The organism is Acidobacteriota bacterium, assembly GCA_035471785.1.
GTDB lineage: Bacteria > Acidobacteriota > UBA6911 > RPQK01 > DATIPO01 > JANQFM01.
Genome location: DATIPQ010000138.1, coordinates 57,526 through 115,196, shown reverse-complemented (window position 1 = coordinate 115,196; position 57,671 = coordinate 57,526). Strand labels below are relative to the sequence as shown.

Annotated in this window: 49 protein-coding genes (2 of these 49 only partly in view); 15 read left to right on the top strand and 34 right to left on the bottom strand. The window is 61.8% G+C overall.

Annotated features, from left to right (window positions below):
• From VLU25_19750 to VLU25_19695, 12 genes are all read right to left on the bottom strand, one after another.
• Positions 1-562, bottom strand: the 5' portion of a protein-coding gene (locus tag VLU25_19750; GenBank protein HSR70173.1) for a hypothetical protein. The gene continues 29 nt to the left of window position 1, outside the view; 562 of the gene's 591 nt are visible here — the first part of the coding sequence; the start codon lies at positions 560-562; its stop codon lies off the left edge, out of view.
• A 1,118-nt stretch (positions 563-1,680) separates the two neighbouring features.
• Complete coding sequence (locus VLU25_19745) at positions 1,681-2,184, bottom strand: hypothetical protein (protein HSR70172.1); 504 nt, start codon at positions 2,182-2,184, stop codon at positions 1,681-1,683.
• Positions 2,185-2,531: 347 nt separating this feature from the next.
• Positions 2,532-4,928, bottom strand: a complete 2,397-nt coding sequence (locus VLU25_19740) for an ABC transporter permease (GenBank protein ID HSR70171.1) — start codon at positions 4,926-4,928, stop codon at positions 2,532-2,534.
• A gap of 148 nt (positions 4,929-5,076) precedes the next feature.
• Positions 5,077-5,859 (bottom strand): flagellar biosynthetic protein FliR, encoded by a 783-nt coding sequence (gene fliR / locus VLU25_19735; GenBank protein ID HSR70170.1) that lies wholly within the window; start codon positions 5,857-5,859, stop codon positions 5,077-5,079.
• Positions 5,860-5,874: 15 nt separating this feature from the next.
• Positions 5,875-6,141: a flagellar biosynthetic protein FliQ gene (locus VLU25_19730; protein ID HSR70169.1), complete on the bottom strand. Its 267-nt coding sequence runs from the start codon at positions 6,139-6,141 to the stop codon at positions 5,875-5,877.
• Positions 6,142-6,163: 22 nt separating this feature from the next.
• Complete coding sequence (gene fliP, locus VLU25_19725; protein ID HSR70168.1) at positions 6,164-6,940, bottom strand: flagellar type III secretion system pore protein FliP; 777 nt, start codon at positions 6,938-6,940, stop codon at positions 6,164-6,166.
• Complete coding sequence (gene fliO / locus VLU25_19720) at positions 6,937-7,284, bottom strand: flagellar biosynthetic protein FliO (GenBank protein HSR70167.1); 348 nt, start codon at positions 7,282-7,284, stop codon at positions 6,937-6,939. The genes fliP and fliO overlap by 4 nt, the downstream gene beginning before the upstream one ends.
• Positions 7,285-7,692: a FliM/FliN family flagellar motor switch protein gene (locus VLU25_19715; protein HSR70166.1), complete on the bottom strand. Its 408-nt coding sequence runs from the start codon at positions 7,690-7,692 to the stop codon at positions 7,285-7,287.
• A gap of 16 nt (positions 7,693-7,708) precedes the next feature.
• Positions 7,709-8,224 carry a flagellar basal body-associated FliL family protein gene (locus VLU25_19710; protein ID HSR70165.1) on the bottom strand — a complete coding sequence of 172 codons (516 nt, stop codon included), beginning with the start codon at positions 8,222-8,224 and terminating at the stop codon, positions 7,709-7,711.
• A gap of 171 nt (positions 8,225-8,395) precedes the next feature.
• On the bottom strand, positions 8,396-9,652 hold the full coding sequence (locus VLU25_19705) for a flagellar hook protein FlgE (protein HSR70164.1): 1,257 nt from the start codon (positions 9,650-9,652) through the stop codon (positions 8,396-8,398).
• A gap of 64 nt (positions 9,653-9,716) precedes the next feature.
• Positions 9,717-10,061, bottom strand: coding sequence for a flagellar hook capping FlgD N-terminal domain-containing protein (locus tag VLU25_19700; GenBank protein HSR70163.1), 345 nt, complete (start codon positions 10,059-10,061; stop codon positions 9,717-9,719).
• 23 nt (positions 10,062-10,084) lie between these two features.
• On the bottom strand, positions 10,085-11,548 hold the full coding sequence (locus VLU25_19695) for a flagellar hook-length control protein FliK (GenBank protein ID HSR70162.1): 1,464 nt from the start codon (positions 11,546-11,548) through the stop codon (positions 10,085-10,087).
• Between the two features lie 737 nt (positions 11,549-12,285).
• On the opposite strand from VLU25_19695, the gene VLU25_19690 reads away from it, so the two are divergent.
• The 3 genes from VLU25_19690 to VLU25_19680 all read left to right on the top strand — a co-directional run bounded on the left by VLU25_19690 (position 12,286) and on the right by VLU25_19680 (position 17,469).
• Positions 12,286-13,323, top strand: coding sequence for a hypothetical protein (locus tag VLU25_19690; protein HSR70161.1), 1,038 nt, complete (start codon positions 12,286-12,288; stop codon positions 13,321-13,323).
• Positions 13,324-14,366: 1,043 nt separating this feature from the next.
• Positions 14,367-16,766 carry an ABC transporter permease gene (locus VLU25_19685; protein HSR70160.1) on the top strand — a complete coding sequence of 800 codons (2,400 nt, stop codon included), beginning with the start codon at positions 14,367-14,369 and terminating at the stop codon, positions 16,764-16,766.
• Between the two features lie 10 nt (positions 16,767-16,776).
• Complete coding sequence (locus VLU25_19680; GenBank protein ID HSR70159.1) at positions 16,777-17,469, top strand: hypothetical protein; 693 nt, start codon at positions 16,777-16,779, stop codon at positions 17,467-17,469.
• Here VLU25_19680 and corA read toward each other — a convergent pair.
• Entirely contained in the window at positions 17,466-18,608 is a 1,143-nt protein-coding gene (gene corA / locus VLU25_19675) for a magnesium/cobalt transporter CorA (GenBank protein HSR70158.1), read from the bottom strand. The genes VLU25_19680 and corA overlap by 4 nt on opposite strands.
• A 32-nt stretch (positions 18,609-18,640) precedes the next feature.
• Here corA and VLU25_19670 point away from each other — a divergent pair, with 32 nt between their 5' ends.
• The 8 genes from VLU25_19670 (at position 18,641) to VLU25_19635 (ending at position 30,829) form a co-directional block, all read left to right on the top strand.
• On the top strand, positions 18,641-19,744 hold the full coding sequence (locus VLU25_19670; GenBank protein ID HSR70157.1) for a pyridoxal-phosphate dependent enzyme: 1,104 nt from the start codon (positions 18,641-18,643) through the stop codon (positions 19,742-19,744).
• Positions 19,741-20,865: a DUF1611 domain-containing protein gene (locus tag VLU25_19665; GenBank protein HSR70156.1), complete on the top strand. Its 1,125-nt coding sequence runs from the start codon at positions 19,741-19,743 to the stop codon at positions 20,863-20,865. The genes VLU25_19670 and VLU25_19665 overlap by 4 nt, the downstream gene beginning before the upstream one ends.
• A 172-nt stretch (positions 20,866-21,037) precedes the next feature.
• Positions 21,038-23,398: a creatininase family protein gene (locus VLU25_19660; protein ID HSR70155.1), complete on the top strand. Its 2,361-nt coding sequence runs from the start codon at positions 21,038-21,040 to the stop codon at positions 23,396-23,398.
• Between the two features lie 202 nt (positions 23,399-23,600).
• A complete protein-coding gene (locus VLU25_19655; protein ID HSR70154.1) occupies positions 23,601-24,263 on the top strand; it encodes a DUF3124 domain-containing protein in 663 nt (220 codons plus the stop codon).
• A gap of 1,338 nt (positions 24,264-25,601) precedes the next feature.
• Positions 25,602-26,090 (top strand): ATP-dependent zinc protease, encoded by a 489-nt coding sequence (locus VLU25_19650; GenBank protein HSR70153.1) that lies wholly within the window; start codon positions 25,602-25,604, stop codon positions 26,088-26,090.
• Positions 26,091-26,108: 18 nt separating this feature from the next.
• Positions 26,109-27,014, top strand: a complete 906-nt coding sequence (gene rimK, locus VLU25_19645; protein ID HSR70152.1) for a 30S ribosomal protein S6--L-glutamate ligase — start codon at positions 26,109-26,111, stop codon at positions 27,012-27,014.
• 43 nt (positions 27,015-27,057) lie between these two features.
• Complete coding sequence (locus VLU25_19640; protein ID HSR70151.1) at positions 27,058-28,140, top strand: succinylglutamate desuccinylase/aspartoacylase family protein; 1,083 nt, start codon at positions 27,058-27,060, stop codon at positions 28,138-28,140.
• A 40-nt stretch (positions 28,141-28,180) separates the two neighbouring features.
• A complete protein-coding gene (locus VLU25_19635) occupies positions 28,181-30,829 on the top strand; it encodes a cation-transporting P-type ATPase (GenBank protein ID HSR70150.1) in 2,649 nt (882 codons plus the stop codon).
• On the opposite strand, the gene VLU25_19630 is transcribed toward VLU25_19635, so the two are convergent.
• The 12 genes from VLU25_19630 to VLU25_19575 form a co-directional block, all read right to left on the bottom strand.
• Complete coding sequence (locus tag VLU25_19630; GenBank protein ID HSR70149.1) at positions 30,826-31,257, bottom strand: flagellar FliJ family protein; 432 nt, start codon at positions 31,255-31,257, stop codon at positions 30,826-30,828. The genes VLU25_19635 and VLU25_19630 overlap by 4 nt on opposite strands.
• 79 nt (positions 31,258-31,336) lie before the next feature.
• A complete protein-coding gene (locus tag VLU25_19625; GenBank protein HSR70148.1) occupies positions 31,337-32,656 on the bottom strand; it encodes a FliI/YscN family ATPase in 1,320 nt (439 codons plus the stop codon).
• Between the two features lie 6 nt (positions 32,657-32,662).
• A complete protein-coding gene (locus VLU25_19620) occupies positions 32,663-33,346 on the bottom strand; it encodes a FliH/SctL family protein (GenBank protein ID HSR70147.1) in 684 nt (227 codons plus the stop codon).
• Positions 33,336-34,370 carry a flagellar motor switch protein FliG gene (gene fliG, locus VLU25_19615; protein ID HSR70146.1) on the bottom strand — a complete coding sequence of 345 codons (1,035 nt, stop codon included), beginning with the start codon at positions 34,368-34,370 and terminating at the stop codon, positions 33,336-33,338. The genes VLU25_19620 and fliG overlap by 11 nt, the downstream gene beginning before the upstream one ends.
• Positions 34,371-34,394: 24 nt before the next feature.
• Positions 34,395-35,999 carry a flagellar basal-body MS-ring/collar protein FliF gene (gene fliF, locus VLU25_19610; protein HSR70145.1) on the bottom strand — a complete coding sequence of 535 codons (1,605 nt, stop codon included), beginning with the start codon at positions 35,997-35,999 and terminating at the stop codon, positions 34,395-34,397.
• Between the two features lie 266 nt (positions 36,000-36,265).
• Complete coding sequence (gene fliE / locus VLU25_19605) at positions 36,266-36,574, bottom strand: flagellar hook-basal body complex protein FliE (GenBank protein ID HSR70144.1); 309 nt, start codon at positions 36,572-36,574, stop codon at positions 36,266-36,268.
• A gap of 15 nt (positions 36,575-36,589) precedes the next feature.
• Positions 36,590-37,039 (bottom strand): flagellar basal body rod protein FlgC, encoded by a 450-nt coding sequence (gene flgC, locus VLU25_19600; protein ID HSR70143.1) that lies wholly within the window; start codon positions 37,037-37,039, stop codon positions 36,590-36,592.
• 5 nt (positions 37,040-37,044) lie between these two features.
• Positions 37,045-37,443 carry a flagellar basal body rod protein FlgB gene (gene flgB / locus VLU25_19595; protein ID HSR70142.1) on the bottom strand — a complete coding sequence of 133 codons (399 nt, stop codon included), beginning with the start codon at positions 37,441-37,443 and terminating at the stop codon, positions 37,045-37,047.
• 141 nt (positions 37,444-37,584) lie between these two features.
• On the bottom strand, positions 37,585-38,913 hold the full coding sequence (locus VLU25_19590) for a sigma-54 dependent transcriptional regulator (protein HSR70141.1): 1,329 nt from the start codon (positions 38,911-38,913) through the stop codon (positions 37,585-37,587).
• Positions 38,910-40,154, bottom strand: coding sequence for an ATP-binding protein (locus VLU25_19585; GenBank protein HSR70140.1), 1,245 nt, complete (start codon positions 40,152-40,154; stop codon positions 38,910-38,912). The genes VLU25_19590 and VLU25_19585 overlap by 4 nt, the downstream gene beginning before the upstream one ends.
• Complete coding sequence (locus VLU25_19580; protein HSR70139.1) at positions 40,151-41,320, bottom strand: GAF domain-containing protein; 1,170 nt, start codon at positions 41,318-41,320, stop codon at positions 40,151-40,153. The genes VLU25_19585 and VLU25_19580 overlap by 4 nt, the downstream gene beginning before the upstream one ends.
• Positions 41,321-41,596: 276 nt before the next feature.
• Positions 41,597-41,839: a hypothetical protein gene (locus tag VLU25_19575; protein HSR70138.1), complete on the bottom strand. Its 243-nt coding sequence runs from the start codon at positions 41,837-41,839 to the stop codon at positions 41,597-41,599.
• A 390-nt stretch (positions 41,840-42,229) separates the two neighbouring features.
• On the opposite strand from VLU25_19575, the gene VLU25_19570 reads away from it, so the two are divergent.
• Positions 42,230-43,657 carry a sigma-54 dependent transcriptional regulator gene (locus VLU25_19570; protein ID HSR70137.1) on the top strand — a complete coding sequence of 476 codons (1,428 nt, stop codon included), beginning with the start codon at positions 42,230-42,232 and terminating at the stop codon, positions 43,655-43,657.
• 376 nt (positions 43,658-44,033) lie between these two features.
• Positions 44,034-45,002, top strand: a complete 969-nt coding sequence (locus VLU25_19565) for a VWA domain-containing protein (protein ID HSR70136.1) — start codon at positions 44,034-44,036, stop codon at positions 45,000-45,002.
• Between the two features lie 337 nt (positions 45,003-45,339).
• On the opposite strand, the gene VLU25_19560 is transcribed toward VLU25_19565, so the two are convergent.
• Both VLU25_19560 and VLU25_19555 read right to left on the bottom strand, forming a co-directional pair.
• The gene (locus VLU25_19560) at positions 45,340-47,829 is read right to left on the bottom strand and encodes a ComEC/Rec2 family competence protein (protein HSR70135.1); all 2,490 of its coding nucleotides are present in this window, start codon (positions 47,827-47,829) and stop codon (positions 45,340-45,342) included.
• A 385-nt stretch (positions 47,830-48,214) separates the two neighbouring features.
• Complete coding sequence (locus tag VLU25_19555) at positions 48,215-48,907, bottom strand: hypothetical protein (GenBank protein HSR70134.1); 693 nt, start codon at positions 48,905-48,907, stop codon at positions 48,215-48,217.
• 123 nt (positions 48,908-49,030) lie between these two features.
• Between VLU25_19555 and VLU25_19550 the strand changes: the two genes are divergently transcribed.
• Positions 49,031-51,496 (top strand): ABC transporter permease, encoded by a 2,466-nt coding sequence (locus VLU25_19550; protein HSR70133.1) that lies wholly within the window; start codon positions 49,031-49,033, stop codon positions 51,494-51,496.
• A gap of 376 nt (positions 51,497-51,872) precedes the next feature.
• On the opposite strand, the gene VLU25_19545 is transcribed toward VLU25_19550, so the two are convergent.
• Entirely contained in the window at positions 51,873-52,670 is a 798-nt protein-coding gene (locus VLU25_19545; protein HSR70132.1) for a glycosyl hydrolase family 18 protein, read from the bottom strand.
• A gap of 490 nt (positions 52,671-53,160) precedes the next feature.
• Between VLU25_19545 and VLU25_19540 the strand changes: the two genes are divergently transcribed.
• Complete coding sequence (locus VLU25_19540) at positions 53,161-54,144, top strand: tyrosine-type recombinase/integrase (GenBank protein HSR70131.1); 984 nt, start codon at positions 53,161-53,163, stop codon at positions 54,142-54,144.
• Between the two features lie 270 nt (positions 54,145-54,414).
• Here the strand turns inward: VLU25_19540 and VLU25_19535 are convergent, their stop codons facing one another.
• The 6 genes from VLU25_19535 to VLU25_19510 form a co-directional block, all read right to left on the bottom strand.
• Positions 54,415-54,786: a PIN domain-containing protein gene (locus VLU25_19535; protein HSR70130.1), complete on the bottom strand. Its 372-nt coding sequence runs from the start codon at positions 54,784-54,786 to the stop codon at positions 54,415-54,417.
• 40 nt (positions 54,787-54,826) lie between these two features.
• A complete protein-coding gene (locus VLU25_19530; GenBank protein HSR70129.1) occupies positions 54,827-55,021 on the bottom strand; it encodes a hypothetical protein in 195 nt (64 codons plus the stop codon).
• A gap of 417 nt (positions 55,022-55,438) precedes the next feature.
• Complete coding sequence (locus VLU25_19525) at positions 55,439-55,885, bottom strand: type II toxin-antitoxin system VapC family toxin (GenBank protein HSR70128.1); 447 nt, start codon at positions 55,883-55,885, stop codon at positions 55,439-55,441.
• Positions 55,882-56,130, bottom strand: a complete 249-nt coding sequence (locus VLU25_19520) for a DUF2191 domain-containing protein (GenBank protein HSR70127.1) — start codon at positions 56,128-56,130, stop codon at positions 55,882-55,884. Before VLU25_19520 ends, VLU25_19525 begins: the two co-directional genes overlap by 4 nt.
• Positions 56,131-56,182: 52 nt before the next feature.
• On the bottom strand, positions 56,183-57,349 hold the full coding sequence (locus tag VLU25_19515) for a hypothetical protein (GenBank protein ID HSR70126.1): 1,167 nt from the start codon (positions 57,347-57,349) through the stop codon (positions 56,183-56,185).
• A 13-nt stretch (positions 57,350-57,362) separates the two neighbouring features.
• On the bottom strand, positions 57,363-57,671 hold the 3' portion of the coding sequence (locus VLU25_19510) for a hypothetical protein (protein ID HSR70125.1). The gene runs 246 nt beyond the window's last position; the window shows 309 of its 555 coding nt (coding positions 247-555); the start codon falls outside the window, past its right edge; its stop codon occupies positions 57,363-57,365.

Below are 57,671 nucleotides of genomic sequence, written 5' to 3'. Positions count from 1 at the left end.
CAGGATAGCGCCGCTTAAGCGCATTGAGCTCCTGCCGCTCATCAGTGGACAGCCAATCCTTTGACGCCAGCTCCTCTATCCTCACGGCGTGCGTGGGGTCGAGGCGTCCCGCCTTGTATACGTTTTCATACACGCGCTCGAGGCGAATGGCGGCCGGGCTTTCAGGCGCCAGCCGTTTCACCTCTTTCACGGCGAGCAGAAGATCCTCGAGGTCGTCGTGTTTCACTGCTGGCGGCGCTGCCCGATCGGTCGCGGGTGGCTCGAAGTAGTGGTAGGTGGTCTCCCCTCCGTCGGCGGTCTTGACGACTACGTGGAGCTTACGCATGAGGCCAATACCGAGGAACACGACCCCCAGTGCGGCGAGTGCGATACCTGGGCCGTAGTTCTGCACCATGACCCTCACGCCGTTCAACGACGCCTCGGCACTCAGTTCAGTCTGCCGATCCCCTGCCATCGTCTTGGCCGGGGCGGCATCTTTGTCCACCGCAGTGATCGAGAGGAATGCCAGGCAGAACAGGCCCGCCGCCAGGGCATAAAGGATCAGCCGCTCGATCCACCGCATTGTTATAGCGACACTGGTATTCACCGCATACCTCCGTATCGTGCCCTGCATCTTCCTGGGCGTCTCTCCTTGGCTCCCGCCGCCTTTGCACCTTTCCTACGATCTCTCCATCTGGCGAAGTGCAGCGAGGGAGCAAACCGTTTGGTGGTCGGCAACACTGGCCACGACCGCCCACGCTTCCGGGCACCCGGAATCCGATTGTTCACTCTCGCTCAAAGATGTGCCGGTATCCCGACGACCCAATTCCCGGGACACTCCAGATGACACGAGTGCGGAAGCATCTTACGAAGCACTCCTGCTACGCCAGTCTTTCCGATCCCAAGGCTCCTGTTGATCTTGAGGCATATTGGAGGGCCACCCCCGGCAACGCAAGGGTTGGAGCCATAGCGCCGACCTCACCGTGTATGATTCGTCGGACGGTTCTTTGGGGGATTCTCTCGCTTATATCAGCGGCCGAAATGCAGTCATCGCACCACCGTTCTCCTTCATTTTGGCGGGCACTTCCTGTGCTTGCGAGTTGACTCAACGCAGACGAAACACCGTTCATCCCCCTCCTGCACAGAGATGTCCCAATTGCACAGGACTGTCCCGTCTTCCGGGTCCTCTACTCGAAACCGGCGTTTCCCAGGCTGGACAACACACTTGGTCGGCGTGTTCCCGCAACGCTGCTCGCCACCTTGTTCGTCGTCGAAATAAACACGGTCATTCTCACGCTCTGCGCCAATCACGGCGACAACGGGATTAACCCCACCACCATAGAACCGCTGGAGTCGAGCGTTCTTATAGGACGAAACGCCGGACCGCAGATTATAGTGAAGCACGATTGGCTGAAAACCATCTGCGTCGACTAAGACTCGGTATTCGCCCGGTGCTAACCCTTCGAAACGGAACACGCCGTCAGAATCCAAGGTCGCGGTCTGGCTCCTGGCACTTAGCAGCCAGACGCTGGCCCCTGGAAGGGCCTCGCCGCTGAAGTCGGCTACACGGCCCTTGGCCGAACTCGCCGTTTCCTGCGACACCGCATACGCCGCTGCAAATACAACAAGCATAGTAAGCAGAGAAATCCAATGAGCATCTAAGAGCTTTCTCATCGCGGCGGCCACCACCTTTCAGTTCTTTCAGTCTGTTGACACTTCGCCTGAGCCACGAATCATATCGGCCAGAATGGTCCCGCCCACGAGCATCACACCAACTACGAGAAACCCGGACTGGAGGAATCTGAGATGTCGCAGGGAGTCCGTCTTTGAAAGAACGACGCCTTGTTCGGCAGCTTCGATTACTGATTCTATTGTGACAAACCCACACCCAAGGGAGAGGACCAACAGGATCATTCCGATTGCGGCCAGCGAACGGCGCAGCCGGTCGGAACGGAGGCGCCACCGCCCGAGAAACTTCTGCGAAAGCAAAAGAGCCGCTCCGCCGAAGGTGGCCAAAGTCAGGCTCTGGACATATTGAACCGAGTTGAGTGCGAGCTCAACGAGATCCTTTGACCCCAGAACAGTTTTGTCTTGCTGCCCGGTCCAAGGAAGGAGCGATTGATAGAGCCAATAGACCAAGAGAATGCCGATGGCTGCCGTACCCAGCATACTTACGAATGGCCCTAAATTTCGATTGAGTCTCATCGACGATCCAAGATGAGAGCTAGTATAAATCAGCAGGGACCGGATGGTAAAGATATCCAAGCCGTCCGCGCCCGCCGAGATCCAGAACCCGCTCGCAGAGAGCCCTCTCTCCGGTCAGCAGGCGCAGGCGCCGAGGCCCGAGCAAACCAGCGCGCTGGCCTTCCGACGACTCGCAACGGGCATCGCATCCCGCATCCGCTTAGTTTAATCCACGGCTGTTTAGCGCACAAAGATGCCAGAAGAAAAATCATCGAGCACGGACCTCAGTACCTCGGGGCGTCAGGCTCCGCTCCTCGGGATGTGCGGCTCACTTTTTTTTTGCCTGATGACCTCGCAGGCGCGGGCCGTTACTCGTAGCGGAGGGTTTTCATGGGTTGGACTCGGGTGGCTCGGAGGGCGGGGACGGAGCAGGCCAGGAGGGCTACGGCGGACAGGACCAGGGCGTAGAAGAGGTAGGTGGCGGGGTCGGCGGGGCGGGTGGTGTGGAGGAGGCGGGTGAGGAGGCCCGAAGCCAGGAAGGAACCGACCACGCCCACCACGATGCCGGCCAGGGCCAAGCCCATTCCCTGCCCCAGCACGCGGCGCAGGATGTCGCGGCGGCGGGCGCCGAAGGCCATGCGGATGCCGATCTCGTGGAAGCGCTCGGAGACCACGAAGGAGAGGACACCGAAGATCCCTACTGCCGCCATCACCAGCGCCAAGCCCGCGAATCCGCTGAGAAGCAGCATGGACAGGCGTTCACGGTTGGTGGAGGCGCGTCCCAGTTGGTCCAGGGGGGCCAGACGGTCGGCCGCCAAGTCGGGATCGAGACGCTGCAGAGCGCTGGTCACGGCTAAAGTCAGATCGGACGGCTCCCACTGGCCGCGGATCAAAACGTAGACGGGACGCGGGGAACCTCCCCGGAAGGGCAGGTAGATAGCAGGCGAAGGCATGCGCCGCGGATCGCGCCGCACGTCCTCGACCACGCCGACCACGATAAAGCGTCCCGACCCGTCGCGCAGGCGCAGGCGTGCGCCGATGGCCTCTCCCGGGCCGCCCAGCAGGTTGGCGAAGCTTCTCGAGATGACCACGGCAGGACTTCGCCGCCGTTCCTTGTCGAGCAGCAGACGTCCCGTCACCACCCCGATTCCCAGCGTCTTCCAGTAGGCGGGGCTGACCGCGAAGCAGTCCACCAACTCGCCGCGTCCGCCCGAGGAATAGTCGGTCATCAGCACCTTCGAGGGGACGCCGGGCAGCGGGGGAACCGAGGCCGAGAAGGCCGTCGTCTCGACCCCGGCCAACCGCTGCAGACGTTCGGCCAGAGCCTCCAGCACGTTTTCACGGTGAGCGGCGGTCTGGTACTTCCAGGAGGGAAGGCGCAGCTCCATCGCCAGCACCTTGTCGGCCTGGTATCCAGGATCGACGGCCTGGAGGGCAAGCACGGTGCGGATGAGCACGCCGGCTGCAATAAGAAGCACCATGGCCAGGGCCACTTCGCTGACCACCAGCACACCCCGGACGCGTCCTTCGGCGGTGGTGCCGGTGGCCGTGCGGACATTGCGCAGGGTGACGCTGAGGTTGGGCCGCGAAGCCTTCCAGGCCGGACCGAGTCCGAAGAGCAGCCCGGCCAGCAGGGAGACCAGCAAAGTAAAGAGAAAGACCTGCCAGTCGAGCGAGATCTCCTCGGCCCGCGGCAGCCAGGAGGCGAAAAGACTGCGCAGCACGTCTACGCCCCACAGCGCCAGCAGCAGGCCAACCGCCCCGCTGAGGACGGCCAGCAGCAGGTTCTCGACCACCAACTGGCCCAGCAGCCGGCGGCGGGGGGCTCCCAGTGCCGCCCGCAGGGCGATCTCGCGGCGGCGGCGCGAAGAGCGAGAGAGGAGCAGATTGGCCACGTTGGCGCAGGCGATCATGAGCACCAGGCCCACGGCCGCCAGCAGTGCGCTCAGCAGCTCTCCCGAATCGCCCAGCAGGTCTTGCCGCAGCGGCGCCAGATGGACGTCCCAGTCCCGATAGCTGTCGGGAAGGCTGAGTTCGAGACTCCGCGAGAGGGTCCGCAGTTCGATCCGGGCCTGTGAAAGGTTGGCGTCGTCGGCCAAACGTCCCCATACCCTGAACTGGCGTTCGTCTCCGTCCTGGCGCATGAGGAGGCCGGAGGAGAGCGGTATCCACAGCTCGCTGCCGCGTCCTTTCTCGGCTCCCAGTACGCCGTAGCCGGGCGGGGCCACGCCCACGATCTCCATTTCCCGTCCGTCCACCCGGATCGATCGTCCCAAGACTCCTTCGTCGGACGCGAAGTCGCGCTGCCAGAGTCCGAATCCGATGACCGCCACCTCGGCTGAAGCCCTCACTTCAGAGGGTTCGAAAGCGCGTCCCAGGCTCATGGGACGTCCCAGCAGCCTGAAGAAGTCTTCCGAGACCTCGTCGGCCTCAACCCGCCGCGCTTCCTCGTCCCTGATCAGGCTGACGCGGCTGGAACGGGCCAGCGCAAGGGCCTGGAAGGTGTCCATTTCTTGCCAGATCAGAAAACTGCGCCCCGAGGCCTCGGTCAGGGTCTGGTTGGGCACATATCGCTCATAAAGGCGCACCAGTTGTTCAGGTTGACGGAAAGGCAGGGGCTTGAGCAGGACCGAGTTGACAGCGCTGAATATGGTGCTGTTGGCCCCGATTCCCAGGGCCAGCGACAGCACTGCCACCGCGGTGAATCCCGGATGCAGCAGCAGAATCCGGAGAGCGAACCGCAGGTCACGGGCGACATTTTCCATGCAAACATGTTAAGGGAGCACGCCCTGTACCATTCGCCGGGAGCCGTCGACAGCGGGCTTGCGGGACGCCGGCCTGTCCGTACCTGGGAATCGGCATTGCAAAAGCGGACGGTGCTGGAAATCCAGCAGGCTGAGGACGGCCCGGATGCTAGACCGCCAGGGTGCGGAGGATGATGTAGAGGTCGCGGTGGAGGTCGGAGAGGTGATGGTCGAAGAAGGGTATCAGGGCGCGGGCGGTGAGGGTGACCATGATGAATCCCACCAGCACCTTGAGGGGAAGACCGGCGATGAGGATGTGGATCTGGGGCGCCGCCCTTCCCACGATTCCCAGCAGCACGTCCACGGTGATGCCCACCACCACGATGGGCATGGCCAGCTTGACTCCCAGGTAAAAGAGTCCCGAGGAAATGCGCAGCATCTCGTCGAAGAGCTGGCCGGAGAGGCTGGCCGTGAGGGGCGGGACGATCTGGTAGCTGTCGACCATGGCCTGGAAAAACCAGATGTGGGCGTCCATGATGAGGAAGAGGGTGATGGCGGCCAGGTTGTAGAGCACAGCCAGGACCGAGATTTCGACGTTGGTCTGAGGATCGATGACGTTGACCAGGCTGAATCCCATCTGAAAGCCCATCACCGTGCCGGCCAACTGCAGGGCCGCCAGGAAGATCTGCCCCGCCAGCCCCAGCATCAGCCCCACGGCCATTTCTGAAGCCAGTCCCAGCACCACCGTCACCGGATCGAGCGAGGGCAGAGTGATTTGGCTTCCGATGACCGGATAAAGGACGGCGCACAGGACCAAGGCCAGCACCACCCGGATGGACCGGGCGATGGCAAAGCTGCCCCAGAAGGGAGCGAAGATCATCAGACCGCCCACCCGTGCCAGAAGCAGGGCGAAGCCGATGAAGTACTCCGGGGTGTTGCCGATGTCGATCATCTCAAGTTCAAGCCTCTAAACCAACTGGGTGATTTGATGAAAGAGGTTGATGGTGAAGCTGACCAGACGGTTGAGCATCCAGGAGAGCAGAATCAGGGCCATGACCAGCACCACGATGATGCGGGGCACGAAGCTGAGGGTGGGGTCGTGGATAGAGGTTACGACCTGGACCACACTGATGAGCAGTCCCACCGCCAGGCCGATCAGCAGCAGCGGGCCGGCCAGCCACAGAACCTGCATTCCCACTCCGTGCAGCATCTCGACTACGGTTGCTTCGGTCATGAGCGAGGGTCCTCCGGGCCGATCAGGCGAATCCTTCGATCAAGGAGGTGACCACCAGCGTCCAGCCGTCCACCAGCACGAAGAGCAGGATCTTGAAGGGGGTGGAAATGACGATGGGCGGCAACTGCATCATCCCGATGGAGAGCAGCACCGAACTGATGACCATGTCGATGATCAGGAAGGGCAGAAAAATGACAAATCCGATGGTGAACGCCGCCTTCAGTTCCGAGAGCATGAAGGCGGGGATGATGACGCGCAGAGGAAGGTCGTCGGGCGTCCGCGGCTGAGGCAGCTTGCCGACCTTGACGAAAAGGGCCAGCTCCTTCTCATTGGCGTGTTTGAGCATGAAGGTGCGGATGGGCGCGGCCGCGGCCTCCAGTGCTTCCTGGCCCTGCAGCGTCCCCTGCTGGTAGGGCACCACCGCACCCTGGTAGATCTGCTCCAGCGTGGGACCCATCACGAACAGGGTGAGGAAGAGCGAGAGTCCGATGAGGATCTGGTTGCTGGGCGCCCCCTGCGTCCCCAGCGCCTGCCTGATGAAATGCGCCACCACGATGATGCGCGTAAAGGCCGTCATCGAGATCAGCATGGCCGGCAGAAAGGAAAGCAGGGTCAGGATGGCCAGCAGTTGCAGAGGAACCGAGTAGCTGTCGCCCGAGTCGAAGTTGACGTTGAGATTGGGCGAGGGCGGACTGGCCTGCTGCTGGGCCCAGGCCGGAACGGTCAGCGCTCCCAGCAACAAGAACAGGACCAGCCAGCGCTTGCAGGCACGGCTCCTCTTTGGGCCGAGGGTGCTCACAGCCCCATCTCCCCCAACAGACTTCTAAAAGACTTGAATCCAGGCCTCGACTCCGCGGCGGCGTTGTCGGAGGCATCCTCCTCAGCCTGCGGTTCGGGCTTTTCGCCCAGGGCCGAGACCAGCGAGATATTGCTGCTGGTGGCCCCCAGGAGGTAGCGCTGACCGTCGACCTGCACCACCAGCAACTGGCGCTTGTCGCCCAGGGAAGTCCGCTCCTCCACCTGGATGCTTCGGTCAGGCCCGGAAAGACCCAAGCGGTTCTGAAGGTGCATGAAAAGGCGGTAGAACAACCACACCAGTCCTAGAACCAGCGCCAAGGCCATGAAGCTCTGGGCGTAAATCATCTATGCCTCCCACCCCACGTCTGAAATCTGGATGCTGGCGCCGCTGTCAGAACTGACGACTTCGGCCTGAGCGATGGTGACGCCTTCGATGGTCAGGAGGACGGTTTCGTGTGCGGGTCGGTCCAGCACCACCGTGTCGCCGACCTCCATCTCGAGGATCTCCTTGACCTTCTTGACGGCCTTGCCGATGAGAATGTCGATGCGGTAGGGGATATCGCCGAAGCGGTCCAGATCGACCTGGGCCAGCTCCAGGCCCAGCTCTTGGGGGGAACGGCGCAAGTCTTCGCCTTCGGGCTTGACCGTGGATTTAGCTGCGGGTTTAGCTGCGGACTTGACTGCCGACTTGGTCTGACTGGCGGCCGCATTGGAAGTTTCCTGGGCCGCCTCTTGTGTTGCGGGACCGGCCATGGTGCCCCCTCCTCGCTCACTGAATCAACAACTCGGTGATGTAGACTTCTTTCAACTTTCCGCAATTCTCGGGAAAAACGCTGCCGATCTGCGTCAGCAACTCGTCTTTAAGCTGCTGACGGCCTCCGGGGGCGTTCAACTCATCGCTGGTCTTGCTGCCTATGGCAAAGATGAGGCGGTCTTGCACCCTGGGTTGAAAGGTGACCTCGTCGGAAAGGCCCCTCGATTCCCCATCCTCAGGGCGATAGAGTCCCAAGGTGACCGAAAGCCTCACGAAGCGCTGCTTGCGCGTGTCGTCGGCCAACTGGATGACGATGGGATCCAAGGGGAAGGTCTCGTTGACGATCTCAGGCGGAGCGCTTGCCTCCACCTGGCTGTCGGCCGAAGAGAAGATGCCTCCCAAATAGGCTCCCAGTCCGGCCGAGATGATTGCGAAAAGAAATCCGACAGGCAGGATGATCCAAAGTTTGGAGCGCTTCTTGACCGCTTGTGCTTCCTGCCCTGCTTCGTTTGCCTGTAGTTGCTCGGCCACGTTCATCACCTCCGACGACCAGCGAGGAAGCAAAGGGGATGCCAAAAAGAGAAGACCGGCGCAAACCCCTTGAAAGCCAGGGGTTTGCGCCGGTCCGGGGGGGGAGGAAGGCGTCACGGGTCCTGCTCGAGCCGACAGAATCTTGACGATTATCGGCGTCGAGCGTCAGATTTACCGCTTGAGGGCGATGGCTTCCTGAACCACCTCGTCGGCCGTAATGACCAGGCGAGAGTTGGCTTGGTAGGCCCTCTGGAAGATGATGAGCTTGACGAACTCCTCGGCGATGTCGACGTTGGAGCTCTCGAGGGCATTGCCCCTGATCACCCCGCGTCCGCCCGTGCCGGGCTCGCCTACGGAAGGATCTCCCGACTGGGCCGTCTTGGAATAGAGGTTGGAGGCCACCTTGACCAGTCCTTGGGGATTGGTGAACTTGGCCATGGCGAGCTGCCCCAGCGGGGAGGTCTCGCCGTTGGAGAAGAGTCCCTCGATCACGCCGTTGCGGCGAACCACGATGCCGGTCAGGGATCCGGCCCCGTTTCCGTCCTGGAAAGTAAGCTGGGTTTCATTGGGAAGATTGAACTGGGTGATGAATCCCTGGCCGTTCTCGTCGAAGAGATCCCAGTCGAAGGTGAGGTCGTTGGCTCCGTTGGCTAATCCGCTGATGGTGATGCCGGTGACGTCGCTGCCCGCCGGCAGGGCGCCTCCGGTGGTGGTTACGGTATCGATTCGGCCGTCGCCGTCGAAGGTGATCGATCCCGATTCCAAAACGGCGGGCGGATCTCCCACTGCGCCCCCCACGTCCTCGGCGGGAAGCTGCACTTCGTAGTCCCACCCCGAAGCCGTGCGGGTGAAGTGGAGGGTGATCTGGTGATCTTCGCCCAAGGAATCGAAGACGCTGACGGCGGTGGTGAAGATCTCGCCTTCCGGCGTGTCGACGTTGAGGTTGGCCCCGATGCGCAGCAACGAAGTGGCGCGAGGTTCCAGCCCGGTGTCGGGCACGATCTGGACGGGCTGCAAGCCGGAGTTGAGATTGACTTCCCCGTCGATGGCGGGATAGCCCAATACGAAGAGTCCCTCGCTGTTGGTGAGAAACCCGTCGGGGCTGATCTGGAAGTTGCCGGCGCGCGTATAGAACTGAGAATTGACGCCGTCGCCGACCACGAAAAATCCTCCGCCCTGGATGGCCATGTCGGTGGGGATCTGGGAGTCCTGCAAAGAGCCTTGGGAAAAGGTCTCGGCCAGGCGCTCGGTGCGGGCTCCCTGCCCCAGTTTAAGCAACTGATTGCTGCCCGAGATGAGTTCCGCAAAGTGGATGTTGTTGACCTTGTAGCCGACAGTATTGGTGTTGGACAGGTTGTTGCCCACCACTTCGATACCCAGTGAATTGGCAACAAGGCCTGACAGTCCGGTAAAAAAAGCTCCACCCATGGTCTTCCTCCTAACGTTTACGTGCTTGCCCTCCATAGCTTTCAGCGTAGGAGGGCAGGCTCAATTAACTGCTCTCGCCGTCGTCGGCAGCGCCACCTGAGTCGGTCGCGCCCGGGTCTTGGGGAGCGTCCGGCTCGGCCGGGGCGTCGGGCTCCTGAGCGCCGGCCAGCAACTGTTCGAAAATGGCTTGGTTGATCTCTCCCAACTGGCGGATCTTGACCAGCTCATCGAGCGAGCTGAACTGGGCCACCTGGGACACGAACTCGGTATTGGCCACCGGTTCCAGCGGATCCTGGTTGGCTATCTGAGCCACCAGCAAGCGCAGGAACTCGAAGCGGCCCAACTGCTGGTTGCCAAAGCTGGCAGTGGGGTCCGAGTTGCCTAGAATGGGGTTGAATCCTACTTCCATGATGTCTCTTCCTTCATTCCTGCCTAGGCCACCAGGCTGATGAGTCCCTGATGGCTGCGTGGACGGTTGTTGCTCTCTTGCTGGGAAGAATCGGAGTTCCTTCGGGAGTCGGCTGAATGCTGCTGCTGAGCTTTGCCGCCCTCTCCAGGACGCTGCTGTCCCTGCTGGGCGTCTGCCTGGGAGCGTCCGGCGTCGCCGGAATTCATGTTCTGCACCTCCACCGACTGAATGCGCACGCCGCCTTCGGAGAGGCGGTCGGCCAGCGCCGGCAGACGATGCTCGAGCAGGGCCCTGACCTCGGGATCCTCCACCAGGAAACGGGTCGTCAGGGTGTTGTCGGCGCCCAGCCGGGTGTCGATCTGAATGCGTCCCAAGAATTCGGGCTTGAGGCGGATCTCGAAGTTCTGCCCGCCCTCGCTTTGAAAGAGCCGTGCGCTGCGCACGATTTGATTGAAGACCTGGTCCTGATCGGCGCCGCGGATGTTCTGGTAGGGAGCTTCCGCGGCTGCGGCGGGGCGCGTTTGGGCAGCCGTCGATGCGCGCGGCTCGGCGCCGGCGGCGGTCAAGGCATCCGAAAAACTGCCTTCGGCGCCGGAGCGTGCGGCGATTGACGGCGAAGAGGCTTGGGCGTTTGTCTGAGCCTGCGGCTGGCCGGCCCGCGCGCTCTGGTTGGAAGCGCGGGACGGGTCTCGGTAGGGCTGCTCCTGGGAGCCGTCCCGGTCTCCCTGGGACTGCTGACGGCTGTCCAAGGCCGGAGCCGATTGACTTTGCGAGGCGCCGCTAGAAGAAGCCGATGAGGAGCCGCCTGGCCAACTTCCCTGCCCGGCGCCCTCCTCCTTGGAGGAACGCAGAACCTGATCGGCGGCGACCGACGCGCCTACCAGGCGGCGCACATCGACGCCTCGAAGGTCTTCGGGCAGACCCTCCGTCGCCCTCGACTGGCGGCCACTGCGAGCCACAGCCTCGTCGATGACTTGATCGAGGTCGAGGGTGGACGGGGGAGCGGCCAGGCGGGTGCGCAGGGCTTTGGCGGCGGCTGCGTCGATGTGGGGTTCGATTTCAACGATGGGACGCGAAGGGGCCGTCCGCGGAGCGGCCTTCTCGACTTCGCTCTGGACATCCTGCCCGCTCTGGCCGATAAACAGGGTTTGGCGGGTCTCCGATCCTTGGGGAACCCTGGTCCCAGGGGTCACCACTGGAGGCTCGCCCTCGACGACGACCCCGGTATAAAAAAGATCTTCGGCGTCGATGTCTTGTTGCCGTGAGGCGGAATCGGCGGAGCCCTTGAGAAACTGGACTTCCTCCTGGGCGGAATCCTCTTGCACATGGATCTGTTCTGCCGCCAGACCCTCTTCCTGCCCCTCGACCAGGCGCGCTATCAGTTCCTGGATGAAGTCGGCGCTCACCTGGCCGTCCCCCAGAGGAACCGACCCCTGGGCCTCTCCGGCGAATAAAGATTCGGGCGATATGAATTGAATCGGCTGCATGATTCTCCTTTTCCGGCGCACCTCTCTTTCGCACTCACCGTGCCAAATCGCGAGGCAAGATTTTAAATGGCTGTGAATAAAGGTTTTTGTTGATTTCTGGAGAGCAGGACAGGGAGTCTTTAGGCAGATCTTGCCCAGCAGACTCGGAAAGAATCACACCGCCAGACTAGGAATATCGAGGTGCTGCGTAGCTCTGAGGCAATGCTTGCACCACGGCCATGGCTCGGTCAAGTCAAAATAGCCAAATTGATTGCAGCAGTGAGCCACGATAAACTGGCTTGCCTGAGATGCGATACCGATTCCGTCAGCTCTGTGAAGCGACGCGCCGGGTACTGCTTCTACTCGTATGCGGGCTCGTCTTAGCTTGCCACGAGAAGCCAGTTAAAACGCCCGTTCCACAGTCGAATCATCAAAACCAAGAGCTGATCGAGGCAGGTGACCGCCATTTTCGAATGCACCATCTCTACGGCTGGCACCAAGCCGAGAGGCTCTTTCGTCAAGCCTCAGACATCCACCCCACAAGGACTCTCCGGCAAAAGATTCAAGTTAGCAGGCTCTTGCAGTTGATCCGGCTTCAGCAGGAGTTGGATACCGTCGTGAGCCGGCAAGCAGCGGCAGAGGCTTGCCGCGAGTACACGAGCGAGCCAGCCGAGCGACTTTGCAGCCTGTTAGGTCATCCCCCTTCGGCCACTGAGCCAGCGGAACGAGCCGACTGGTCCTCTCCGTCTCTAGAGTCGTTGGTGCTATTGCTGGAAGGGGAGAGTCGGGGAGAAACTGAGGTCCCTGCCGGCCAGTCGGGACTTCCGGCTCCGGTACTCACTTATCTCCGCCTTCGCAGGGGCGAAGCGGCGCCCCAGGAGATTCTGGACACGGATCCGCTATTCGCAGAGGCACAGGCTCGCCTGGGCGAACAGCGCTTAGACAACCACGAGCCAGTCGCGGGTCTGCTTGCTTTGCAGGAGGCTCTGTCCCTCGTCGAAGGTTATACGCGGGTACTGGCCAGGCTTGGGAGCTACGAGCTTTATTCCGCGGGTGCTTATGCAAAAGCCGCCGAGCACTTTGGCAGGGTTCTCGACAAGCACCCCAGGCACCTGGAGTCCTTGCTGGGGTTAGGAGTCTCGCTTCATTATCAAGCGCATTATCCCAGGTCAAACCAAGTCCTGAATCGTTTGATTAAGGCCGTAGATCAGGCCGGGGACGAGACCCAGGCGAGACAGAAGCATTTTCGCGGCGAGGCATTCTACTATTTGGCTTTCAACGCCTATCAAGCTCGCCAAGAGAAGGCCGCCTGGTCGTACGTCCAGCAAGCCGAGGAGCAGTTGGGCGGGACTGTTAAGGCCCTATACCTGGGCGGTTTGGTCGCTTATCACACTTCACGGCCCGATGAAGCCCGGCGAAGGTTCAACGCCATCTCTCGCCGGAATCCCCCCTGTCCCACATATTATTTTCTAGGCAAGCTGGAAAAAGAGCGTGATGACATCGAGCGATTCTTGTCGATGTTCGCCCTGACTCCTTTCTGCTTCGGCGTGGAGATCGACCGCCTTGAAAGGAGCGTGGACTCGGCTAGCGCCCTTCCTCGGGAAGACCCCCGACGATCCCTGCGGCTTTCCCGGGCTAAGAGTGAACTATCCGAGTACTGCGAACAGGCCCGAGGCTACGCCTCAAGGATGTTGGACACCCTCAGCATCTGTTCGAAATGTGACGATCAACGTCGACAAGCTATTGAGTCAACCATAACGACTCTAATGAGCTCCGAGGGAAGAAAAGATGAGTAAGCTGCGATGGCAGACCACCTCGTATCTTCGCTCAAAGCTCCGCGGGGGCTCTTGATTCTGGTCATGGGCATCCGTCGCCCCGCGCCTCAAGTCAATCATCAATGACAGATCAGTTGACCGACGAAAGCCATCAATGATACGGTTCTCGGGAGGAGCCGATGTAATATTAGTTCCAAGAATTACTATTTTATCCTATTGATCTCGATCCTACTGATTGGATTCACCTGGTACCAATATTTCAAGTGGGAGCACCTTCAGAGGGACAGGGCCTCGTTGCTCGAGGAGAGGCACATCCCGACACCGATTCAAGGACTTCATCTAGATCTTGCAGGTGAAACTCTCCTGGTAGAGCCCGATCTGGATGCTAGCGGTCAGCCAACTCAGGCAGAATCCCGCTTGGGATTGCTGCTCGTATCCAGCGATCAATGTCCCGCCAGCCGACAGAATCTGCGCCGGTGGAATCTCCTCTTTCGGCGCCTGCCGGAAGGAAGGACGCTTGACATTTGGATCCTGACGTTGGACGGGCTAGAGATACCCGGGCAAGTGGCCGCGACTCTTCGTGGAATGGGCCGGTCGCCCAAGATATTGCGTCCTCGAAACCCTACGGTGTTCCCATTGAAGACGGGTATTGCGGCAACGCCAACCACGATACTGCTCACAGAAAACCACTCTATCGAGATGATCTCGCTGGGCCTTCTCGACGAGAGTCGAATCGAAGTTCTGACTCAGCGTCTTCGCCTCGAACCACCTAACCAGCCAAACGAAAGGACAAGTTTGTGAGGATTAAGTTTACGAATGTCTTAACCCTGCTCATATTGAGCTTCGCCCTGTTGACCCTTCTAGTCGCAGCTCCGGTTTCCGCTCAATTTGCCGGCCAAGACCATTGCTGCGGCGATGCTCAAGGATGTACCGACCCAGGCACTGAAGACTGTCTGGTCGGCGACGATTGCGGACCCGACATTTGGTGCTGCGCCAATATGTGCGGAACCTAAATGCAGCTAGTTTCATTATTTCTTAGAGAATTGAGAAACTCAGGGAGAAGCTTGGCGAAATCGCCGAGCTTCTCCCTGAGCAGTGTACTGGTATTGGCGTTGGCCATCGCAGCCTTCACCAGTGTCCTGAGCTTGTTCTACACCATCTTTCTGAAGCCGCTGCCGTACGAACGGAACGATCATACTGTCGTCTTTCGTGCGGAAGACAGACTGGAGTCAATCGCACCGGTCCACTACCGGACGCTGTCGTCCCAAATCACGACATTTGAATCCCTTGCCATCTTTGCGCAGCAAACACGCGAAGTCCAAGGACTCAATCGGCCTCTCCGTGTTCCGGCGGCCTTCGTTTCATCCAGTTTGTTTCAAGTTCTACGGCCGCGTCTGACCCGAGGACGGGTTTTCGACGCTCGGGAAGACACGCCCGGTGGACCCAAGCTGGCAATTGTCAGCGAATCGCTGTGGCGCAACCGCATGGCCGCCGCTGCGGATCTTGAAGAGCAGAATCTGACCATCGGCGACGAAAAGTACGCCGTCATCGGGGTTATGGGCGAGGACTTCTCTTTTCCTTCAGACGACATCGACCTATGGTTACCGGCGAGCGTGGCCCTGCCGCGGACCTATGACAGCCCTTTTGCCCGAATCATGAATCTGACGGGCAGTCTTGAATCTGGGATTTCACTGGAAGCCGCCGAGGCTGAAGTGAGAGCCGTCCTGGAAGCAGTTGCCGCCCAAGCCCCGAGAACTCGGCGAGGGCCTCCAGTCACTTTGAGCTACCTGCGCGAGCACCTCTCGGGGGACGCTTCATATCAGTATCGGGTCTTGATGATGGCCGCTCTTTTTGTCTTGGCGGTGGGCGTGATCAGCATGGTCAACCTGCTCTGGATTAGAGGACGCAAACTGCAGAATGACACGGCTATCCGCTTGGCACTCGGCGGCGGCGGGCTGCGCTCAAGCTTTACCCTGCTGGCCGAGTCGCTTCTCCTTTCGGCGGCTGCCGCCTCGGTCGGGCTGATCTTAGCCTATTGGTGTCTGAGACTTTTGCAATCTCTGGGCAGAGACCAAGTCGCCCGCCTGTCTGAGGTGGGGCTCCATCCGCCGGTTGTGTTGGCGGTGGGCCTGGTTTCTCTCGCAGGAGTTGTCATAGCTACGCTCTCGAATCGCATGCGCCTATCTGACAAGAGGATGATCCGAGTACTGCAAGGCGGGGCCGTCCGAGACGGTAAACAACCTGCCCTCTTGTTTCAGAACTTTCTCATCGTAGTTGAATTTGCTTTGACCCTGGTGCTGGTCAGCGGCACCGTTCTTCTCGTACGCAATCTCGTTGAGGTCGGCAATCTTGAGCTTGGCTTCGATGGGAATCAGGTTTTGGCCCAACAGATCGTACTGCCGCGCTCTACCTATTCTGAGAAGGAGTCGAGCAGGGTCTTTTTTGAGCGAGCGGTCGATGGGCTTGAGGGTCTAGCCGTAGTCGAGTCTGCCGGTGCCGTCACTTCCCTCCCCTTAAGCGGTGTAGGTCGTTTCGGCAAGTACGTCAGCCGCGAGATCAGCAACCGGAACCATGACCCGGTCACGGCTGACCGCTTCGTGGTTGTTTCCGGCTATTTCGAAGCGCTTGGAATTCCGCTCCTGCGAGGACGTCTTTTCGGTCACGAGAAGGATGGCCCTGAAAACCAGTCCGCTGTAGTGATCGACTCCAAATTGGCAGATTTCCTCTGGCCCGGAACGGATCCGATCGGCAAGGAGCTTGGCAGAATGATGGGAGGAGACCTGATCTGGGGACGTGTCATCGGTGTGGTCGGGAGCGTTCGCAAGTACGCCATCGACGAAGAACCGATGTCGCTCAGGCGTCGCGGTCAAGTGTATGAACCTCTGGGCGGTCAGATGGATAACGGCACTCGAGCTCTGTATCTGGTCGCGCGTACATCGGAGGAGCCGGCGGCTTTCGAAACCGCCGTCCGGCGAGTCGTCGGCCAGATCGATCAAGCCGCCCCCTTCGCCTCTACGGTGGTCGTTGACGACTTGGTGCGTGACTCGCTCGCCGAGTCGAATTTCTATGCTTTTGTCATGTCCCTATTGGCTCTCGCGAGTGTGGCGATTGGTTTCCTCGGTCTCTATGGAGTGACGGCCTCCATTGCGGCCGCACGACGCCCGGAATTGGGAATCCGGCTGGCTTTGGGTGCCCACCCGCTTCAACTCCTTCGCCGGATTCTATTCGACGGCGCGGCAAGCATGCTGGCAGGTCTCATTGCCGGCGTCCTGTGTGCCCAAGCCTTTCGCGAAGTCCTGGCAAGCCTCTTTTTCGATGTGGGTCAACTGGCTTGGAGCGATCTGTTGACGGGGGTGTCTGCACTTCTCATCGCAGGCTTGCTGGCCTGCTTCATTCCAGCGCTGCGGGTTGCAGTCCAGCCCCCGGCGAAAGCCTTTCAGATCCTCAATCGCTCGACTGCCTAGGTGCATGAGAATGAAGATTCCTCGCCTCTCTTTGCCTTTCTATCTTCTTTGGTTCATCACTCTGTTGCTTCTATCGGTCGTGGCCGGACGTCTTTACGTCAACAATCGCGCTCTTGAGAACCTCATCACATCTGAAATCGAAGCGGCGCGACAGGATTGTGAGTTTGCCCCTTTTGACCTCTCCTCAGTCCGCCAGGATTCGCTGAAGCAACTGGGTTCGGTAGGTCAACTTCAGGAAGAGGAAGCCCTCCGGTTGCTCACGCTCAGAAGCGACCCCGTCTCCGCTCTTGATCGTCCGCAGGGGGCCTTGTCCAGTGTTCTCAGACGAGAAAACCGCGACAGGCCAGTGGATGTTTGGGTGATCACCAATCAAGAAGGTGCCTCCTTGGCTGAGATCCCCGATCACCTCTTGGCGGCCTCCCGGACCAGGGTGCAGCTCTTTTACCTGGAAGATCCGGTGACGTTCGAACTTCAGACCGGCATCCGCACGATACCGGCAACACTGTTGCTGGGGCAGGAGAAGCAACCCCTTTTTGTGGCGTTCGGCACACTCGATGAAGCCGCCGCGGAAGTCCTCGTCAACCGAGTCGGGCAATACTCCGGGGGCGAACCTCATCTTTCGTTCCCTTATGTCAGAAGCGGAATTTCGTCTGAACTGCAACCGCTATCCGCACGAGGCGAGGCTTTTGACTCGCTGCACTAGAGCCAGCGTTTGCGGCGGAAGTAGAGGAGCATGACCAGGGCGATGAGGAGCATCAGCAGGAGGACGGCGGGGTAGGCCCACCAGACTTGCAGTTCGGGCATGTAGTTGAAGTTCATGCCGTAGACCCCGGCCACGAAGGTGGTGGGAATGAAGATGGTGGCGATGATGGTGAGGACCTTCATCACCTCGTTCATCTTCTGGCTGAGGCTGGAGAGGTGCAGGTCGATGAGCCCGGAGGTGGTCTCGCGCAGGCTCTCGGTCTGCTCCATGACCATCACGGCGTGATCGCGCAGGTCGGTCAGAAAGACATGATTAGCCTCGTCGATGAGTATATGCTCTTCCTTTTTGAGGCTTTCGACCACCTCGCGCATGGGCCATACCGCCCGCCGCAATTCGGCGGCCTCCATTTTAAGTTCAAAGATTTCTTCCCGTTCGGGGAGAGGCTCGCGCATGAGGCGGTTAGCCAATTCCTCGGAACGCTCGCCCAGGGTTTCGGCGACTACGAAGTACTGATCGACAACGGCGTCGAGTAAGGCGTAGGCCAAATAGTCGGGTCCGCGCGAACGGATGCGTCCGCGCCCGCCCCGCAGGCGTTCGCGCACCCCATTAAAGAAGTCGCCCACCCGTTCTTGAAAGGTGAGCACGAAACCCCTTCCCACGATCAGGCTGAGTTGCTCGATCTGCAGCTTGCCGTCCTGGTAGTTGAGCATCTTGGCCACCACGTAGAGGTGGTCGTCGTACTCTTCGATGGTGGGGCGCTGATCGGTATCGAGGATGCTCTCCTGCACCAGCGAGTGAAGTCCCAGGTGTTCTCCCAGGCGCCCGATGACTTCAACATCGTGCAAGCCGTCAATATTGATCCAGGAGACGGTAGTACGGTCGCGATAGGGAAAGCACTCCTCGACCGACCTGAGCTCCTTTTCCTCGAGGTTTTCAAGGTCGAAGTCGATGACGCGGAAGCGGACTCTCTCCAACTTGCGTTCGCCGATATGAACCAGGGTCCCCGGCGCAGCGCCCACCGGGCGCTTGGCGCGGCTCCTCTTGAGACGGATCACCATCCTCCTTAGGATACCCCGCTCCTCCGACACCGCCGCCGGGCCCGGCCCGAGGCTGGCCGCCACGACGAAGCGTGCTTGCATGGTTCCCGTGGGCTTGCAGTATTATGGGCGGGATGAGTTCGCCGGACCCCCCTCAGGCATCCGAGTTCCCTCCCCTTAACTGGGAGGACGCCGACTCCCATTCGCCTCCCATCGCCTATGAACTGGAGCGCGAGAAGAAGACGGCCAGCGACCGCTCGCTGCCGCTGGAACGGCGCATCGAGGCCTTCGAGGACATCATCGATTCGGAAGTAGGCGACACGTCCCAATCGCGGGCCCGCAACCTGGAACGGCAGGTCGACCTGCGCCAGATCTATCTCAAGTTCGAGGGCGGCAATCCCAGCGGGACGCAGAAAGACCGCATCGCCTTCGCCCAGGCCATGGACGCGCTGAGACGCGGATTCGATACCGTCACCATCGCCACCTGCGGCAACTACGGCGTAGCCACCGCCCTGGCCTGTTCGCTGTGCGGGCTCGACTGCGTCGTCTACATTCCCGAGGGCTACCACACCAAGCGCATTAAAGAGATGCAGCAGTACCCGGTGCAGATCGAACGCGTCCCGGGCGACTATGAGGCCGCCGTCGAACAGTCGCGTGAGCGGGCCGAGAAGGACGAGATTTACGACGCCAATCCGGGCGGAAGCAACGTTGCCATTCAGCTCAAGGCTTATGGCGAGATCGCCAACGAGATCTATGACGATCTGCGCGACGCTCCCTCGGCGGTGGCGGTTCCGGTCTCTAACGGAACCACCCTGTTGGGCATCTACAGGGGATTCCTCAGCCTCTACCGGCGCGGACGCACCTCGCGCATGCCCCACATCGTGGCCGGCTCGTCTCACAACAAGAATCCCGTCGTCAGCTCCTTTCTGCGGGGCGACGAGCGCTGCCGCGACCTGGCCCCCGAGCGCATCCGCGAGACCGAAGTCAACGAGCCCCTGATCAACTGGCATTCCATCGACGGGCAAGGGGCGCTGGACGCCATCCGGGCCACCTCGGGATGGGCCGAGCACGGCAGCGACCGCGCCATGAAGTCCTACTCGCGGCTGTTGCGCGAGCAGGAAGGGCTGATGGTGCTGCCGGCATCTACGGCGGGACTCATCGCCCTGCTCAAGGGCCACGCCAAGAATCCTCTGCCCGCCGACCGCTACGTCGTCATCCTCACAGGAAGGAAATCATGAGCCAAGACAGTCGAATCCCTCCTGCGCGCCTGCCCGAAGGCAAAGCCATCGTCTACTGCCAGGGAGCCTTCAACACCCCCAACGGGAAGACGGCTCACGGCCTGGTGCGCCGCACCCGCCGCTATGAGGTGCTCTCGGTTGTCGACTCGCTCTACGGCGGACGCGATGCCCGCGAGGTGCTGGACGGGGTTCCCCGAAGCATCCCCATCTACGCCTCGCTGAAAGAGGCCATCGAGTCCGCTTCGGGACAGGCCACCCATCTGGTGGTGGGGCTGGCTCCCGACGGCGGACGCCTCAGTCCCAAAGCCCGTCAGGACGTCCTCAAGGCGCTGCAGGCAGGACTCAATGTGGACTGCGGACTGCACGACTTCCTCAGCGAAGACCCCGAGCTGATCAAGGTCTCCGCCGCCTCGGGAGCCGTCATCCGCGACATCCGCAAGCCTCCCCACCGCAAGGACCTGCACTTCTTCACCGGCAAGATCGAGGAGGTCGATTCCTTCACCGTGGCCTTGCTGGGGACCGATTCGGCGGTGGGCAAGCGCACCACCGCCTGGCTGCTGGTGGACGGCCTGCAAGAGCTTGGACACAGCGCCGAACTGATCGGCACCGGCCAGACGGCTTGGATGCAAGGAGCCCGCTACAGCATCGTCCTCGACTCGCTGGTCAACGACTTCGTGGCCGGCGAGATCGAGCACGCCGTCTGGAGCGCTTGCAAGGAAGAGCATCCCGACGTGATCGTGCTGGAGGGACAGGGCAGCCTCATGAATCCGGCCTATCCCGGCGGCTACGAGCTGCTGGCGGCGGGGCGTCCCGACGTGGTGGTGGTGCAGCACGCGCCGACGCGCAAGGAGTACGACGGTTTTCCGGGATATCCGCTGCATTCCCTTTCCCAGCAGGTGGAGGTCATCGAGATGATCTCGGGCCGTCCTGTGGTGGCCATCACCGTCAACCATGAAGGCATGAGGCCCGAAGAGGTTCCCGGGGCCTGCGAAGACATCCGCCACGACACCGGCCTGCCCGCCTTCGACGTCTTGCTGGACGGCCCCCAGGGACTGGCCCAGGAGATCGCCAAGTACCTGAAGAATCGCAGCGACGGGCCTCACACCGCCGAGAGCAATTAAGCCTTCACCGCGGTCACTGGAACCTGACTTGTGCGTGAACTTGTTGGCCTCCTTGTGGCCCTAACCTGTCCACCGGCCGTCGTGCCAAGACTCCGGCTGATCTACCCCGGCGCCCATGGCTCTGATATTCTCCGGCTGACGCGTAGCACTCGAAGGAACAGGGGCAACCCGTATGGAATCACGGCAAACCGACTCTGCACTGGATTCACTGCTGGTTTTGGAGCGTCTCGAGGTGGGGCCGGTACGGTTGGAACGCCGGCGCCTGCGGGCCGCTTACGTCGTTACGCCCCTGCGGGGAGAGACTTCCAGCTTCGATTTCGAATACGCATTCGAAGAGGACGTCTTCGACCCCAAGTCGCCCGCCGACCACAACCTGGCGGCCCTGATGGCGGCTCAGGTGGCCCTCAACTACGGGCTCTTCTGCCGGCAAATCCTCTTTCAAGGCCCCTTGGACGAAGCCGACCGCCTCTTCCTGAAGGAAATGGCGGCCAACACGGCCCGCGAAATCTACGTCAAGAAGATTCTCCAGCCCAACCCCTTTCTCACGGGGCTGGAGCTTCCCTTTAGGCCCCGGCGGTTGGACAGCTATCTGCAAGCCGAGATGATCTTTTCAGACCCCTTGCCCGAAGAGGACGCCTGGGACCGATCTCCCTGGACGGGCGAACGCCGCAGCCTCGCCATTCTCAGCAGCGGCGGCAAGGACTCGCTGCTCTCCCACGGACTGCTGGAAGAGGCCGGATACGAGGTCCACCCGGTCTTCGTCAACGAGTCGGGACGTCATTGGTTCACCGCCCTCAACGCCTACCGCCACTTTTCACGCCAGGTCCCCAACACGGCCCGCGTGTGGACCAATTCCGACCGCCTCTTCAACTGGATGCTGCGCCAACTGCCCTTCATCCGTCCCGACTTCAACCGTCTGAGGGCCGACATCTATCCCGTCCGCCTGTGGACCGTGGCCGTCTTCCTGGCTGGCGCCCTCCCCCTGCTGCGCAAGCGCAAGGTGGGGCGGCTGGTCATCGGCAGCGAGTTCGACACCTCCGTCCGCACGCGCCATCAGGGCATCACCCACTACGACGGCCTCTACGACCAGAGCCGCTACTTCGACAACGCCCTCTCGCGCTTTTACCGGCGCAAGGGCTGGACGCTGAACCAGTTTTCGGTGCTGCGTCCCTTGTCTGAACTGCTCATCGAGAAGATCCTGGCCGAACGCTATCCCCACTACCTGCGCCTTCAGCTCTCCTGCCACGCCGCCCATAAAGAGCAGGGTGAGAAGGAGCCGGGCGATGGCGAAAAGGGGCGAGTGCTCCCCTGCGGACGCTGCGAGAAGTGCCGCCGTATCGTCTCCATGCTGACGGCGCTGGGACAGGACCCCGCCGCCCTCGGATACACTCCTCAGCAACAGCAGGAGTGCCTGGCCGCATTCGCCCAAAAGGGCTCACACCAGGAGGCGGCCGCAGCTCTTCAGGTCGCCCACCTGCTGGTGGAGCGGAAGGTCATCGCACAGGACTCTCCCCTGGGACGCAAGGCCAAGCCCCATCCCGAGTCGCTCAAGCTGCGCTTCGACCGCGAGCACTCGCCGCCCGACGGACTGCCCGAGGACGTGCGCCGCAAGCTGTGGCCGCTGATGCTGCACCACGCCGCGGGAAGCGTCCGCCGCAGCGGGCGTTTGTGGATCGACTTCGACCCCCTCGGCGACGAGTCCCTGGCGCGTCCTTACCCCTACGAGAGAAACGGCCAGAGCCGGGAAGGATCGTCGTCCTACATGCTGGGAGAGCTGACTTGGCCCGAGGCCGAGCGCCGCCTGGCCGAAGTCGACCTGGCGCTGCTTCCGGTGGGCGCCGTCGAGCAGCACGGCCACCACTTGCCTCTCGACACCGACGCTTTCGACGCCGACTATCTGGCCCGGCGCGTGGCCGAGGCCTGCACCCATCCCAAGCCGCTGGTGCTGCCCCTCATTCCTTACGGGGTCTCCTACCACCACGACGACTTCAAGGGCACCATCTCGGTCAGCAACGAAGCCCTCTCGCGGCTGGTCTACGAGATCGGAATGAGCGTGGCCCGCAACGGCGTTACCAAGCTCATTATCATCAACGGCCACGGAGGCAACCTGGCAACGCTCAAATTCGCCGCCCAGATGATCAACCGCGACGCCCACATCTTCACCTGCGTCGACACGGGCGAGACCTCCGATCACGACATAGGCCAGATCTCCGAAACCCGCGACGACGTGCACGCCGGAGAAATCGAGACCTCGACCAGCCTGGCCGTGCGTCCCGACCTGGTGAAGATGGAAGAGGCGGTAGGCTTCGTCCCCAGCTTCTCCTCCCGCTACCTCGACTTCTCTTCCAAGCGCAGCGTCGAATGGTACGCCCGCACCGCCAAAATCTCCCCCTCCGGCGTCCTGGGCGACCCCTCCAAGGCTTCGGCCGAAAAAGGCCGCCGCATGTGGGACGTCATGGTCAAAAACCTGGTCGAACTGGTCGAAGACCTCAAAGACCTCTCCCTGGAGGAAATCTACGAGCGCCGCTATTGAACCTGGTCCCGCCCTGGACAGATCCTTCCAACCATCGTAGGCTCATGATCATAGCTGTGCGTCGACGACACGACCTTCGAGGGACAGACCATATCGACTTTGACACTCTACATCGACTACCTGCGCGGGTTGGCGCCTGAAAATGGTAAGCTGAAGGGAGCTTTTGCGGCGTTTCGGGGAACCTGTCGATTTGGAGTCACGCATGACGGTCAAGGGCGCAGATCCGGTAGGAAGACAAGTGAGGCTGTTGCTCGGTGGGTTGGTCGCGTTCTTCGTGCCGCTGATTATCTATACGATCTATCTCGACCAGCGTCTTGACGCTTTCGAAGACACCCTCAAGCACAATCCGCCGGAGGCTCTCGAGGCGGGCGGCCAGCCCCGCTACGACCTCTATCACCTGGCAGCCAACCCGGTCGAAGGCCAGGTGGTCTACGTTCCAGCCTACTCGCATGTGTATCACCAGGCCGGCGTTCCGCATCTGCTGACGATCACTCTCAGTGTTCGAAACACGAGTCTGGACACCGAGATCATCGTCAAATCCGTGCGCTATTTCGATACCCGCGGCAACGAGGTCAGATCGTACCTGAACAAGCCGGTCCGTCTCCCCGCTCTCGGCACCACCGAGGTGGTTGTCGAGCGGGACGACGCCTCCGGTGGAAGCGGAGCCAACTTCCTCGTCGAGTGGTATGCGAATTCACCCGTCACCGAACCGATCATCGAAGCGGTCATGATCGACACGAAGTCACGGCAGGGCATCTCATTCGCCCGCCGGGGCTCGGTTATCAGCTACGCCTTGCCTGACGCTGCGACCGATGAAGGGAGCGCCGCCCAACCGGCCAATCCGCCGACGGAAAAGCCACAGTAGCGACAGCGGGGATCCTGTGGACCGGTTACCGAATCGGGAATAGGGACACCCATCCTAAGCCTCGGCCGAAATGCCGCCAAAATGGTTCCACGCCCTGGAATTGCCGGGCGCTCCGCACGGGACCGCATCTCAGTTGCAGCAGCCTATGGCTTTGCTGATTTTAGCAAGTTTTGCAGACAGAAACTGAGGGGAATATACTTTATTCCATGGGGAGTTGGGCATCGGGATCTGGAAGGAGTGGCCTAGCTGTGCGTGCCTTTGCCTTGCTGCCTTATCGGAGTGGTGGGACTGGGAACTCGAACTCAGTCCTCATTTGCTAAAGCGAATGGAGGATCGGCGGTTCAACGCGGTAGACTTGAGGACCATGATTCAGAAAGCGCAATCTCATCGCCGAGACGTTGTCGATGGCCGGTGGGTCGTTGAAACCTGGCATCGCCGCCGTGCCTGGGAAGTGATTGTCGAGCCTGAGGAGAATGGCGAACTGTTGGTCGTCGTAACGGCGTACCCAGTGTGGTGAACTCAGATGAAAGAATCTTATCTTGAAGTTACGTTTCGGCACGGGAAACCCCTGGCCGCTTACCTCTATCTGCCTCGCCGGCCTGGTGCGAAGAGCTATCGCAGCAGGCGCGCCGACCCGGGGCTTGTTATTGACTACAGTCGGGGAGGGGAGCCGATCGGGATCGAAATTACGGCACCCGGGCAAGTCACGGTCGTGTCGCTGAACCGAGTACTTCGGGAACTCGGGATGCCGACTATCCAACGAGCCGATCTGGAACCGTTGCAAGCGGCGTAGGTGTTGCTCTGGCTAACAAGCGCCTGCACCCCACCGGCTCCGATGAGAATGTGTCGGTCTGCTATGCGAACTCCCTCCCGGGTGCCGTGTCGGAGTGTTTTGTCGGGCACCTCGGCGTGTCCAGTCTACCTCAGCAGCCTGTTGAACTTGACTTGGCCCGGGAGGCCCCGCGCTCTTACCTGAAGGGTGCACTGACCAATGCGTTAAGCCCTCATCCATCCTTGTTCTGGTTTGCCGTAGGTGTTCCAACCACTCTCAAGGCCTACAGCCTGTCGGTGTCCTCAGCCGTGGGGTTCGTTGCCCTGTTTTATGTCTGCCTGGTGGGATCAAAGGTGGCCCTTGCATTGGCCGTTGGGCGATCGCGTCATTTCCTAACGGGAGCTGAGTACCTTTGGACAATGAGATGCCTCGGGATCCTTCTGATAGGGTTTGCGCTCATCCTCTTGAGGGACGGACTGTCGTTGACGGGACTTTCTTGATCAGCCCAAGCCCTACCATGGTCTGAAGGTGCCGGGCCGGCTCGGTTTGTGGTAGCGTCGCTAGGCATGGCTGATGGGGAGAAAACTGCGCAGTTGGTGACGCTGGGGTGGAGGGAATGGGTGGAATTGCCGGAACTGGGGATTCCTGCCATTAAAGCCAAGGTGGATACGGGGGCACGCACTTCGGCGCTGCATTCTTATCAGCTCGAGAGCTTTCGCCGAGATGGCGCGCTGTGGGTGCGCTTTTGGATGCATCCGTTGCAGAAGGACACCCAGGTCGTGCGCTGCTGCGAGGCGCCTGTTATTGACCAGCGTCGGGTGACCGACTCGGGAGGGCACGGGGAAAGGCGCCTGGTGATTTCCTCTCCACTGCGGCTGGGCGAGTATCAGTGGGACATCGAGATCACCCTCACCAACCGCGAAACCATGCTCTTCCGCATGCTGCTGGGACGCACCGCCATGCGCGGACGGCTGCAAGTCGACCCCGCCAAATCGTTCCTCTTCGGACGGCGCTCCCAAGTCTACCGATCTGAACTCTCCCCCCAGGACACCTGACCCGGAAAGGACAAGATTTTGAAGATAGCCATTCTGTCGCGTCAATCTGAACTCTACTCCACCCGCCGCCTGGTGGAAGCCTCCAAGAAGCGCGGGCATGAGGTGCGGGTGATCGATCCGCTGCGCTGCTACATGAACATCACCTCCCACAACCCCTCCATCTACTACGGAGAGGACAAGCTGCGGGGATACGAGGCCATCATTCCGCGCATCGGGGCTTCTATCACCTTCTACGGCACCGCCGTGGTACGCCAGTTCGAGATGATGGGTGTCTACAGCGTCAACGAGTCGGTGGCCATCACCCGGGCCCGCGACAAGTTGCGCAGCATGCAGTTGCTGGCCCGCAAGGGCATCGGGCTGCCGGTGACCGGGTTTGCCCACTCCACCAAGTTCACCGACAACCTCATCAAGCTGGTGGGTGGAGCTCCGCTGGTGGTCAAGCTGTTAGAGGGCACCCAGGGCATCGGAGTGGTCCTTACCGAAACCGATCAGGCCGCCAGCAGCGTCATCGAGGCTTTCCGCGGACTCAAGGCCAACATCCTGGTGCAGGAGTTCATCTCCGAGGCCAAAGGGGCCGATCTGCGCTGTTTCGTGATTGGCGACAAGGTGGTGGCGTCCATGAAACGGCAGGGTAAGGAAGGCGAGTTCCGTTCCAACATTCACCGCGGAGGCAGCGCCACGGTCATCAAGATCACGCCCGAAGAACGCTCCACAGCCACCCGCGCCGCCCGCACCATGGGCCTCAACGTGGCCGGCGTCGACCTGCTGCGCTCTAATCATGGGCCCGTGGTGATGGAGGTTAACTCGTCTCCCGGGCTGGAGGGCATTGAAAGCGCTACCAACAAAGATATCGCCGGCAAGATCATCGAGTTTATTGAAAAGAACGCCCGTCCCAACCGGACCCGGACTAAAGGAAAAGGCTAAACGGCAAGTTCGAGGTACGATAAGCGAAGTGCGAAGTACAGCTATGAGCAAAATACCTGAGCTTGTCATCGGGGATTGCAGCGTTAAGGCGGGAGAGAGGGTGACGGTCGATCTGCCCATAGCCCGGCTCTATACCCACACCTCGATGTCGATGCCGGTTCATGTGCTGCGGGGCAAGCGGCAGGGGCCGACGCTCTTCGTGTCGGCCGCGGTCCATGGGGACGAGATCAGCGGGACCGAGATCATACGGAGGCTGCTGGGACGCAAGGTGCTCGAGGGTTTGCGGGGAACCCTGCTGGCCATTCCCGTCGTCAACGTCTTCGGATTCGTCTACGGCTCCCGCTACCTGCCCGACCGCCGCGACCTCAACCGCGTCTTTCCCGGAGGCTCCAAGGGTTCGCTGGCCTCTCAACTGGCCCATCTCTTCATGAAGGAAATCGTGGCTCATGCCGACTACGGCATCGACCTCCATACCGGTTCCTATCACCGCTTCAACCTGCCCCAGATCCGCTGCGACATGAGCGACGAGCGGACGGCCGAACTGGCCCGCCACTTCGGAGCCCCCGTCATTGTCGACGCCACCCTGCGCGACGGCTCCCTGCGGCAAGCCGTCAGCGATGAGCGGCAGATCCCCATGCTGCTTTACGAGGCGGGAGAGGCGCTGCGTTTCGACGAAGCCTGCATCCGCCTGGGCCTCAGCGGCGTCATCAACGTCATGCGCCGCATCGGGATGCTGCCCAAGAAGCGCACCCGCCGGAAGCCGGCTGGAGAGAAGGCTTCGAGCCACAACGCCGAGCCCATCGTGGCGGCTTCCAGTTCCTGGGTGCGCGCTCCCATCAGCGGGGTCCTGACCCAGCCCGTGGCCTTGGGCGCCCGGGTGAGCAAGGGAGACCTGCTGGGTATCATCACCGATCCCTACTGCGAAACCTGCGGAGAAGTGCGCTCGGAACACGACGGCATCATCATCGGCCGCCACGAGTTGCCCCTCATCCACAAAGGCGACGCCCTCTTCCACATCGGCCTGCCCGACAAAACCGTAGAAGCCGACATCTCCCTGGAAGCCTTCGAAGAACGCCTCAAACCCACCGCCTCCGAACCCCAATCCTTCCCCCGCCGCCGCTCCTGACGTTCACCCCGAGAGTCTCTCTCGTGTAGTGTCTAGTTCGATGGATAAACGGAGGCCATTCCATTCCCTGTCAGTGGAGGAAGCTCTGAACCGCCTGGAGGGGAACGCTGAGCGCGGACTGAGTGGAGAGGAAGCGGACGAGCGCCGGAAGCGCCACGGGCCCAACCGGCTGCGGCGCAGCACCGGCCGCAGCATCTGGATCATCCTGCTCGATCAATTCAAGAGCATCGTCATCCTGCTGCTGGTGGCTGCCGCGGTGGCCGCCTTCGCCACGGCCCGCTGGCCCGAGGGTCTGGCCCTGGTGGGGGTGACGCTGGTCAATGCCCTGATAGGATTCTTCAGCGAGTGGAAGGCCATGCGCTCGATGGAAGCCATCCGAGACATGGGCCGGCAAACTGCCAAGGTGCGCCGCCAGGGGGAAGTGACGGAAATCGCCACCTGGCAACTGGTGCCCGGCGACATCGTTGTGGTCGAAGGCGAAGACCTGGTCCCGGCCGACATCCGCCTGCTCGAAGCCGAGGCTCTGAGGGTCAACGAGGCGGCCCTCACCGGCGAATCGGTTCCCGTCAGCAAGCGCACTGAAGCGGTCGATCCTGAGGCGCCGCTGGCGGAACGCCGCTGCATGCTCTACAGGGGCACCTCGGTGGCCGAGGGCCGGGGCCAAGGGGTGGTCACGGCCACCGGAATGAGCACCGAACTGGGGCGCATCTCGGAACTGTCCGAACAGGCCCAAGGGAAGGTCACTCCCCTGCAGAAACGGCTCGACGACCTGGGACGCCGCCTGGCCTGGATCACGCTCGGCATCGCCGCGCTGGTGGCTGCTGCCGGGCTGGCTTCGGGACAGGATCCGCTGCTCATGATCGAAACAGCCATCGCACTGGGAGTGGCTGCCATTCCCGAGGGACTGCCTATCGTCTCCACCATCGCCCTGGCCCGCGGCATGTGGCTGATGGCCCGGCGCAACGCCCTGGTCCACCGCCTGACCGCCGTGGAAACCCTGGGCGCCACCACCGTCATCTTCACCGACAAGACCGGAACGTTGACCGAAAACCGTATGGAGCTGCAGTCGGCGGTAACGCCCCGGGGCAGGTATGATCTTTCCTCGTCCGATGGCCCGAGGGGCGGCGAAAAGGACCTGCGCCGCCTGATGAGAATCGGTGCACTGTGCAGCAACGCCGTTCTGGAAAGCGAAGACAACGCCGCCGGAGACCCCACCGAGATTGCCCTGCTCGCAGCGGCCCGGCGCTTGGGAATGGAACGTCAGTCCTTGCTGGAGTCGATGCCCGAAGTGCGGGAAGAATCGTTCGACCCCGACGTCATGATGATGGCCACTTTTCACCAGGACGGCGACGACAGGGGCGAAGACCGCTACTACGTTGCCGTCAAAGGCGCTCCGGGAGCCGTCCTCAAGGCCTGCACTCACATGGCCGACGCCGACGGCAAACGTCCGCTTGACGATCAGGAGCGCCAAGAGTGGCAGCAGCGCGCCGACGACCTGGCGGGAGAGGGGCTGCGGCTGTTGGCCTTGGCCGACAAGCAGGTGCGCGATCTGCAGGACGACCCCTACCAGGATCTGTGCCTGGTGGGCTTGGCCTGCTTGCTCGACCCGGCCCGCCAAGAAGTCCGCGAATCTATCGACCGCTGTCAGGCTGCGGGCATCCGCGCCGTGATGGTTACGGGAGACCAGGCCTCGACGGCGGCGGCCATCGGAAAACGTGTGGGATTGGTGGAAGAGCATCACGGTCCTCCCATGCAGGCCGGCCAACTGGAAGACATCGACCCCGAGTCGCCTGATGAAGACCAAAGGCTGCTGGAGACCAGAGTCTTCGCCCGCGTTACGCCAGAGCAGAAACTGCGCCTTATCAGGCTCTACCAGGAACGCGGCGAGATCGTGGCCATGACCGGCGACGGGGTCAACGACGCTCCCGCCCTCAAGCAGGCCGACATCGGAGTGGCCATGGGAGGGCGAGGCACCGATGCCGCCAAGCAGGTGGCCGACATGGTGCTGCGCGACGACGCCTTTTCAACCATCGTCACGGCCGTCCGCCAGGGACGCATCACCTTCGCCAACATCCGCAAGTCGGTGATGTTCATGCTCTGCACCAACATCGCCGAGATCCTGGCGGTGACGGCGGCCGCGCTGGCCCAGGCGCCAATTCCCCTGCTGCCCTTGCAGATCCTCTACCTCAACGTCCTCACCGACGTCTTCCCGGGCCTTGCGCTGGGGCTTGGGCCGGGGTCGGACAAAGTCATGGACCTTCCTCCCCGCGATCCTCGCGAGCGCGTGCTGACCCGCCATCACTGGAGGGCCCTGGCAGCCTGGAGTTCAGTCATCGCTATCTGCGTCTTGGCCGGCTTGAGCATCGCCCTGGCGGGCCTGGGATTCGAGCGGGAACGGGCCATAACGGTTTCCTTCCTGACCCTGGCCTTCGCCAAGCTGTGGTTCGTCCTCAACCTGCGCGACCGCGACGCCTCGGCGCTCGACAACGACATCACCCGCAACCCCTGGATCTGGGCGGCCACGGCCCTCTGCGTGGCGCTGCTGCTGGCCGCCGTCTACTGGCCTCCCCTGGCCGGCCTCCTCGACACGCGTCCGCCGGGGAGCGGCGGCTGGACGCTCATCCTCTCCCTCAGCTTCCTCCCCGCCCTGCTGGGCCTCTTCGCCCCCAAGATCCGCTTTGCGGGCTAGCGCGGCAGGCGGAGGAGGTGGAGATCGTCGGATTCTTGCTGCTGGAGGCGGGAAGCTTCCTGGGTGTGGGCGGAGTGTTGGCGTTCTTTGAGGCGGTCGAGAGTCTTGCGCTTCCGGCTGGCCTCGACCAGCTTGCGGCGCTGGGCGCGGATCTTGGAGTCGAGGCCGCGGATGGCCAGGTTCATGCGCTGCAGGCGCTTGCGCTGACTGTCGATGAAGCGATTGTAGATCTGCAACTCGCCGGAAGTCATCTCGGCGCCGGCGGCGCGCTCGTCCTCGGCTTTGTGCAGGGCCTGAAAGATCTCCTTTTGCCTGGCCGTCAACTCGACGCGCTCAGCCTGCAGTTCGGCCAACGCCATTTTCTCCATGTCTTCTTTGTGGAGGGCGTAGTCAAGAGCTGCCTGCAAGGGAAACCTAAACTTTTTCACCGTTACCTTATTCCCTCTAAAGCAAGTTCGAACTCCGCATATCGCATTTCCCACTTAGGCGAGCTCATGCCAGCCGGCATCATCCCTTTTTCCCGGCGACTTGCAGCAATTCCTTAATCGCCGTTTCGCGGGGGACTTCTTCGTCGAATTTCTGCTTCAGGTAGTAGTTGATGTGGTCGATGCGGGCGATGGCTTGGTCGATCTTGGCGTTGGAGCCCTTGGAATAGGCCCCGATGTTGATCATGTCTTCGGCCTTGGTGTAGGTGGCCAGCAGTTCCCGCAAGCGTCCGCCGGCTTCCAACTGCTCCTCTGAAGAGACCTCGGAGACCAGTCGGGAGACGCTGTCGAGAACGGCGATGGAGGGGAAGTGGTTGCGCCAGGCCAGTTGGCGGGAGAGGACGATGTGGCCGTCCAGCAGTCCGCGTACGGCGTCGGCGATGGGCTCGTTCATGTCGTCGCCTTCAACCAGCACGGTGTAGAAGCCGGTAATGCTTCCCTTGCGCAGCTTTCCGGCCCGCTCGAACATGCGGGGCAGCAGGGTGAAGACCGAGGGTGTGTAGCCCTTGGAGGAAGGCGGTTCGCCGGCCGCCAATCCGATCTCGCGCTGGGCCATGGCCACCCGGGTCACCGAGTCCATGACCAGCAGCACGTCCCTGCCGCAGTCGCGGAAGTACTCGGCGATGGCCGTGGCCGTGAGCGCCGCGCGGATGCGCATGAGGGGAGGGTTGTCGGAGGTGGAAACCACCACCACCGAGCGCTTGAGTCCCTCTTCACCCAGGTCGCGCTCGATGAAGGCGCTCACTTCCCGTCCCCGCTCGCCCACCAAGGCGATGACAGTGACGGCGGCTTCGGTGTAGCGGGCCATCATGCCCAGGAGGGTCGATTTGCCCACGCCCGATCCGCCGAAGATGCCGACGCGCTGTCCTCGTCCGATAGGCAGCATGCCGTCGATGGCGCGCACTCCGGTGCCCAGAGCCTGGTCGATGGAAGCCCGCTTCAGAGGTCCTGGAGCGGGACGGTGCAACGGGTAGCGCTCGGCTGAAGCGATGGGTCCCTTGTCGTCGATGGGGTTTCCGTTGCCGTCCACCACGCGTCCCAGCAGTCCCTCGCCCACCTCCACCTGGGGAAGCTGCTTGCGGGAGATGATGGGATCGCCCAGCTTGATGCCGTCGACGTTGTAGACGGGCATGGAGAGCAGAGACTTGTCGCGAAAGCCGATAACCTCGGCCAGCACGGGACGCGAAGCCCCCCGGGGATGCACTTCGCAGATCTCCCCCACGCTGGCGGGCGGACCGTCCGACTCGATCACCAGTCCGCCGGCCCGTTTGACGCGTCCCGTGATCTTAAGCGGCTCGATGTTTGGAAGCCGGCGGCGGTAGGTGCTGAGGTCGATGGCCATGGCGCTTTAAAGGTTGCCCAGCAGTCCGGTCTCGATCTCGCGGAACTGCTCCGAGATGCGGGCGTCGATGTTCCCGTAGTCGGACTCGATCTGGCAGTCGCCCCGATTGAGGTCCTGGCGTGAGCGCAAGGTGATTTCGATGTCCTGACGGTCGGAGAAAAACTCGTCCAGGTTGCGGGACAAGATCTCGCGGTCGTCAGGGTGCAGATAAATGGTGACGCGGCTGTCGACGTGAAGCTTTTCCAGCGCCACTCTTACGAAGGTGCCGATGATCTTCTCGTCCACCTCGATCTCGCGGTGGACCAGGCGGCGGGCGATTTCCAGCGCCAGCGCCACCAGGTCTTTCTCGCATTGCCCCAACAGCTCGTCGCGCAGGCGGGCGATCTTTTCCAGCGAATTGGCGAAGCGGCGCAGCACGGCGTCGGTCTTTTTCTCCGCCATCTGCATGCCGGCGCGCTCTCCGGCCGCGAATCCCTTCTCGAAGGCTTCCCGCTCGACCTCGTGAGAATCGCGCGACTTGCGGCGGTTGTCCTCTTCCCCGGAGGCTGAGCTGGAGGCGGTCTTGCCCGAGGGCTGCGGGCCGTCCTGCTTGTCCTTGAGAAAGCCCGGCACCTGAGGACTCTTGCTTCCATCCAGGGATCGGAAGCTGAAAGCTTGAACCTTGTTGGGGTCGGCGAGTCTAGCTGACATATTCCTCCGCTCCGCCGGCGCCCAGGTCGAACTGCCCCTGTTGTTCCAGGTCGCGGACCGTGGCGACGATCTCCTGCTGGGCCTTTTCGGCATCCTTGAGTCGAATGGGCCCCATGGCTTCCATGTCTTCCTTGAGCATGTCCACGGCCCGCGTCGACATGTTGCTGAAGAAGTGCTCCTTGAGTTCATCGCTGGTGCCTTTGAGGGCCGTCACCAGCACCTGCTTGTCGATGGCCTGGATGATCTTGCGCATCTCGCGGTCGCCTACCACCAGAAGGTCCTCGAAGACGAACATGTTGTTGCGGATCTCCAGAGCCATGTTGGGATTCTCTTGCTCGATCTGCTCCAGGCAGGACTGACTGACGTCGCGGTCCATGTTGTTGAAGATCTCGGCCACCCGGCGGACGCCTCCTCTGGTGCCGCTTTCCATGTGGTGGTTGCGGGTGTCGAGCTTGTTGGCCAGGATATCGATGACGCGGTCGCGGACGGGAGGCGAGATCTGCTCCAGCGAAGCCAGCCGCATGCACACCTCGGCCCGCAGCTCGTCCTCCAGCAGGGCCACGGTTTTGGCCGAAAGGTCGGGCGAGACATTGGAGAGGACCAGGGCGATGGTTTGCGGATGCTCGACCTGCAGCAGCTTGGAGAGCTGGCGCGGGTCGGCTTTCTGCAGCAGGGCCCTGCCCCGGGCGGTGACTTGGGAGCTTTCGGCGATCTCGCGGATGTAGCCGCGCGCCACATCGGGGGAGAAAGCCGATTCCAGCAGCTTCTGCGCCGACTCCATGGTACCCAGCAATGATTTGCTGGCCACCAGTTGTCGATGGGTGTACTCGGCCACAGCCTTGCTGATGTCGGAGGACACGCTGCCCAAGCGGGCGATTTCCTGGGATATCCGCATCACCTCGTCGTCGCTCATCCGCTTGAAGACTTCGCGGGCTACCGATTCGCCCAGATAGAGCATCAGTATGGCGGCCTTGTAAGGTCCGGCCATCGACTTGGGATCCTGCTTGACGGTTACCGTCGGCATTTGGCTTGACTCCTCTCTTCAGGTCTACACACCCTGTTCAGACATCCAATCCCGCAGCAGTCCAGTCACGGTTTCGGGCTTGCGCCGGGCCAGGTCGATGAGATCGGCCTTGCGTTGCTCGTCGTCGTCGATCTCCACCTCTTCCTGGGCCTCGGGCAGGGCGGCGCGGGCCCCGCCGCCGAGTTGGCGTTGTCCTTTGCTCTGTCCTTGGGCCAATTGGGCCGGCGGTTGGGATTCCACATAGTTGAAGACTTGCCGTTTGAGAGGACGGAAGATCATCAGGTAGAAGAGCATGAAGAGGGCCACGATCCCCGTCCAGCGCAGGACGGGCCAGATCAGCGGCCGCACCTGATCCATGAATCCGCCGCCCGCTGGAGCCGTCACCTGGGGCTGGACGGGCTCTAGCAGAGGGATGTTCTCGAGCGTCAGGCTGTCGCCCCGCTGGGCGTCGAAGCCGATGGTCGAGGAAACCAGGCTGCGCAGTTGGTCGAGTTCTTCCTGCGTCCAGGGGACGCGCTCCTCCACCGTTTCGCCTTGCCCGTTCTGCTGCTGGGCGGTCTTGTGGTCGATGACCACGGCCATGGAGATGCGTTTGATTTCGCCTCCGGGCGCGCGGCTGGAACGCTCCAGCAGGGAATGCTCGTAATTGCGGCGCGTTTGAGTCATCTGGGCGCCCGAGCGCTCCGATCCCGGCTCGGGTTCGGCGCCCTGGTTGGAGGCCACTCCCGGCACCCCTCCCACGCCTTGACCGTCGGGGCCGCGGCGGCTGATCTCGTCTTCCGAGAGGAGCACGGGATCTTTGATCAGTTCCTTCTCATGCACCTGGGAGAAATCCAGTGCCAACGAGGTTTCGACCTCGACCTTGCTCTCACCCACGGTGCGCTCCAGCAGGCGGCGGACTTTTTCGCTCAGCTCCCTTTCCATGCCCTGGCGCAACTGGATCTGCTGCTCATTGAGCATTTCGGTGTCGGGACGGCTTTGAGAAAGAAGCGCGCCGTTGTCTCCCACCACGGTGACGTTGTCGGGCGAAAGGCCCTGTACGGCCGAAGCCACCAGGTTTTCGATGGACGCCACTTTCCGGGCCGGCAGGGAGCGTCCCGAGCGCAGGCCCACCACCACCGAGGCCTTGGCCGGCTGCTTCTGCTCGGTAAAGACCGATTCCTTCTCGAAAGCCACGTGGACGCGCGCTTTGGAGATCTCTTCCAGCTCCAGGATGGTGCGTTCCAGCGTACCCTCCAGGGCCCGCTGAAACTTGACCCGCTCGCCGAATTCGGTAGTTGTCCAACTGTTCTCGTCGAAAATCTCGAAGCCCACGCGGCCCTTGTTGACCAGGCCTTCGCCGGCGATCTCGAGCATGGCTTCATTGAGGCTCTCGGGAGGGACGGCGATGTTGCGTCCCGAGTTGGACAACTGGTAGGGAATGCCCTTGTTCTCGAGCCGCTCAACCACCTGCTGGGAGGTGGCGGCGTCCACGTCGGAGATGAGGAGCTGATAGCTCTGCTGGTTGATGAGGTAGACAAAGCCCAGCAAACCAAAGAGCGTCACCAGCCCCAGGAGGGTGATGGAAAGCTTCTGGTTGACCGACAAGTTGTCGTTAAGCGCTTTCAACTGCGCCAAGATTCCCGGCATGATTCAGCCTCCCCTTCCCTGCTGCGGGAAGATCCTGGGAGGGCCCCTGCGGCCCTTCCCGCCAACTACTAGTGCAGTGCGTCAGGAGTTTAGAGCCACCCTGTGGCGTTATCCCACGCTTTCAGCGTTCGCACATTTGCCGTCTGAAACCCAGGGTGGCGCCGCCGTCTCGCTGGCGCGCGCCGGGGCTGACCCTGGGCTGGCGAATCTGTCCCTTTCAGGGACAAAAAACGGCGGCCCTGGCTCAGAATTTTTGACCGGCAACACTAGACCTGCATTCTCATGACTTCTTGATAAGCCTCCACCAGCTTGTTGCGGACCTGCATGACCATCTGAAAGGAGAGGTCGGCCTTCTGCATGGCGATCATGGCGCTGTGAACGTCCTTGATGTCGCCGGAGAGAATCTTGCCGACCTCGGCGTCAGAGGTCTTTTGCAGCTCGTTGACCTCGCTGAGCGCTTCGTTGAGCAGTTCGGCGAAGCGTTCGGAGTTCTCGGCGCCCTTGGCTTGCGAACCCCTCTTGAGGTCCTCCAGTTGCTGGATGGGACTGGTCTGATTAATGAATACGTCGCTCATGACTCAACCTCGTCCTTAGCCTCGGCGTCCCAGGTCAATGGAGCGCTGTACGATTTCCTTGACCGCCTCGAAGGCCTTGATGTTGGCCTCGTAGGAGCGGGTTGCCCCCATCAAGTTGGCCATTTCCTCGATGGGGTTGATGTCGGGATAGGCCACGAAGCCCTGCCCGTTGGCGTCGGGGTGATTGGGTTGATAACGCAGTTGCGGCTCGCCCTCTTGCACCACCACCCGCGAGACCCTGACTCCTTCCAGTTGGGGCTCCTCTTCCAGCAGGCTCAGGTAGAGGTTGCGGAAGTCCTGCATGGGCGTGGACATGAAGACCACGTCCTTGCGGCGGTAGGGTCCGCCCTCGGCGGTGCGGGTGGTCTGCGAGTTGGCGATGTTGGTCACCAGCAGTTCCATGCGCCGCCGGTTGGCGTGAAGCGCCGAAGCGCTGACGTCGAGGGCTGAGAAAAGTCCGCTCATAATGACTAAGCTCCTTCAATCACCCGCCGGATCATCTGCAGGCGTCCTTGGATCATCTGCGACACGGCCGAGAACTTGAGTACGTTCTGCGCCAACTGGGTCATCTCCTGATCGAGATCGACGTTGTTGAGGTCGTTCCCCAGCGCGCCCGTGGGCAGCGTCCGGACGCGGGCCGTTTCCCGAATCAGCTCGGGAGGGCCCGTCACATGTCCAGCGCGTGTAGTGCGCAGATGCAATCCCGATTCCAATTCCTCGCGGAAGAGACTCTCGAACTCCAGGCTCTTGGCCTGATAGCCGGGGGTCTCGATGTTGGCGATGTTGGAATTGATGACCTGCTGGCGCCGGGCGGCGAAGTCCAGGTAGCTGGCCATGCGGTCGATTCCGCTGTCTTTAAACAGGTCCATCAGGCACCTCCGGGCTCCCTCCAGGCAGGAGACTGGGCAAATCCTGCCCGGGGAGCCGTTCGCGAAGCGGCCGTCACTCACGAGCCAATCATCAGCGACCGCCGTGAGGCCCGATTGCTCTCGGCGGTATGAGGCTGCTCGCTAATAGTAGTCGCCTTCCTCGCGATACTCCTTCAGCTTGTTGCGCAGCGTGCGCAGGGAAATCCCCAGCATTTCCGCGGCATGCGTGCGGTTGCCGCCGGTTTCCTCCAGCGTCACGCGTATCATTTCCTTTTCCATTTCGCGCAGCGACAGGCCCGCCTTAAGCTGCACCCCGCCGGCCTTCTCTTCGTCGAGTTGCAGGAAGAGATCGCCGGGCGAGACCACCGGATTGCGGCACATGGCCAGGGCTCTGCGCACCACGTTTTCGAGTTCGCGCACGTTGCCGGGCCAGTCGTATTTCTGCAGCAGGTCGAGAGTCTCTTCAGAGAAGTGCTTGCGCTCCTCGCCCTGCTCGTGTTTGCGGCAGAAGTGGCTGACCAGCAGGGGGATGTCATCTTTTCGACGGCCCAGGGGCGGAATCGTCAAAGGAATGACGTTGAGGCGATAGTAGAGATCTTCGCGGAAGCGGCCTTCCCCGACCGCCTCCTTCAGGTTGCAGTTGGTTGTGGCGACGACCCTGACGTCAACCGCCACCGGCTGCAGCCCTCCCACCGTGTCGATCTCGCCTTCCTGCAGGACGCGCAGCAGCTTGGCCTGCAGAAGAGCCGGCATCTCGCCGACCTCGTCCAGGAGGATGGTGCCGCCGTCGGCCAATTCGAATTTGCCCGGCTTGCGTTTGAGGGCCCCGGTGAAGGCCCCTTTTTCATGTCCGAAGAGCTCGCTCTCCAGCAGTTCGTCGGGCAGGGCGGCGCAATTGACGGCCACGAAGGGTCCGCGGTGGCGGCGGCTGCGCCGGTGGATGTAGCGCGCCAGCAGTTCTTTGCCGGTGCCGCTTTCGGCTTCCACCAGCACGGTGGCGTCGCTTTCCGCCGCCTGGGCGGCCATGTTCAGCAACTGCTTCATCTTGGGGTCGCGGGCCAGGATGCGTCCGGGCTGGTCGGCCTCTCCCTGCTCGTCGTCCTCGTCGGGCATGGAGCGGGTGGCCTTGTTGAGCACGTCCTCCAACTGCTTGGAGGTGAAAGGCTTCATCAGGTAGTCGAAGGCCCCTTGCTTGAGGGCTTCCACGGCGTTGTCGACGGTTCCGTGGCCGGTCAGCAGGATGACGGGAGTCTCGGGGGCCTTGCGCTTGATCTCGCGCAGAACTCCCATGCCGTCCATGCGGGGCATGCGGACATCGGTGATGACGGCTTGGAAGAAGCCCTGGTTGAGCTTGCCCAGCGCCTCTTGCCCGTTGCCCGCCGTGGTGACCGCATAGCCCTTTCGGCTCAGTGTGGCGTCGATAGCGCTGAGAATCTGCTGCTCGTCGTCAACGACTAGAACCTGTTTCATCGGCTTTCAGCTCCCAAAGGGAAAATCAAAGTGAATTGGTTGCCGCCGCCGCGGCCCGATTGATCCTGGCGGCTGCTCAGGCGCACCTCGCCTCCATGGGCTTCGACCACTTTCTTGACCACTCCCAGTCCCAGTCCGCGGCCCTTTTCGTCGGTGGCGAAGCGAGGCTCGAAGACCGCGTTGCCGTCCTGCCGGTAGCCCGGACCGCTGTCGCGGATATGGACCTGCAAGCTTTCTCCCAGCTCTTGCGTGCCAGCCTCCAGGCTCCCGCCTCGGGACTGGGCTTGCAGGGCATTGAGGACCAGGTTCATGAAGACCTGGCGCATCATTTCTTCATCGGCCTCGACCAGGGCCCGGCTTTCGAAGCGGGTACGCAGCTCGATGCCGCGTTCCTGGGCCACCGGACTCATGAAATCGAGCGTGGTCTGCAGCAGTGCGGCCAGATCCAAGGGCTGCTTATCAGGCTCTTTGCGGCGCGAGAAGCAGAGCATGTTGGTGAGCGTGACGTCCAAGGTGCGGATTCCGATCTCGATGTTGTCGACGAAGCGGTTGCGTTCTTCAGGCGAAAGGTCGTCCTCGCGCAGCAAGGACGCGAACAGGCCCAGTCCGGTCAGCGGGTTGCGGATCTCGTGAGCCACCTCGAAGGCCATTTCGCCCATGGCGGCCAACCGCTCCTGACGACGCATCCGCTCTTGCAGGCGGCGCAGTTCGGTAATGTCTTGAAGCACCAGCAGCCGCTCTCCCCGCTTGGTGGAGGAGAAGGCGCAGGCCAGATGCCGCGGCCGCGGCTGCTGCAGAGTGATCTCTCGGGGGGCGGGACTGCGGCTGAAGAGGACCGCGAAGTCCTGGCCGCAGGGGATGCTCTCAATCAATTCGCGCAAGGACGGCAGCGCCGGACAGGATCCCCGGGAGGTTGAAAGGGATCCTTCCGACGGCTGCCCCCAAACTTGCCCTTGCAGCCCCAACAGTTCCCTGGCCTGACGGTTGAGCGTCTTGACGCGCTCCTGACCGTCGACCACCAAAACGCCGCAAGGCAAGCTCTGCAATACCGTTTCCAGATAGTCGTTGCTCTCCTCGAGCTGGCGAGAGAGGCTGCGCACTTTGGCCTGCAAGTCGCCGTAGGCTTTTTCCAGCGAAGAGGAGATCTCGGCGAAGGAATCAAAGGCCTGACGCAGCCTTTCGGTGTCTTTTGCGCCGGCTTTGGGGGCGCTCGATCGGTCTTCAAGGGCTGGCAAGCTCATTTCAGGTCCACCATCATCTGATTGGGCAAGTATTCGGTCAGAGGCGCTTCTTTGAGTCCCGCCAGCTTGCGTGTGACGGCCTGGATTCGGTCGACGTTCTCCTCCAGATCTGCCAGCATCTGGCGCAGACGCGGAGACAGCTCGCCCTCGGGTTGGTCGTTGACCGTCTGAGCGATCAGGCTGATATTGCAGAGCGGATTGTTGATCTCGTGGTTGATGCTCACCGCGATCTGCCCGATCACGGCCATCCGTTCGGCCCTGACCAGTTTGTCGTGAGCCTCGCGCAGTTCCTCTTCCGACTTGAGCACGTCGTAATAGAGGCGGGCGTTCTGGATGGCGATGGCGGCGTACTGGCAGAAGACCCTGAGCAGACGCAGGTCGCGAGCGCTGATCTCACCCCGGGAACGGTCGCACATGATGGTTCCCAGGATCTGCTTGCGCACAATCAGAGGCGCCTTCACGAAGGCCTTGGGAAAGACCCGCGTGATGAAGGGCGGCAGGCCCCTTTCCTGCTCGATCTCCACCCGCATGGGAGTGCCGCGGCTGGCCAGGCGCGTCCACACGGGAGAGCTTTCATCGACGGCCCACACCGCTCCTTCCAGTCGATCGCGGTCGATGCCCAGCGCCACCTTGATCTCCTCGCGCTTGGAGGAGCCGTTGATCAGCCCCAACATGACGCGGTCCAGTTCAAGATGGCGCCGGACGCCGTGGAGGATGCTCTTGAGGATGTCTTCGATGTAGAGGGTGCTGGTCATCTCGCGGACGATTTCACCCGTCCGCCACAGGTCGCGGATCTCGCGGCGACGGCGGCGATTGAGCCGGCGCAAGTGTTCCACCCTTCGCTCGGCGCGCGCGAGGCGCAGCGCGCGCCGCAGCGAGGAGGTCCACTCCTGGCGTGCAGGAGCGGAAGGGAAGACCTGAAAAATCCCTTCTTGTTCAAGGCGCTCCCGCTCCTGGCGGTCCGCCACACAGAGCAGAGGGGCCTTGCAATGATCAGGTATTTCATCCCGGAGGCCTGATTGCCCCCGGTCCAGGAAGACGGCCACCGCCCGGTTCCAGCTCTCGGTGTCGGCCTGGACGAAAGGCACCGACTGCAAGGCGGGAAAATCCTCTGCGGTCCAGCTCTGCAGGCTGTCGTCGGAAGTGGCCAGGATGAGCGTGTTCAAATCGGTTCCTCCACAAAAAACACGTGCAGAGGAGCAGCGAAGCAAGCCCCATGCCAAGGCGCCGACGTAGGCCGTCGAATGAGCCGAACCCGCCCTCGCGCGCCGCCCGCCTGGCCCGCGCCCGCCTTATCAATAGGCGAAAACAAGGCAGCCGAAGGGCGCCGGGGGATGTTGCTGCAAGAGGCGGCAAGGGGCGGACGCAGAAAATCTCAAGCAGTGTCAAGTTTTTGACAAAGCGTCCGTCAAGGAATGGACGGGCGGAAAGTACAGCACCCGCTACTCGAAAAAATCGATGAGGTGCTGGCGCTCCTGTTGGTTGAGCTGAACCCGTCCCGAAGGAACGTATTCGAAGTTGACCACGCCGGGACCCTCCTCGGAGGCCGCCAGGGAGTGGGCCGCCGAGGCCGCCTGAGAGGTGCGTGCTTTGTTTTCTAAAGCGGCTTCACGCCTGCCTTGAAGAGCGCTCTGCCTCTCAGCGATCCGCAGGATGGGGTTGACCTGTCCAGTGAATTCGATCATCGGATTTACCGTGCGCCTCCATGCGACTTCTTTGAGAACTTGGGCCCCGGTCCTCAAGCTTCACATCGGCTCAGGTTGCAAAAGACTTTAGGCTTGACAGGCATTTTTTTCCACTTCTTGGCACTGAGATTGCTTAAACTAGGGAAGAGGCAAAGAACCCGCCGGTCTCGTCTACAACTTAGGTGAACAGAGGGCTCGCGGGGGGAAGCACGACTTCGACTGACAAGTGTGAAAGCAACCGTTGAAGATTTGGCATTCGTCAGACGGATGGCTGATCTCAATATAGGCCTTGACATACACCCAAACGGCAAGGTTTACTAGTGAAGCAATTTGCCTGCCAACTGGTAGCCGCAGCCGATGCGGGGGAAGCACGAGTTAGCGGGAGGAAACATGGCGGAAGCAGCTCAAGCGGTTCAACAACCCTCGGTGCTGGTGCTGGAAGATGATATCGATTTGACCAGCGCACTCCGAGACTACTTGCAGGATGAAGGTTGGGAAGTCGAGAGCGCATCCACCGCCGGCGAGGCACGCAGCAAGTTGACCGAGCAGGTCTTCGACCTGGTCTTGGCCGATTATCTGTTGCCTGACGCCGACGGACTCACGGTGTTTGAAGAGATCCAATCTCGTTGTCCCATGACCAAGGTCATGATCATGACCGGAGTCAAGGATATGGAGGTGGCAGCGCGGGCCTTTAAAAAAGGCGCCGCCGACCTGATTTCCAAGCCTTTCAAGGTCAACGAACTGGGCAGCCGCATCGACGAATTGATGGAGGAAAAGCGGCGCCAACTGGAAACCGATTCCAACGTGGTCGCTTTCCGCAAGCCCCGCAGCATGGTGGGGCGCAGCGCCTCCATGAAGAAGGTCTTTCGCCTCATGGAACTGGTGGCGGGACGCAGCCAGACCGTCCTCATCAGCGGCGAGAGCGGCACGGGCAAGGAACTGGTGGCGCGCGCCATCCACAATCAGAGTCCGCGTGCCAAAGCTCCTTTCGTGGCCATCAATTGCGGGGCCATCCCTGAGAATCTGCTGGAAGACGAGCTCTTCGGGCACATAAGGGGCGCCTACACGGATGCCCGTCAAAGCCGTATCGGCAAATTCGAGCAGGCCAACGGCGGCACCCTTTTCCTGGACGAAATCGGCACCATGCCGATGAACTTGCAGATCAAGCTGTTGCGGGTTCTGGAAGAGCGCGAGTTTCAAAAGCTCGGTTCCAACCAGACGGTAAGGGTGGACGTACGCATCCTGGCCGCCACCAACGCCAACCTGCGCAAGAAGGTGGAGGACGGCGAATTCCGGGAAGACCTTTTCTACCGCCTCAACGTGGTGCCCATCCAGCTCCCCGCCTTGCATGAACGCAAAGACGACATTCCGCTGCTGGTCAACCACTTCCTCAAGCTGGTAGCCCAGGAGGACGACGAAGCCGAACGCAAGATCTCCCCCGCCGCCCTCAAGCTTCTGATGGCCCACAAGTGGCCCGGAAACGTGCGCGAAATGCGCAACGTGCTGGAATTGGCCTGCGTGCTGGCCGGCGAAGACCAGGTGCTGGACGTGGAGCATTTTCCTTCTCTATTCGGAGGCGAAGCAGGCGAAGGCATCACGCCTGAAGGGGAGCTGCTCAAAAACTACCTTCAGCTTCCCAACGAGGGCATCAATCTCAATCAGGTGGTCAGCGAACTGGAGAAGAACCTGATTTGCCAGTCGCTCAAGCGCACCCAGGGCAACAAGGGCAAGGCGGCCCGCCTGCTCAACCTGAAGCGAACCACCCTGGTGGAGAAACTGCGCCGTATGAATCTGCTGGAGGATTTTTCGGCTTCCTAGAATCTGACGAGCAGCCTCATGCCGCCGAGAGCAATTGGCCTTCACCGCAGTCGCTGAAACTAGCTTGTGTGTGAACTTGTTGGCCGCCTGTCGGCCCTAGTGCAGTGCGCCAGAAGTTTTGAGCCACCCCGTCGCGTTATTCCACGCTTTCAGCGTTCACGCCTTGGCCGTCTGAAAACCCAGGGTGGCGCCGCCGTCTCGCTGGCGCTCGCCGCGGCTGATCCCTGGGCTGGCGAATCTGTCCCTGTCAGGGACAAGAACGGGAGGCCCGATCTCAGAACTTATGACCGGCGGCCCTAGAATCTGGCGGGCGGGCAGAATCTGCCGTCTGAAGCGGGCAGATATTGCCCACTTGGCGTGATGCTATACTGTTGCCATGCGCCGTCTTCTCGTGCTGCTGCTGCTCTTTTTTCCGCTTTTCCCTTTGGCACAGGACGATCCTTCGCCCACTTTCCGCGTCCGCTCCAATTTCATCAAGGTTCCCGTCACCGTCATGGATGAGCGGGGCAAGCTCATCAACAATCTGACCCGCGACGACTTCAGGGTGCTGGACGAGGGCTCACAGCGTCCCATCGAGAACTTCCTCCTCACCGAAGCGCCCGTCAACGTGGCCCTGCTGCTCGACGTGAGCGGCAGCCTGGAAGATGAGATCGACGAGATCAAGGTGGCCGCCCTCCGCTTCGTCTCGGCTTTCGGTCCCCAAGACAACTTCGCCCTCATCAGCTTCGCCGAGACGGTGGAGGTGCTGCAAGGCTGGACCAACCGTCGCAAGAAGATCAAGAAGGCCCTCAAGAAGCTGGAACCGGGCTTGCGGACCGCCCTTTGGGACGCGCTGCTGGAAACCACCCGCGAAACCATCAAGATGGTGAGCGGACGGCGGGTCATCATCGTGCTGACCGACGGTCTCGACAACCAGAGCCTGAGCAACTACGAAGAAACCATCCACAGCCTGCTCGAGAACGACGTCTCGCTCTACATCGTCAGCCGCACCCGCATCATCAAGCCCCAGGTGGCCAAGAGCAACCGGGTGGAATTTCTCAACGAAGTCATGAAGAAGGTGCTGGAAGAGGATCAGGACTACGTCGAGATCTATTTCGAGGAAAAAGAGACGGCCATGCAGCATCTGGCCGAAGCCACCGGCGGACGCGTGCTCTTCCCAACCCGGCTGGTGGAACTGCGCAGCAGCTACGCTCAGGTGGCGCGCGAGCTGAAGAACCAGTACCTGCTCACCTTCGAACCTCCCCACCAGTCCGACCGGCGCTTCCGCCAGATCGAAGTGGAATGCCGGGCCGACGTAGGCCGCATTTTCCACCGCCGCCAATACGCCTGGACCTCCCCTGAATGAACCCTCCCCGGCTGAGAGCGCTGCTTGGTGTTCTTTCATGACGACGGCCCAGCTTTGATGCTATGGACGCTTTTGGCCCTGCCGCCTTCCCTGCTGGCCTAGTGCAGTGCGTCAGAAGTTTTGAGCCACCCTGTCGCGTTATTCCACGCGTTCAGACCTTTGCCCTCTGAAACCCAGGGTGGCGCCGCCGTCTCGCTAACGCTCGCCGCGGCTGACCCTGGGCTGGCGAATCTGTCCCTGTCAGGGACAGGAACGGAGGACCCTGGCTCAGAACTAATGACCGGCAGCACTATGCGTAGCAATCATACCGCCGAGAGCAATTAAGTCTTCACCGCGGTCACTGAAACTTGAGGCGTGTGTGAACTTGTTGGCCACCTAGTAGCTGCAGGCGGTCGCGCCGCTCATGGGCCGCGGGCGAGCAAGAGCCCTGGGCGACGCTTGTGAAGCGGCGGGCTTCGCCGAGGTATGCCGCCAGATTCCACTGCCTTCCGTCGCTGGTCCAGCGCAGGGAGCCGTGGGTGGAAGTCGAATACCAGGGGATGGCGCGGTCCTCCAGGCGCGCCAGCAGGCTTGGCGAAGGATGGCCGAAGCGGTTGCTTCGTCCGGCTGAAATGAGCGCCAAGTGGGGCCCGACAGCGCGGAGGAATGGCGAGGAGGTGCTGCCGGCCGACCCGTGATGAGCTACCTTGAGAACGGTGACCGGTTCTAAGAGATGGCGTATGGCGCGCTCTGCGGCGGACTCGACATCTCCCGTGAGCAGAATCGAGCACTGGCCGTGGCTGAGCAGCAGCACCAGCGAGCGGTTGTTGGCGTCGCTTCCTCGATCCTGCAAAGACGGATGAAGGACGCGGTGCTCGACACCTTCAAGATGGAAGAAGTCTCCGCGGTAGAGCCGCTTCCCTTCCCGCGGATGGCCTGGGGAGAGAAAAAGCGTGGCGGGGGAGAAAAGCTTTTGGATGACGGCAGCGGCCCCGGCATGGTCGGAATGCTCATGGGTGAGCAGAAGGTAGCGCAGTGCCGGCGAGCGGATGTCCCACAGGTAGCGGGCGGTGACCCGCCATCCGATGAAGTCGAACAGGCCCTTGCTGCGCCAACTTCCTCCCGTATCGACCATGGCGCTGGAGCCTCCGGGGTAGGCGAGGTGGATGGCCTCTCCCTGTCCCACGTCGATGAGCGTGACGGCCAGCAGCTCAGCGGGCCAAGGAGACGGACTCATGCCGGCCAGCGCCAGCCGCAGATAGAGCAGCAAGGGCAGCGCAAGATACCCTCCCCAGCGGGCCTTGCCCGCGAGGGCCAGATGAGGGATGAGCAGCAGCAGAAAGTAGAGCGCGGCCTCCCATACACGGGGATGGGGCAGGAAGGAGCTGACGGATCCGGCTTCGGCCGTCCTCATCAGTTCGTAGCAGAGGATGCCCCACGTTTCCACGGCCCAGGAGGAGAGCGCGTCCGCGCCAGGAAGGCCAGACAGCAACAGGTCGAGGAGCCCCAGAGGCAGCATGAGGCTGATGACGGGGGTCAGCAACAGGTTGGAAGGCACTTGCGTCCACAGCCAGCGGTTGGACTGCTCGAGGACCAGGGGCAGCGTGGTGATCTGGATGAAGAAGCTGATGACGGTCAGGGGAACCGTCCAGCGCAGCAAAGCCGAAAGCCACCTCAGAGGGCGTCGGGTCCAGAGGGCGGGGACGAAAGCCAGCCGTTCTTCCAGCGCGAAGCGCATGCGGCGGCGCAGGCGCTGGGCGGGCGTTCGCTCCACCCGCAGGTTGGAGGCGCCCGCGTCGGCGCATCCGCGGCAGGCCTGGTCGATGAGGCGGGCGCGGGGGAGGTAGAAGAGGCCGATGGCCAGCAGCGAGAGGAAAGAAAACTGGAAGCCGCGCTGGAAAAGGCTGGCAGGATAGCAGATCAGCACCAGCAGGCCGGCCAGTCCCAAGGCGTTGAGGGGTTGGCGCTGCAATCCTTCCGTCCACAGCAGGTAGAAGAGAGTCCCCATGAGGGCGGCCCGCAGGGCCGGGACGCCCGCGCCCGAAGCCGCCACATAAGTCCACAGCAAAGCCAGCGTGAGGAGCGTGCCCGCACGTCCCCAGCGGCGCAGCAGGCGGTGGAGCAGGGCCAGCAGCAGCGACACGTGCAGTCCCGAAACCACGAAGAGGTGGATCAGCCCCAGGCGTTGCAGCCGCCTCCACTCGGCGTCGTCCCAATCCGGCCTCAATCCCAGACAAACGCCAGCCAGGATTTTCCAGGCTCTGGGATCGAGGTGCTGACGCCGCCGGTCGCGGTAGCGCGACAGGAGTTCACGCACGGCCTTCCAAGGACGCCCGTAGAAAGCAGTTGCAGCCGGCCCGGTCAAACGCAATTGACGGGCGGACTTGAGGTAGACCTGGTGGAGGATGCCCTTGAGGAAGAAGATGCGGCGGAAATCGGGCGCTCCGGGAGTAGCGAAAAAAGAGGGCTCGCGCAGGTGGGCATTGAAGCGCACCAGGTCGCCGCCGCGGGGCAAGGGTTGGGAAGATTCCCAGGGCAGGGAGACCTGCAAGAGATGTGGATAAGGGACGCTGCGTCCGCTCTGGCGCAGGCTGCGGGGACGCACCTGCAGACGCAGATCTCCGCGGAGCAACTGGGGACGGCCGGCAATGCCGCCCTCGACCTCGGCCGTCCGCTGCAGATCGACCTGGGAGGCGGGGCGGGCGGGAGGTCCGATCGCGGCCACCAAAGCCGTCAGCAGCACTGCCAACAGCAGACAGGGATTGAGCAGCAAGAAGCGGCGCAGCCGACCCAGCCTCCGGTGCAGGGCCATTTCAAGGTGATAGAGCCGGCGGGCAAGAGTCCTCACACCTTCTATAACGCTGCTGGTCGTCGAATCTACGAAATCGCCGCCCGAGCAACTAATGAGCCGATACGGCCGTTGTGCCCATCGCCGCAAGGATGCGCCTCCCACCCGCCGACACACGGGGGAGGCTGGTTTGCACCATGTTAGTGGCTGGCCCGCTGTCGACACGGCTGCTGGGCAAGGAAGCTGCTTTTCTGGAAGGTAGGATGCGCCACCTTGCGGCGGCGGGCATAGGCCGGCTGCTGAGGAAGCAGGTGACCTTTTCGCTCGGAGGGGCCAGCCGGCCAGCCCCTGACTTGATGCAAACCGGCTTCCCCCGTGTGTCGGCGGGTGGGAGGCGCATCCTTGCGGCGATCCAGGCAACGTTTGTGGGTCGGCTTCCTGCTGCCTACACCAACAACGAAAAGGGAGGAAGTCCCTGCTCCTCCAACAGACGGCGCTGCAAGTAGCTGCGCTGCAGCCTCTCGAAGGACTCCTTCTCGAGCTTCTTCTTGTAGACCCGGGTCTCACGCCGTATTTCCTTCTTCAACTCCCCCACACTCTCCCCCGGCAATTCCTCGAGCAACTCATCGGCCAGCGAAGCGCCGATCTCGCTCAATTCGCGGTCGACTTCCTCGAAACTGACAAAGGAAGCCCCCTCGACTTCCTGCTTGAGCGCCTCAAGGCGGCGGCAGGCCCGACCATAGGGCTCGGCGGACCGTGCTTCCAGGAGAGCGAGAATGCGTCCGATGTCGGCCGTGATCTTTGGGCGTGAAAGCTCCAGGCCGTCCTCCTGGCGGCGTCTTTCCATCCCTTCCCGATCTTCCTCCTCATCCTTTCCCAGCATGGCCTGCTGGTGTTCCTGGTGGGCTTCCAGGATGGCCGGGTGACAGTAGTAAAGGCTGCGGGGAGCCGGGCGTCCGCGTTTCTCGGCCGCTTCAAAGCTGCGGTCGATGCCGCGCAAGGCGATGTTCAAGGGGATGCCGCTGTCCCGCCACAGTTCGATCAGGCACCAGTCCAAGGGCGATACCAGCAGGTTCTTACCCCGTTTGCGGACGAAGTACTCTTCGATCTCGGTGAAGTAGTTGAAGTAGTTGTCCAAGGCTCGCTCCGTGGCTGATGAGGCATCTTACCAGTCCAATGCGACTGCGCCGAGGGCAACTTTTTTTCGCCGGCCAGCAACAATTCGCCACCTGCGCTCGTTAGAGGTTGCGAGGAGACGAGCATGAACAAGATTTGGACCGACTTCCGTTTGGCCTTTCGCACCTTTACCAAGTCCCCCGCTTTTACGCTCATCACGGTACTGACCCTGGCCTTGGGCATCGGGGCCAACAGCGCCATTTTCAGCGTCATCAACGGCGTCTTGCTCAAGCCTCTCCCCTTCGAGGACTCGGAACGGCTGGTCGGCGTCTGGCATACGGCGCCGGGACTGGGATTCGAGATGGTCAACCAATCGCCCGCCACCTACTTCACCTACCGCGACGAAAACCGCGTTTTCACCGACATCGGACTGTGGGACCAGACCGCGGTCACGGTCACCGGCCTGGACCAGCCCGAGCGGGTGTCCGGACTCAACGTCACCGACGGCACCTTGCCGCTGCTCGGCGTCGAGCCCGTCTTGGGCCGCACCTTCAGCAAAGAGGACGACAGCCCCGGCAGCCCCCGCACCGTCATCCTCAGCTACGCCTACTGGCAGCGCCACTTCGGGGGCAACTCCGGCGCTCTAGGCAAGACCCTGAACCTGAGCGGCAATTCTCACGAAATCATCGGAGTCCTGGCACCCGGCTTTCGTTTCCTCAATACCGACCCTGAGCTTTTGATTCCCTTCCGTTTCGACCGCTCCGAGACCATCCTGGGCAACTTCAGCTACCAGGGCGTGGCCCGCCTCAAGGACGGAGTCGACCTGGAGCAGGCCAATCAAGACGTCAACCGCATGTTCCCCATGGCGGCCGAGAACTTTCCCGGCGGCATCAGCCTCAACATGCTCAAAGAGGCCAAGTTCGCAGCCCGTGTACACCCTTTCAAGTTCGACGCGGTGGGCGACATCGGATCGACGCTGTGGATTCTGCTGGGGACGGTGGGACTGGTGCTGCTGATCGCCTGCGCCAACGTCGCCAACCTTCTGCTGGTGCGGGCCGAAGGACGCCAGCAGGAACTGGCCATCCGCATGGCGCTGGGAGCCGACCGCTGGTCGGTGGCCCGCAAGTTCCTGGTGGAAAGCCTGACCCTGGGACTCCTGGGCGGCCTGGCCGGGCTGGCTCTGGCCTACGGCGGCATCCGCCTGCTGCTCTTCCTGGAGCCGGGCAGCCTGCCGCGTCTGCAGGAGATCAGCATCGACCCCAACGTGCTGGGTTTCACGCTGGGCATCTCCCTGCTGGCGGGGGTGCTCTTCGGACTTTTTCCCGCCGTCAAGTACCTGCGTCCGGGGCTGGTGCTGGCGCTCAAAGAAAGCGGACGCGGCGGAACCGCGGGCAAACAGCGCCTGCGGGCGCGCAACATCCTGGTGGTCGGTCAAATCGCTCTGGCGCTGGTGCTGCTGGTGGGCTCGGGACTGATGGTGCGCAGCTTCCAGGCCATGCGCCAGGTGGAACCGGGATTCACCGATCCGGACACGCTGCAGACCTTCCGCATCACCATTCCCAGCGCCGTGGTGGGAGACCCGGTTGAAAGCGTCCGCATGCATCAGCAGATCCTCGAGAACGTCCGCAGCATCGGGGGCGTGGAGTCGGTGGGACTCTCCAACTCGGTTCCCATGGACGGGTGGGACAGCAACGACGCGCTTTTCGTGGAAGAGTTTCCTACCGCGCCCGACACCCTGCCGCCCATCCGCCGCTTCAAGTGGGTCTCCGAGAACTACCACGCCACCATCGGCAACCCGCTGGTAGCGGGACGCGCCATCACCTGGGACGACATCTACAACCAGCGTCCCGTGGTCATGATCACCGAAGACCTGGCCGCCGAGTACTGGGACGACCCGGCCCAGGCGCTGGGCAAGCGGGTGATGTCGAGCCTGTCTGAGAGCAACTGGCGGGAGATCATCGGGGTGGTGGGCCGAGTGCATGACGACGGAGTCGATCAGGACCCGATCAAGACGGTCTACTGGCCGCTGCTGGTGCGCGACATGTGGGAGAACGAGACCTTTACCCAGCGCTCGCTGGTCTACGCCATACGTTCGCCGCGGACGGGTGCCTCCGACTTCACGGACGAGCTGCGTCAAGCGGTTTGGGCGGTCAACCCCGACCTGCCCTTGGCCAGCGTCCGCACCCAGCGCGAGTGGCTGGACGGTTCCATGGCCCGCACCGAGTTCACCCTCATCATGCTGGCCATCGCCGCCGGCGCCGCCATCCTGCTGGGCGCGGTGGGGATCTACGGCGTCATCTCTTACGCCGTGGGCCAGCGCACTCAGGAGATTGGCGTCCGCATGGCGCTGGGAGCCCGCCAAACCGACGTCAGCCGCATGGTGCTGCGCCACGGCTTCTTTCTGGCCGTCATCGGAGTGGGCTTGGGTCTGGCTGCCGCCTTCGGCCTCACCCGCCTGATGGCGGCCCTGCTCTTCGGCGTCGACCCCGTCGACCCCGTCACCTACTCAGCGGTTGCTGCCGCCCTGACCCTGATCGTCCTCTCCGCCACCTACCTCCCCGCCCGCCGCGCCTCCCGCCTGGACCCCACCCAGGCCCTGCGCTGGGAGTAGGCAAGGGCAAGGGCAAGTGCGATTTGCGAAGTGCGAATTTCGAACGGTCCGGACTCGGGCCAGCCAATCGCCCTCCTTCGCCGAGGCTTCGAAGGACAGACCGTCGCTGTTGTCGACGTCAGCTTCGAAAAAGCCAAAGCGGCGTCCAGGCTGAAGGGGAGCCATTCGTTAGCCCCCTCCTTCGCCGAGGCTTCGCAGGACAGGCCGTCACTGCCGACGTCAGCTTCAAAAAAATCCAACGCGGCGTCCGGGCTCCCTGAAGGGAGCGATTCGTTAGCCCAGGGTGAAGCCCGCCGCAAGCGAAGCGCGCAAGGGGGCAACCCTGGGTCACGAAACGAGCTGGAAGCGAACCCTGAAGGGGTGGAATAGCGCTCCATCAGGGCAAACTGTCATGAATCGTGTCCGTATAGGTAAACAAGGGATATGGACTCCCATGACCAGGCGCGTCATAAGACAGGGTATAGAGCATGATACCCAGCTTATTCCCCCCCGACGGCTCATAGGCACACAGCTTCTTCACGTCATCCAAGGGCGTGTGATTCCCATTGGTAAACGTCATGCAACTCACTCCGATGGCCAACTTGTCCGTCCCCCCGATGGTCTGCCCATAGTCGTTGTAGAGGGAGATGGTGCTGCTGTAGCCGGGATAAGGCGTGTAGTCCATGGTGGACACGTAGTCGAACTGCTGGGCAAACGGCTGCAATTGCGGGTTGCCCAGCCAGGCGCCGTAGATCGGGGCGGTCATGATGGACCCCGAGGGCAAGGCGCTCCTGATGGCCTTCACCACGTTGATAATGGAAGGGTCGCTGGTCGGAGGCTCGTAGTCAACGGTGATACCGTCCACGCCCCAGTCCTCGGCGGCCGCGGCCACCGTTTGCGCGAAGGTGGAAGGGTCCTGCTCGGGGAAGCTGCCGCTCAGAATCCCCAGCGTAAATTTGGTCTTGCGCTGCTGGTTCTGCTGCCGCTGACGGATGTCCTCCATCCAGCCCATGATGGTGGCCTGGTCGTTGTGCAGCACCAGCCGGTCAAAGTTGAGACTGCCGTCATCGTTGATCAGCACGTAGAAAAGGATGACGATGTCCACGAAGTCCGGCGTTTGCTCCAGGGTAGGCGAGTGCTCGGGCCCCGTCGGCTCCTCCCCGCTCCAGTAGGCGATAAAGGTTTCCTTGCTCATGGTGTCTTCCTCCCTGCCTGGCGCCACGCGTCACAAGTTCTGAGCCATGCCGCATCCTAACTTACTTCGGATTTAACCTCGGCAGTCAGGATTGCGCCCCTTTGGTTTGGGGTTCTTTCGAACTTCGGATATCGCACCTCGAACCTGGTAAGACTCTGGCTCAAAAGCTCTTAACGCGCTGCACACAGTCGTTTTTGAAAGGTCCGTTACCCGATCAACTGCCCCCAAGCCGTAAACGATCTCACTCAATCGTGTTCTTGCGCAGCTTCAATCCACGGATGTTCCACATCTGAATTCGTACTTGGCTTCAAGCCGCCATCAGGATTAGACACGCAAACGTCCCCACCCCTCTTGACCCCTGCCGGACACCTGCCCCAACCTCACAATATCAAGTATCTCTATTATAACCACTTTTTTTGCCTGACTCGCTACATAAAGCACTACAATGGCCACTTACCTGCATCGAGAGGCCAGGTAAAGAGAGGCGACGATGGCAAGCAACCGATCTAAACTGCACCAGATTTGTGCCGATTTTCTGCACCACCTGAGCGCCACCAAGAACCTGTCCCGGCACACCCACCGCGCCTACGAAACCGACCTGCGCGACTTCCTTACCTTCGTCGGAGGACACAAGACGCTGGAGGTGTGCACCCGGGAGCTTTTGCAGTCTTACATGCACCATTTGCAGCACGAGCGCGAACTCAAGACCTCCACCGTCAAGCGCCGCCTGGCTTGCCTGCGTCAACTCTTCCTCTGGCTGGAGGACGAGGAGCGCATCGAAGTCACGCCCTTTCAGCGCTTGCGTGTCCGCCTGCGTCTTCCTCACCGCCTCCCCCGCACCTTGACCCGCAGGGAGGTCCGAGCCCTGATCCTGGAGTCGGCCAAACGCCTGGGAATCTACCGCAACAAGCGTTACACTCCTCAGAACCTCCCCCTACACCCTGACCCGGATGCCCTGCAGCAACTCACCACCCTGGTCTGCATCGAACTTCTCTTCTCCACCGGAATCCGCGTCGGCGAACTGGTCGCCATCCGTCTGCGCGACCTCGACATCGACACCTCCACCATCCTCATCCAAGGAAAGGGCCACCGCCAGCGCCATGTCTTCCTCCCCGACGACACCCTCCACGCCCTCATTTCCCGCTACCTTCAAATCCGCTCTTCCCTGCACCCCACAACCTCCCAACTCATCCTCCACCCTTCTCTGGACCGCCTCACCACCACGGCTCACGTCCGCCGCTGGATCGCCGAAGCCGGCCGCCAGGCTTCGCTAACCCGCCGCATCACCCCCCATATGTTCCGTCACACCGCCGCCACCCATTTGCTCGAGGCCGGCCTAGACATCCGCTACGTCCAACGCCTCCTAGGCCACCAAAGCCTCACCACGACACAGATATACACAGCTGTAGACAGTTCACATCTTAGAAGTCTCGTCCGGAAGTACAACTGCAGAGGAACTCTTAGGAGGCACTGATAATTTTTAGTTATCACCCGGCAGAGAACGTGTTTGGAGTTTTCGGGTGTCCAAAGCAGGAGTCTAGCGCAACCCTGACAGAATTGCAATTCAGACAGCAGTGGTTCTTTCTCTTCACACTTTATTTGGGATGGGTGCCGGCAGGTTCTTTGAATCTAAACAATGTAAGGAGACCATATTAGGACCATTCTTGTCGTGAGTTCGTGGGGCTTGGTGGCTCTACTTCTGGTAGGCGCCTGTTAATACGCATCCCTCATACCGCTAAACGGTCTAAAGACTCCCTTGAGGGATGATCCAGCCTGCGAGTTGCTGGGTAGCCTCGGCGATGCGGTCGAAGTCTCGGTCGTAGTGGAGGATGGTGAGGTTGTGGAGTTCGGCGGTGGCGGCGATGATGAGGTCGGGGATGGGTAGGCGGTGACGGCCGATCTTCGCCAGCTTGCTCTGGATCTCGATGGCGCGCTGGAACACGGGTTCGGTGAGGGGGATGTGGTGGTAGGCAAAGATCGGCGACGCCTTATGTCGGCGTGCTCTTTGGCGCCTCGGGCGCTGTAAACAACTTCCAAGTCCATGATGGCGCAGGTGGCGGCTTTTCACCCGCTTCGATGATTGGCGAAGTCGCTTGCGGACCGGTTCCAAGTGCATTGCGGGCCAAAGGCGCGCTTGTCGACCAAGTAGCGGGCCTTCATGAGCGCCATGCCTTGGCCATCACATCTGGATCGATCAGATCCAAGCCTTCCATGGAGGAGAGGGCCTCGACCTCCTCGCGACGCGCCTCGCCACGCTGGACTTCCAACAGGGCCTTCTCGATCGTTTCCCTGATGGTCGCCGTCGCAAGTATCCGCTTGGCTGATCGAAGCAGATCCCGATTGATCTCCACGCTGATCCTTTGCGTCGAACTCATCACATGCAGGATATCGTACTCGGCTTGTTGAAGATATCTGGTTGTAAGTCGAGTGGATATCCCATGCGGGCTGCTAGGAGCAGACGCAGAATTGTCTGCATTCCACGCGGATACAGTCGCCGGAGCCGGAGGGGCACCAGAGGGAGCAGTCGGCCGAGGAGGAGCAGAATTCGATCAGGATGCAGGCGTTTGTTTGGGTGGGGCCCAGTAGGGTCCTGACCCCCGCAAGTAAGGATAGGAAGACGATGGCGACGGTGATCTGGCGTAGGCTGCGTTTCATTTCTCCTCCTGAAGGATTGGATGGGTTGAGTGTCAATAAGTCTAGCAGAACGAAACTGGAGGTAGCCAGAAGGAAGATGCGGCGCATCGAGGGGATCGTGGCAAGGCCAATCCTCAGGAGTTCCGGCCATCCTCGCGCAGGGGGTTGTGCCAGGTGAGGGTGGGGAAGCGGGCGAAGTCGTTGTCGGCCGAGAAAAGGGTGAGGCCGTGTTCGATGGCCAGGGCGGCCAAGTGGGCGTCGGGGACGAGGTTGGACTGGTGTCCCACCACGCTGAGGAGGTCTTGCAGGATGTCCGCATGGCGGCGGGTGGGTTGGGGAATCCAGACCTGCTCCAGGGAGAGCCATTCCTGGACTTGGGACCAAGCATCCTCCATCGACGCCGGATGCTGGTAGATACGAGGATTGGTGACGAGGCGCAGGAAGGCCAGCAGAGAGGGCCAGGGGAGTCCGATGCGGGGATGGCGGTTGAGGACGTCCTCCAACCATTGACGGCTCTTGCCGTGCTGGGGCATGCTCTGGTTGAAGGCGTACACCAACAGATTGGCGTCCACCAGGATCATCGGTAGTCCTCTCCTTCAGCGATGGCCAAAGCTTCGGAGATGTTGTCGAGATCGTTGAGGCGGCAGCGTCCCAAATCGCGGGGATTGATCCGGTAGCGCTTGCTCTCCGGGGGAGGCGCCAGCATCACGTTGAGGCCCTTGCGCAGGGCTTGATTCACGACTTCCTTGAGCGTCAGATCGCGTTCTTTGCGCAGCCTTTGAATCAGTACCGCCACGTCCTCTTCGATGGTCAGCGTCGTCCTCATGCATCAGATCATAGATCTGGTGATGTCTTGATGTCAAGAAACCGTCGCCTGGTCAGGGCGCTGGGTTGGAGCTGGCGGCTATGGCGATCAGGGCGCCGGTGTCGAGGCGCTGGATCAGGCCCAGCAGGGAGACCTGGGCCGCGTCGCGGACGTGGATGTTAAGGGTGCCGCGGAAGACTGACTCCTCTTGGAAGAAGGTGTTGAAGAGCGGCTGTTCGGTCACGAAGGCGGACAGTTGCTGTCCAGGAGCGAGCACCATCGAGAGCGGGTCGGCTACAGGCGCACCCGAGGCGTCGAGCAGGGTCAGGTCGAGCGTGACCCCGTCGCTGCCCGGGTTATAGACCGCCAATCCGGTGTTTTCCAAGGCGTTCACGCTGACGTAGACCTGGTGCCGGGAGCGCGGCTGGGCTGGATTCACCGAAACAAAATTGTCGCCCAGGATGGTGAAAATCACCGTGGCTTCGAGACCCGATTCTTCTCCCCGGTCCGAGTGGACGGTCAGAGGACCGCTCAGGAGAGAGGCGGACGTGCCGTCGGTGACGATTTCGGTGCTCGACCAGGGCGCCAGCTCGTAGAAGATGGAAGAAGCCGCCCGTCTCTCGGAGGGAACTTGCTGAGGATTCCCCGACGAGTCGAAGAATCTGACCTCGCCGCTGTCCGGCTCGTCGCTGTTGTTTCGGATGACCAGACGGGTCCGGCTGGTGGTCCCCGCGATCAGGCCTTCGGCGTACTGCGGGAAAATCAAGAGAGGCGGAGTCTCTTCCGCCATCACGGCCAAGGTGCCGTCGACCGCCGCGGTGGCCACCTCCTCCCCGTCCTGGTCCGTAGCGGACACGCTGTCGAGCAGGAAGCCGTAGTCGGCTTGAGGCGTCCCCCGCGGGACGGACACTCTCAGCACCACCAGCGTTCCGTCTTGGATGGCGTTCTGGTTCAGCCCGCTGACGATGACCAGCAGAGTGTTGGGATCGAGCTGGTTTGAACTCACCGTCTTGGCGCCCGCGTCCGCCGCATTACCGGCCTCGGCCGCCAGCGAGAAATGGCTGCCGTCAAAGAGGACTTCGAACTGGAGGGCTGTGACTTCTTCGTCCTGGGCCTGGTAGTCGACGGCAATCTCGATCTCGGAACCGGGCGTGACGACGGCATTCCGCACGCTCAACTGTGCGGCCTGAGCCGTTGCCAGGCTAAAGACGACGGTGATCAATGCGAAAATTCTGGACATGGCTTTTCTCCACTTAGCGATAAGGCATCCGGCTGCGTCTTTCCCGGTCACCGGCAGCGGGACGGCCCTCCTCGACCGTGGACGCGAAGTTCAGCCGGCGCCCGTCGCCGTCGGTCCCGATGACCCGCCGGACAGACAGCACCTGGGTCCCCGGCGCAGCGGGCGCGGAGCCACTCACCGTCAAGGTGGCCACCGCTCCCGCCTCGATTGGTCCTTGGTTGAAGCCGGCGATCAGCAGGCGGTAGACCCCGGGCCCGATCGGGCGCAGGTAGAGAAGCTTTCCGCTTTTCCGCATGACCGGGCTGAGCACGGCCTCGACTTG

Coding starts and splice junctions, on each gene's coding strand:
- VLU25_19635 (HSR70150.1), top strand. CDS start 28,181: ATGGATAAACGGAGGCCATTCCATTCCCTGTCAGTGGAGGAAGCTCTG.
- VLU25_19550 (HSR70133.1), top strand. CDS start 49,031: ATGAACAAGATTTGGACCGACTTCCGTTTGGCCTTTCGCACCTTTACC.
- VLU25_19655 (HSR70154.1), top strand. CDS start 23,601: ATGACGGTCAAGGGCGCAGATCCGGTAGGAAGACAAGTGAGGCTGTTG.
- VLU25_19640 (HSR70151.1), top strand. CDS start 27,058: ATGAGCAAAATACCTGAGCTTGTCATCGGGGATTGCAGCGTTAAGGCG.
- VLU25_19740 (HSR70171.1), bottom strand. CDS start 4,928: ATGGAAAATGTCGCCCGTGACCTGCGGTTCGCTCTCCGGATTCTGCTG.
- VLU25_19695 (HSR70162.1), bottom strand. CDS start 11,548: ATGCAGCCGATTCAATTCATATCGCCCGAATCTTTATTCGCCGGAGAG.
- VLU25_19520 (HSR70127.1), bottom strand. CDS start 56,130: ATGAGGACGACGCTGACCATCGAAGAGGACGTGGCGGTACTGATTCAA.
- VLU25_19540 (HSR70131.1), top strand. CDS start 53,161: ATGGCAAGCAACCGATCTAAACTGCACCAGATTTGTGCCGATTTTCTG.
- fliR (HSR70170.1), bottom strand. CDS start 5,859: ATGATCGACATCGGCAACACCCCGGAGTACTTCATCGGCTTCGCCCTG.
- VLU25_19535 (HSR70130.1), bottom strand. CDS start 54,786: ATGCACTTGGAACCGGTCCGCAAGCGACTTCGCCAATCATCGAAGCGG.
- VLU25_19620 (HSR70147.1), bottom strand. CDS start 33,346: ATGTCAGCTAGACTCGCCGACCCCAACAAGGTTCAAGCTTTCAGCTTC.
- fliE (HSR70144.1), bottom strand. CDS start 36,574: ATGAGCGACGTATTCATTAATCAGACCAGTCCCATCCAGCAACTGGAG.
- VLU25_19660 (HSR70155.1), top strand. CDS start 21,038: ATGGAATCACGGCAAACCGACTCTGCACTGGATTCACTGCTGGTTTTG.
- VLU25_19575 (HSR70138.1), bottom strand. CDS start 41,839: ATGATCGAATTCACTGGACAGGTCAACCCCATCCTGCGGATCGCTGAG.
- VLU25_19625 (HSR70148.1), bottom strand. CDS start 32,656: ATGGCCATCGACCTCAGCACCTACCGCCGCCGGCTTCCAAACATCGAG.
- flgB (HSR70142.1), bottom strand. CDS start 37,443: ATGGACCTGTTTAAAGACAGCGGAATCGACCGCATGGCCAGCTACCTG.
- VLU25_19730 (HSR70169.1), bottom strand. CDS start 6,141: ATGACCGAAGCAACCGTAGTCGAGATGCTGCACGGAGTGGGAATGCAG.
- VLU25_19715 (HSR70166.1), bottom strand. CDS start 7,692: ATGGCCGGTCCCGCAACACAAGAGGCGGCCCAGGAAACTTCCAATGCG.
- VLU25_19705 (HSR70164.1), bottom strand. CDS start 9,652: ATGGGTGGAGCTTTTTTTACCGGACTGTCAGGCCTTGTTGCCAATTCA.
- VLU25_19745 (HSR70172.1), bottom strand. CDS start 2,184: ATGAGACTCAATCGAAATTTAGGGCCATTCGTAAGTATGCTGGGTACG.
- fliF (HSR70145.1), bottom strand. CDS start 35,999: ATGCCGGGAATCTTGGCGCAGTTGAAAGCGCTTAACGACAACTTGTCG.
- flgC (HSR70143.1), bottom strand. CDS start 37,039: ATGAGCGGACTTTTCTCAGCCCTCGACGTCAGCGCTTCGGCGCTTCAC.
- VLU25_19545 (HSR70132.1), bottom strand. CDS start 52,670: ATGAGCAAGGAAACCTTTATCGCCTACTGGAGCGGGGAGGAGCCGACG.
- VLU25_19680 (HSR70159.1), top strand. CDS start 16,777: ATGAAGATTCCTCGCCTCTCTTTGCCTTTCTATCTTCTTTGGTTCATC.
- VLU25_19665 (HSR70156.1), top strand. CDS start 19,741: ATGAGCCAAGACAGTCGAATCCCTCCTGCGCGCCTGCCCGAAGGCAAA.
- VLU25_19650 (HSR70153.1), top strand. CDS start 25,602: ATGGCTGATGGGGAGAAAACTGCGCAGTTGGTGACGCTGGGGTGGAGG.
- VLU25_19700 (HSR70163.1), bottom strand. CDS start 10,061: ATGGAAGTAGGATTCAACCCCATTCTAGGCAACTCGGACCCCACTGCC.
- VLU25_19670 (HSR70157.1), top strand. CDS start 18,641: ATGAGTTCGCCGGACCCCCCTCAGGCATCCGAGTTCCCTCCCCTTAAC.
- VLU25_19590 (HSR70141.1), bottom strand. CDS start 38,913: ATGAAACAGGTTCTAGTCGTTGACGACGAGCAGCAGATTCTCAGCGCT.
- VLU25_19525 (HSR70128.1), bottom strand. CDS start 55,885: ATGATCCTGGTGGACGCCAATCTGTTGGTGTACGCCTTCAACCAGAGC.
- VLU25_19565 (HSR70136.1), top strand. CDS start 44,034: ATGCGCCGTCTTCTCGTGCTGCTGCTGCTCTTTTTTCCGCTTTTCCCT.
- VLU25_19570 (HSR70137.1), top strand. CDS start 42,230: ATGGCGGAAGCAGCTCAAGCGGTTCAACAACCCTCGGTGCTGGTGCTG.
- fliG (HSR70146.1), bottom strand. CDS start 34,370: ATGCCGACGGTAACCGTCAAGCAGGATCCCAAGTCGATGGCCGGACCT.
- VLU25_19585 (HSR70140.1), bottom strand. CDS start 40,154: ATGAGCTTGCCAGCCCTTGAAGACCGATCGAGCGCCCCCAAAGCCGGC.
- corA (HSR70158.1), bottom strand. CDS start 18,608: ATGCAAGCACGCTTCGTCGTGGCGGCCAGCCTCGGGCCGGGCCCGGCG.
- VLU25_19515 (HSR70126.1), bottom strand. CDS start 57,349: ATGTCCAGAATTTTCGCATTGATCACCGTCGTCTTTAGCCTGGCAACG.
- fliO (HSR70167.1), bottom strand. CDS start 7,284: ATGATTTACGCCCAGAGCTTCATGGCCTTGGCGCTGGTTCTAGGACTG.